The organism is Algoriphagus aquimarinus, from assembly GCF_007997215.1.
Lineage (GTDB): Bacteria > Bacteroidota > Bacteroidia > Cytophagales > Cyclobacteriaceae > Algoriphagus > Algoriphagus aquimarinus_A.
Genome location: NZ_VORW01000027.1, coordinates 1 through 46,546 on the forward strand (window position 1 = coordinate 1; position 46,546 = coordinate 46,546).

The 46,546-nt window shown below is 39.8% G+C and carries 40 protein-coding genes; 18 read left to right on the forward strand and 22 right to left on the reverse strand.

Annotated elements, in window-relative coordinates; all coding sequences use genetic code 11:
• Positions 1-35 precede the first annotated feature (35 nt).
• Entirely contained in the window at positions 36-455 is a 420-nt protein-coding gene (locus ESV85_RS20590) for a MauE/DoxX family redox-associated membrane protein (protein ID WP_146920980.1), read from the forward strand.
• Positions 456-1,565: 1,110 nt separating this feature from the next.
• Positions 1,566-1,853 carry a DUF6520 family protein gene (locus ESV85_RS20595; RefSeq protein ID WP_146920982.1) on the forward strand — a complete coding sequence of 96 codons (288 nt, stop codon included), beginning with the start codon at positions 1,566-1,568 and terminating at the stop codon, positions 1,851-1,853.
• 40 nt (positions 1,854-1,893) lie between these two features.
• On the opposite strand, the gene ESV85_RS20600 is transcribed toward ESV85_RS20595, so the two are convergent.
• The 4 genes from ESV85_RS20600 to ESV85_RS20615 form a co-directional block, all read right to left on the reverse strand.
• The gene (locus ESV85_RS20600) at positions 1,894-3,255 is read right to left on the reverse strand and encodes a RagB/SusD family nutrient uptake outer membrane protein (protein ID WP_146920984.1); all 1,362 of its coding nucleotides are present in this window, start codon (positions 3,253-3,255) and stop codon (positions 1,894-1,896) included.
• 135 nt (positions 3,256-3,390) lie between these two features.
• Positions 3,391-6,612, reverse strand: a complete 3,222-nt coding sequence (locus ESV85_RS20605; protein ID WP_146920986.1) for a SusC/RagA family TonB-linked outer membrane protein — start codon at positions 6,610-6,612, stop codon at positions 3,391-3,393.
• A gap of 88 nt (positions 6,613-6,700) precedes the next feature.
• Positions 6,701-8,101, reverse strand: a complete 1,401-nt coding sequence (locus ESV85_RS20610) for a TlpA family protein disulfide reductase (protein WP_146920988.1) — start codon at positions 8,099-8,101, stop codon at positions 6,701-6,703.
• Positions 8,102-8,532: 431 nt separating this feature from the next.
• Entirely contained in the window at positions 8,533-8,748 is a 216-nt protein-coding gene (locus ESV85_RS20615; protein WP_146920990.1) for a hypothetical protein, read from the reverse strand.
• Positions 8,749-9,142: 394 nt separating this feature from the next.
• Between ESV85_RS20615 and ESV85_RS20620 the strand changes: the two genes are divergently transcribed.
• On the forward strand, positions 9,143-9,748 hold the full coding sequence (locus tag ESV85_RS20620) for a helix-turn-helix domain-containing protein (protein WP_146920992.1): 606 nt from the start codon (positions 9,143-9,145) through the stop codon (positions 9,746-9,748).
• 37 nt (positions 9,749-9,785) lie between these two features.
• Here ESV85_RS20620 and ESV85_RS20625 read toward each other — a convergent pair whose 3' ends face one another.
• From ESV85_RS20625 to ESV85_RS20640, 4 genes are read right to left on the reverse strand one after another with little or no spacing between them, the layout of a single operon-like run.
• Positions 9,786-10,499 (reverse strand): Cthe_2314 family HEPN domain-containing protein, encoded by a 714-nt coding sequence (locus tag ESV85_RS20625; protein WP_146920994.1) that lies wholly within the window; start codon positions 10,497-10,499, stop codon positions 9,786-9,788.
• Between the two features lie 21 nt (positions 10,500-10,520).
• On the reverse strand, positions 10,521-12,377 hold the full coding sequence (locus ESV85_RS20630; RefSeq protein WP_146920996.1) for a UvrD-helicase domain-containing protein: 1,857 nt from the start codon (positions 12,375-12,377) through the stop codon (positions 10,521-10,523).
• A gap of 10 nt (positions 12,378-12,387) precedes the next feature.
• Positions 12,388-14,382: an ATP-dependent nuclease gene (locus ESV85_RS20635; RefSeq protein ID WP_146920998.1), complete on the reverse strand. Its 1,995-nt coding sequence runs from the start codon at positions 14,380-14,382 to the stop codon at positions 12,388-12,390.
• A gap of 24 nt (positions 14,383-14,406) precedes the next feature.
• Positions 14,407-15,633 (reverse strand): hypothetical protein, encoded by a 1,227-nt coding sequence (locus ESV85_RS20640; RefSeq protein WP_146921000.1) that lies wholly within the window; start codon positions 15,631-15,633, stop codon positions 14,407-14,409.
• A gap of 742 nt (positions 15,634-16,375) precedes the next feature.
• Here ESV85_RS20640 and ESV85_RS20645 point away from each other — a divergent pair.
• Positions 16,376-17,131, forward strand: a complete 756-nt coding sequence (locus tag ESV85_RS20645; RefSeq protein WP_223276074.1) for a sce7726 family protein — start codon at positions 16,376-16,378, stop codon at positions 17,129-17,131.
• Here the strand turns inward: ESV85_RS20645 and ESV85_RS20650 are convergent.
• The 3 genes from ESV85_RS20650 to ESV85_RS20660 form a co-directional block, all read right to left on the reverse strand.
• Positions 17,122-18,204, reverse strand: a complete 1,083-nt coding sequence (locus ESV85_RS20650) for a beta family protein (protein ID WP_146921003.1) — start codon at positions 18,202-18,204, stop codon at positions 17,122-17,124. The two genes, ESV85_RS20645 and ESV85_RS20650, sit on opposite strands and share 10 nt — an antisense overlap.
• Positions 18,201-18,986 (reverse strand): hypothetical protein, encoded by a 786-nt coding sequence (locus ESV85_RS20655; RefSeq protein WP_146921005.1) that lies wholly within the window; start codon positions 18,984-18,986, stop codon positions 18,201-18,203. The genes ESV85_RS20650 and ESV85_RS20655 overlap by 4 nt, the downstream gene beginning before the upstream one ends.
• Positions 18,987-19,310: 324 nt before the next feature.
• Complete coding sequence (locus ESV85_RS20660; RefSeq protein ID WP_146921007.1) at positions 19,311-19,724, reverse strand: hypothetical protein; 414 nt, start codon at positions 19,722-19,724, stop codon at positions 19,311-19,313.
• Between the two features lie 373 nt (positions 19,725-20,097).
• On the opposite strand from ESV85_RS20660, the gene ESV85_RS20665 reads away from it, so the two are divergent.
• The 3 genes from ESV85_RS20665 to ESV85_RS20675 all read left to right on the forward strand — a co-directional run bounded on the left by ESV85_RS20665 (position 20,098) and on the right by ESV85_RS20675 (position 22,587).
• Positions 20,098-20,280 (forward strand): type II toxin-antitoxin system HicA family toxin, encoded by a 183-nt coding sequence (locus tag ESV85_RS20665; protein WP_146921009.1) that lies wholly within the window; start codon positions 20,098-20,100, stop codon positions 20,278-20,280.
• Between the two features lie 70 nt (positions 20,281-20,350).
• Complete coding sequence (locus ESV85_RS20670; RefSeq protein ID WP_146921011.1) at positions 20,351-20,740, forward strand: helix-turn-helix domain-containing protein; 390 nt, start codon at positions 20,351-20,353, stop codon at positions 20,738-20,740.
• Positions 20,741-21,792: 1,052 nt separating this feature from the next.
• The gene (locus ESV85_RS20675; protein WP_146921013.1) at positions 21,793-22,587 is read left to right on the forward strand and encodes a hypothetical protein; all 795 of its coding nucleotides are present in this window, start codon (positions 21,793-21,795) and stop codon (positions 22,585-22,587) included.
• 78 nt (positions 22,588-22,665) lie between these two features.
• Here ESV85_RS20675 and ESV85_RS20680 read toward each other — a convergent pair whose 3' ends face one another.
• From ESV85_RS20680 to ESV85_RS20725, 10 genes are all read right to left on the reverse strand, one after another.
• Positions 22,666-22,818, reverse strand: a complete 153-nt coding sequence (locus ESV85_RS20680; protein ID WP_146921015.1) for a DUF559 domain-containing protein — start codon at positions 22,816-22,818, stop codon at positions 22,666-22,668.
• A gap of 168 nt (positions 22,819-22,986) precedes the next feature.
• Positions 22,987-23,211 (reverse strand): DUF2188 domain-containing protein, encoded by a 225-nt coding sequence (locus tag ESV85_RS20685; protein ID WP_146921017.1) that lies wholly within the window; start codon positions 23,209-23,211, stop codon positions 22,987-22,989.
• Positions 23,212-23,217: 6 nt separating this feature from the next.
• Positions 23,218-23,673: a hypothetical protein gene (locus tag ESV85_RS20690; RefSeq protein ID WP_146921019.1), complete on the reverse strand. Its 456-nt coding sequence runs from the start codon at positions 23,671-23,673 to the stop codon at positions 23,218-23,220.
• A 252-nt stretch (positions 23,674-23,925) separates the two neighbouring features.
• Positions 23,926-24,543 carry a sce7726 family protein gene (locus ESV85_RS20695; RefSeq protein WP_146921020.1) on the reverse strand — a complete coding sequence of 206 codons (618 nt, stop codon included), beginning with the start codon at positions 24,541-24,543 and terminating at the stop codon, positions 23,926-23,928.
• Positions 24,544-25,090: 547 nt separating this feature from the next.
• Entirely contained in the window at positions 25,091-25,351 is a 261-nt protein-coding gene (locus tag ESV85_RS20700; protein WP_146921022.1) for a hypothetical protein, read from the reverse strand.
• Between the two features lie 529 nt (positions 25,352-25,880).
• Complete coding sequence (locus tag ESV85_RS20705; protein WP_146921024.1) at positions 25,881-28,328, reverse strand: GumC family protein; 2,448 nt, start codon at positions 28,326-28,328, stop codon at positions 25,881-25,883.
• Between the two features lie 5 nt (positions 28,329-28,333).
• Entirely contained in the window at positions 28,334-29,143 is an 810-nt protein-coding gene (locus ESV85_RS20710; protein ID WP_146921026.1) for a polysaccharide biosynthesis/export family protein, read from the reverse strand.
• A gap of 144 nt (positions 29,144-29,287) precedes the next feature.
• A complete protein-coding gene (gene kdsB / locus ESV85_RS20715) occupies positions 29,288-30,004 on the reverse strand; it encodes a 3-deoxy-manno-octulosonate cytidylyltransferase (protein WP_146921028.1) in 717 nt (238 codons plus the stop codon).
• A gap of 53 nt (positions 30,005-30,057) precedes the next feature.
• Positions 30,058-32,517, reverse strand: coding sequence for a GumC family protein (locus tag ESV85_RS20720; protein ID WP_146921030.1), 2,460 nt, complete (start codon positions 32,515-32,517; stop codon positions 30,058-30,060).
• 5 nt (positions 32,518-32,522) lie between these two features.
• On the reverse strand, positions 32,523-33,335 hold the full coding sequence (locus ESV85_RS20725) for a polysaccharide biosynthesis/export family protein (RefSeq protein WP_146921032.1): 813 nt from the start codon (positions 33,333-33,335) through the stop codon (positions 32,523-32,525).
• Between the two features lie 476 nt (positions 33,336-33,811).
• On the opposite strand from ESV85_RS20725, the gene ESV85_RS20730 reads away from it, so the two are divergent.
• The 11 genes from ESV85_RS20730 to ESV85_RS20780 all read left to right on the forward strand — a co-directional run bounded on the left by ESV85_RS20730 (position 33,812) and on the right by ESV85_RS20780 (position 44,357).
• On the forward strand, positions 33,812-34,750 hold the full coding sequence (locus ESV85_RS20730) for a GNAT family N-acetyltransferase (protein ID WP_146921034.1): 939 nt from the start codon (positions 33,812-33,814) through the stop codon (positions 34,748-34,750).
• 169 nt (positions 34,751-34,919) lie between these two features.
• Complete coding sequence (locus ESV85_RS20735) at positions 34,920-35,297, forward strand: DUF423 domain-containing protein (RefSeq protein WP_146921036.1); 378 nt, start codon at positions 34,920-34,922, stop codon at positions 35,295-35,297.
• 2 nt (positions 35,298-35,299) lie between these two features.
• The gene (locus ESV85_RS20740) at positions 35,300-36,592 is read left to right on the forward strand and encodes a D-alanyl-D-alanine carboxypeptidase (protein ID WP_146921038.1); all 1,293 of its coding nucleotides are present in this window, start codon (positions 35,300-35,302) and stop codon (positions 36,590-36,592) included.
• Positions 36,593-36,877: 285 nt separating this feature from the next.
• On the forward strand, positions 36,878-37,918 hold the full coding sequence (locus ESV85_RS20745; RefSeq protein WP_146921040.1) for an LD-carboxypeptidase: 1,041 nt from the start codon (positions 36,878-36,880) through the stop codon (positions 37,916-37,918).
• A gap of 108 nt (positions 37,919-38,026) precedes the next feature.
• Positions 38,027-38,758, forward strand: coding sequence for an SGNH/GDSL hydrolase family protein (locus ESV85_RS20750; protein ID WP_146921042.1), 732 nt, complete (start codon positions 38,027-38,029; stop codon positions 38,756-38,758).
• Positions 38,759-38,809: 51 nt separating this feature from the next.
• Positions 38,810-39,421, forward strand: a complete 612-nt coding sequence (locus ESV85_RS20755; RefSeq protein ID WP_146921044.1) for a fumarylacetoacetate hydrolase family protein — start codon at positions 38,810-38,812, stop codon at positions 39,419-39,421.
• Positions 39,408-41,282 (forward strand): M23 family metallopeptidase, encoded by a 1,875-nt coding sequence (locus tag ESV85_RS20760; RefSeq protein WP_223276075.1) that lies wholly within the window; start codon positions 39,408-39,410, stop codon positions 41,280-41,282. Before ESV85_RS20755 ends, ESV85_RS20760 begins: the two co-directional genes overlap by 14 nt.
• A gap of 110 nt (positions 41,283-41,392) precedes the next feature.
• Positions 41,393-41,842, forward strand: a complete 450-nt coding sequence (gene bcp, locus ESV85_RS20765; RefSeq protein WP_146921046.1) for a thioredoxin-dependent thiol peroxidase — start codon at positions 41,393-41,395, stop codon at positions 41,840-41,842.
• A 13-nt stretch (positions 41,843-41,855) separates the two neighbouring features.
• On the forward strand, positions 41,856-42,707 hold the full coding sequence (locus ESV85_RS20770) for a transketolase (RefSeq protein WP_146921048.1): 852 nt from the start codon (positions 41,856-41,858) through the stop codon (positions 42,705-42,707).
• 37 nt (positions 42,708-42,744) lie between these two features.
• Positions 42,745-43,713: a transketolase family protein gene (locus ESV85_RS20775; protein WP_146921050.1), complete on the forward strand. Its 969-nt coding sequence runs from the start codon at positions 42,745-42,747 to the stop codon at positions 43,711-43,713.
• Between the two features lie 107 nt (positions 43,714-43,820).
• Positions 43,821-44,357 carry a GNAT family N-acetyltransferase gene (locus ESV85_RS20780; protein ID WP_146921052.1) on the forward strand — a complete coding sequence of 179 codons (537 nt, stop codon included), beginning with the start codon at positions 43,821-43,823 and terminating at the stop codon, positions 44,355-44,357.
• A gap of 51 nt (positions 44,358-44,408) precedes the next feature.
• Here ESV85_RS20780 and ESV85_RS20785 read toward each other — a convergent pair.
• Positions 44,409-46,546, reverse strand: a 2,138-nt coding sequence (locus ESV85_RS20785; protein ID WP_146921054.1) for an MBG domain-containing protein, incomplete at its 5' end; no start/stop codon positions are given.

Consider the following 46,546-nt stretch of genomic DNA (forward strand, 5'->3'; position numbering starts at 1 on the left):
AGGAGAGGGAGCTTGTCAGTGCTAACTAAGATGATATGAATATGAACAGAATCTTCAGTACCGTACTAATACTCCTCTGGACCTATACGGGACTGGATAAACTGATTCGATTTACAGAGAGCAGAAAGGCATTCCTTAACCAGACCTTTCCGGCCGAGCTGGCGGAGATTCTGGCTTATGCAATACCAATAACTGAGTTGCTGCTTGCCCTACTCCTACTCTTTTCAGTGACCCGATGGTGGGGATACCTGGGTAGCATCTTATTGCTCACTGTATTCACAACCTATGTGGGACTGATTTGGGTGGGAGCTTTTCCAAGGGTGCCGTGTAATTGTGCGGGAATCCTGGAGAGTTTGGGATGGGCAGAGCACTTTGTGCTGATTGTAGTGTGTATTGGGTTGGGGGTTGCCGGTATTCGATTGAAAGATTGGAAAATTGAAAAATTGGAAGATTAAGAGATTGGAGATTAGAGATTAAGTAGCTATCGCGGAGGAGTAATTAGAGTTTGGTATTTGATCAATTTAAAATGAAGGAATTGGAAGTTTAAAATATATGAAAGTAGAGAGGTGTGAGAATCACCCTGAAGGGGTGAAACCATTAATAGCCATGGGTGAAACCCATGGTTAATAGAGAAAATAGGCCGTTGCCCTCGGCGCAGGATCATTTTTGGAAGACGTAGGTTTGTGCCGAGGATGGAAACGAATTCCTAATGGGAAATGGTCTTTGTTACCCCCGACCCCTTCCCGATAGTTCGCGGAGGGGAGAATGGTGTTGAGTGGAAGGTAGGAAAGGTAAGTGGTGTCAGACTGACACTTCGATTTCGAAACTCTCGTCTCTCAAGTGCTCAGTGTGAGCGGAGTCGAAGTCGGGAATTGAAAATAGCTGGAAGTCGAAATGCAGAAAGCTAAAAAAGGAAAACCCCAGAGGCCCGTCCGTATGGATTCATTTGGCCGGAGTGACAGATTTATAGCGCTGGGTTTTAACCCGGTGAAAAAAAGATCAAAGGCCATTTCCCTCGGACATGAAGAAAAGTGATAATACTAAGGCTTGTCCCGAGGAGGTCTAAAGAGTTTGGAAAGATAAAAGTGGAACAGCAATGATTAATCTACCTTCAAAGAAAGGCGTCGGAGGTGGATCCGACGCCCACAGTCCAAATTATCTAAAGCTGGGACTGTAAAAAATGAATCAGTAGAAGATGGTGTTATTCCAGCTTCTGCGGTCAATTGGATGAAAGCAACTAGTTTCAAAATGAATGTAACTAATAAACGTGCTATACACAAGTAACTGACAAGTAAAACTTTATAGGACCCTTCGATTTCGAGACTCTCGTCTCTCAAGTGCTCAGGGTGACACCTCAAAGGTTAAAAAAAGGGCAGGGCTGCTGTAAAACCCCACCCAAAAAAATAGCATTACCGGAGGATCATTTCTCTTGATAGCCTGGGGTAAGAGACTGGCTAGAACCCAATGAGCCTCCCAAAGGGAGATGCCGAAAACCCTTTTCAGAGTAGGCATTTAGATTCAAACGGTTTGTCCCTTTTTGATTTGTCAAAAAAGGGTCTATAATTATGAATAAGATCAAGAAAATGCTTCCAGCACTAGCAATGGTGTTGGGAGCAACCTTCGCAATGGCAATGAATGCCCCTGCTATCTTGGACTCAAACCCTCCGGAGGAAGTATTCACCCCGGATTCGTCTGAGCCAAGTAATTACAGAAATGTAACAGAGGAATACAATAACCTGAGTTACAACTGTGATAATCAGGAAATGGAATGCCTGGTTCAATTTTCCAATGATGATCCGGCAACGGGTATCAAAAGTATTTTGGACGAAGGCCAATTCACGGTAATACCTTAAAGGTTACACCCAAGGTCATCTTGGCCTTGGGTGTTTATTTTTATCTAGGGTTTTGGCTGATTCCACTCCGCTGGATTTCATCATCAGGGATGGGAAATACATACCGATTTGAATTGGGTTCAAGTGTAAATTGTTCTCCATTGATCTCCCGAATGAGGGATTTTTGATACGTTGGATATTGATTTAACCTGCGGAGATCTGTCCACCTTATACCCCTGCCAAATAGCTCCTTTTTCCTTTCCTCTAAGATCCTTCCGAGTAGTTCATCTTCATCGGTGATTTCCAAATCCACCCAGGTACCTGTCTGGTAACGAAGGGATAAAAGCTCATTCAACAATGCTGATGCCGCCTGTACATTTCCTTGTCTGGCATATCCTTCAGCGGCAATAAGTTGCATTTCCCCTACGGATATACCTCCAAAAAGGAAAGGAAGGCCTGTCAGGTGTTTGTTGAAATTGTAATATCCACTTGATGACTTGGAAAAATAGGCAGGTAGCCTTAAGTCCCCCTCTTCGAAAAGCTTTACAATAGTACTATCCGCATATACCTGCGCAGAACGGTGGAAACTTACACTGCTTAAAACAGAATAAAAGATCATTTCATTATTAAATCTGGCAAAGGGTCTTGATGAGGCAAAATTAAGCGTATTGAAGTCCAGGCGATTTTGGTATAAATTCAAAGCAGCTTCTGCAGCTTGAATAGCCTGCTCATATTGAAATGTGATCAGGTAAAATCTTGCAAGAACTCCCAAAGCCGCAGATTTAGTAGCTCTGTTTTTAGGACTTGCCTGCTGGGGTAAGAGCTCTGCAGCCATAGTTAAATCAGTTTGGATTTGGCTGTAAGACTCCAGCAAACTTGCCCGTACTGGCCGGGTACTTATGTCGGCAGATTCCCGAAGTACAATCCCAAGACTTCCCTCATTGTCACCGTCCCTTGAGTATGGAGGGGAAAATTGTTGGAGTAAATTGAAATAGGCGTATGATCGATGAAACAAAGCAGCTCCCTTGAGCTCGTTTAACTGTGGACTAACTCCAGATTCCTCTTCTATTTTCGCCAAAGTTTCCAGTGCCACGTTGGCATAAAAAACCTGGGAATATGGGTCTGACCAATCGGAGGTAAAACTACCCTGGTAGGGATCATCAGCCCATCTGTATGTCCCCTGTTCCACCACTGTTGCAAATCCGTTATAAGCTTCATCTGTTGCCCAAAATTCATTGGTGGAAAGTAGCGGAAGGGTACCCTGGTTGTTAAAAACCGTCGTATTATCCAGTAAATTCTGGACGTCTGTAAGCGTGTTGGGTACAACCAGACTTTGATTGGGCTTGGGATCCAAGAACCCTTCACAGGAGACCAATAGGCCTGCAAGGAGGATCAATTTTGATTTTTTGAGTATGTTTTTCATAATTGTATTGCTTTTAAAAAAGGGGCCTGCGGATTTTCTTGAAGTAAGCAACCCACAGGCGGGTCTTTTGGATTTGGAGATAACCAGTCTCCCCTTATGAAGAAAGCTTTTGACCTGTTCCCTTTTTATGTTGTTTTAGAAATCGAGTTGTAATCCTGCTGCCAAACTTCTCAATGGAAGGTTAGTACCAAAATCCGGATCCCATTCTGAGTCCGTTGCTTTCCATATCATGCCGATATTGTTGGCATAAAGAAAGACCTCGGCATTCCTAAAGGCCTTTAGCCCTTTAGATTGGCGAGGAAAACTGTATCCAAGTCTTATATCCTGAAGTCGGATATGATCGCCTTTTTCTACTAAGGCAGAGCTGTTTCTGATGAAAGTATCCCTAAAACCGTCTCTATTTTCAGGCATAGCAGGCACCTGAGTTGCCGTTTCATCCCCTGGTTGTTGCCACCTGAGTGCAAAATCAGCATGACCTCCCCTGCCCTGCATGATGTTTTCATATTGGACCGTTGTTCTTTTGAAATAGTAGCCGCCGCGAAAAGTAATATTGGCAGAAAGACTTAGTCCTTTATACATGAAATTATTTCTGATTGCTCCAAACACGGTAGGTCTGGCTGCTCCATAGTAAGTTAAATTGTCCATGGTCACACCGTTGACAATAGACCGGTAATCTTCACTTGGCTCTCCGTCAAGTAGTCCTATCGGTGCGCCAGTTGCCGGGTTTAAACCTTCCCAAGGAAGTGCATAAACGCCAAAAAGGGGTCTGCCCTCTACCGGATAATAGGTGCCACCGAGTCCTGAACTGGAGAAATTTAAAATATTGATTGGACTGACTTCTGTTTCGAAGCGGATCACTTCTTCATTAATACCACTGATTAGAAATACAGTGTTCCATGAGAATTCACCCTGTAGATTTTTCGTCTCCAAGGTTATGTCAATTCCTTTAGTCAGTGTACTTGCATTATTTCCGGTGAAACTTCGTATCCCGGTGGATGGAGCAAATGGGGAAGTTCCGATAAGATCCAATCCTACTTTCCTAAAAAATTCCACTGATCCTAAGAGCCTGCCAGACTTACTTTCCATATCCAGTCCTGCATTGATGATTTTGATCCGCTCCCACCGTAAGAGTGAATTAGGCGGATTGACGATCTGTGAATAAGGAAGCTGGGTTAGCGGATTGTTGGAAATTGTCCTGGCCGTAGTAAATGCAGAAAGACTTCTGTCTACATTTCCATTATACCCATAGGACAATCTTAATTTCACAAAGGGCAGATTATCCCAGTTGTAAAACTCCTCCTCGCTCAATACCCAACCCAAGCCGGCAGACCAAAGCGGTACTGCCCTTTGATTGGCGGAAACCCCGAAAAGATTGGAGGCATCCTTTCGCGCACTGACGGTCAACAGGTACCGGTTTTGATAAGAAAGTGAGGCATTTGCGAAAAGCGAGGTGAACCTATCCTGTCCCAAACCCAATCCTTCCCTGTTCGGGATACGCTGACCCGACTGGGGGAAATAATATTGGGAATACAAATTGGTGTAATCAACCGGCTGATTGGTATATAGCTCTTCATCGAATCCGTAGTACCTCCCCGAAAAGGAACGGTTTTCCAGAGCCTTGAACTCCGCTCCGGCCAAAGCCTGGACATTCCAGCTTTCCCCAAGATCCTTTTGGTAATCCATCTGAATTCTTCCGCTATGGCTTAGAGCCCTGGAAGTACCCCAGTCATAAATTCCTTGCCTTGGGACTGGAAAGGAGAGGTTGCCGGACGTTGGATCCACCTGCGTGAAGGAATTAATCAGGTTACGTGCAAAATAGCTTTCAGGGGAATATTCTGTATTGCTTTGCCCCTTATTTTCCCAATACTGGTAAAGCAAATTCACATTCAAATCAGGTATAATCTTATAGGAAGCCCCCAAGTTGATCCTCCAGTCATCCCGGACAGACACAGTGGGTGCTCTACCGATCTCATCCAGTGGCACAAATGCCCAATCCAAGAGTCCCTGATCCTCAGCCTGTCTTTTCAGGCTTTCCCTGTAATCCCTAAACAGGGGAAGAGCCTCGCCGTTGGCATTTGCCAGCCGGGCATAAGGATACATGGAAGCGGTGGAACTGAACCTAAGGTCCTCTGGTCCCACGTTCTGGTCTACTTCTTTTGTCTTGGTGCCATAAAATCCTGCTGAAATTTTCAACCGATTCTCAAATAGGCTGAATTCATTCCTGAAGTTCAGGGTCATCCTGTCAGAATTATTCCCTGTGACATTCTCCTGCAGTTTGTCCCATCCTGCACTAACCCTAAAATTATGAAACTCCCCTCCTCCCGAGATTCCCAATGCATATTGTTGATTGATCTGGTTTCGGTACAGGTAGCGGTTTATATCGTTGTACAGGTTGTTTTGTCTGAGTATGTTGATTCCTGCTTCCGCTTCCGAGTCGGAGATTTCACCTTCCCTCTGTCGAATTAGTAGTTCGACAACAGGACTCAATACAGGATTGCTGAAACTTGATTCGAAAGGAGAATAAAATCCAGATTCGAAGAGTTGTCTTTCCACATCAATGTAGTCATTAGTGGATAATACCGGATTTAGATTGGCATTTGGATGTTCTATCAGGTTTGTGTTTGCTGTGAAACTAACCCTAACCGGCTGGTTGGACTTACCTTTTTTGGTAGTGATCACAATCACTCCGTTTCCGGCTCTTGCTCCCCAAATAGAAGCCGCAGCAGCATCTTTAAGCACTGTAATAGAGCCAATGTCATTTGGGTTGATGTCCTCCAGTGATCCGTCAAATGGAAAATTGTCAATAACAATCAGGGGTTGGTTAAATTGACCCAAAGTACTTCTACCTCTGATGGAAATCGGGTCCCTTCCGTGATCACCGGTACGGTTGAAAATCAAACCTGAAGTTACATCTTCCAGCCTGTCGATCAGGTTGGTACTCACCCTTCGGTCTATGAGCTCTTCGTTTAGACTTACAAAAGAACCTGATGCTCTACTTTTGGGAATTTCCTGATACCCGGTGGCCAAAACTTCCACTTCTTCCAACCCCATCTGTAATGGTACCAGTTTGATTTCAAGGATTTCGCCCAAAGGTATTTCAATGATTTTCTTGAAAGTCTCGAAGCCTATAAACTGGACTGTAAGTTCGGATTCTCCAGATTCAAGGTTTAGGGAGAAATTCCCGTTATCATCAGTGATGCTAGAAATGGAACCGGGAGTGGCAGTTACCAAAGCTCCGGGGAGAGCTTCTCCGGATTCTATGTCAACTACTTTCCCGTCCACGGTATTGGACTGCCCACATATTTCGTGTGATGCACAGAGCAGGGTCAATGTCAAAATCAGATAGATGTTTTTCATATGATTATAATTTGTCTTTTAAAGGCCATATGGAATCTCGCATGCATTATATTCATCCCAGTGTGTGACTTTTTAGTCATGCTCGATTTCATGGCTGTATGGGTTTATATTTATTTAATTTTCTGAGGACTAAAACAGGGATTTCCAATTCCTTCTCTACTAGCTCTAGCCCATGTTTCTGAAATCCTTCCCTCAGACTTTCTACACTTGCGAGTTGTGCTTCCAGCTTAAGGTCTATGGGATAGTCAATTCCGGTGAGGTTGATCAGTGGATAGGGGCTTGACTGTAGGAAAAAGGAGTTGAGGTGATAGACCAGACCCTGCAGCGGGTAATTTGTCATCTCCACCCCAAATGGTCTGGTTTTGTATGATTTATTGGCATTTTGGGATTCAGGAAAGGATCTTACTTCCTGTTGTATCAATGCATATACAGTCCTTTTTTGCATTTCTACTCTGGCTTCTATGTAGGGGAAGAATTTTTTGAGCTCATCCTTCATATATGCAAATGGCTCTATGCCGGGTGGAAGAATCAGTTCGTAGCTGTAGACATGCCCTTCCTGCATTTTCCACTCTCTGTAGTCCATCCCTGTTTTGGAGGAGGTAATTTCTTCTTTTTCAAAATCCTCGAGAACTATCCTGTTGACTCCAAAATAATCCACGATGTCGTGGCCGGAATATGCAAACTGGAAATGCTTGAAAAGGGACATGTTTACAATCCTGAAATAAGAACCGAAATCAAAGTGTTGGATCAGGGATGATTTGACTTCGGGGATATATCCTGTCAGCGCGGAAAGGTACCTGATATTCTTTTCTGGGATTTTTTCATTTCCGGGAATCAGAAATTCATCCTGCCTGAGCTGGAAACTGACGTCCTTCTTTAACCGGAAGGAAGGCTGACCAGTATCGAGTAGGTGTTGCAGCTTTTCATTTGTCATATCCTCCTTACCGGTAATGGCAACAATTTTCCCCCATTGATCCAAAATCACGAAATGCGGAATAGTCAGATGCGGAATGAGACGCTGAAGCCTGCCATCCGAGGTAACTATCGGTATGTCGGTTTTCTCCAAGATGCCGTATGGCTCCAGGGTTTTCCTGACATTGTCCAGAGGTTCGAACGTGATAGGCACAAAATCAATCCTACTCTGAAAATCCTTCTGAAGCTGATCTGTTTCGAGCAGGGACTTGATGCTTGCCGAGCAGGAAGTTGCCCAGAAATGAAGGACTTTGTATTGGCCTTTCTGCTGATCCAGATTTATGGGTTTGCCTCCCAGCTTCAGAACATTAGTAAACAGAATGCCACTCGGTATCTGATCTCCAATGGTTAAGGTATCGGAAAGAGCAGAAGGACTCTCGCCCTCCTGCCCTGGGATGCCAGGCTGATAAACCAAATCTGTACCTGGGGGTGACTCCGCAACTTTACTTTGTGCTTTTAGGGTGCTTATGGGAAGACATAGGTATCCCATTAAGCAAATGAGTAGTGTTTTTTTCATGTGCTTTTGATGTTTGTTGCTGGGTACTTCGACTTCGCTCAGTACAAGTGTCCGATGACCGATGACCGATGTTGGCGGACGGGAGACCGAAGACGGAAGACCGGCTGACAGGTGTCGGATGACCGATGCCCGGTGTGGTTACCGTCATTGCGAGGCGAGGTACGAGCCGCGGCAATCTCGATCTAGGAAGTGCTAACTTCTATGAGATTGCTTCGTCCTTCGTCCTCCCGCCACGACGGGCAGGCGCAATGACGTTCCAAACAAGACGTAGTCCTTCCACCCTACCGATTTCCGATAGTCCAGCAATACTGAATAATAAGATGTAATGTGTCAGCGCTACCAGCTACTGTGAGCTTGCTGACGTGAGTGTGTGGTAACCGATCTGCTCAGGGCTGTGCACCTCCCCTTTCACGGTCTTAAAAAACGAACCCTTAAATCGGATTCTTAGGCTTCAGAGGATATAGGCGATCTACCGCGGCGATGCCGAGTTCCACTGGACGGATGTAATAGGTCCCGATAATCCTGACAGCTATCGGTAGAGAACGAGATGACCCGCTTACCAACAGAGCATACTCTCCCATCCTGTGGACCCTACAGGAAGCTTTCTGAAACAGAAAAGGAAGTAAATCAATCATGCTCGTTTTCATATAAATGAAAAATGGTAAAACGAGTCTTTGAAGGTTAAAAAGGAGTTATGGCGGAGCTCCTTACAACCAAGCTGCTAGCTTCTGACGGCATACGGATTGGAATTACGATAAGGAACCCACAGCCATAACTATACAAATATAGCTAGCCATGGGTATTTCCCTACCGTCTCGTCCGAGGTAAACGTCAGAATTTGCAGCCGAGACTCTTTGAAAATACCAGTTAAAATTCATCTAGGAACAAGTAATTGCAACCTTTAAAAGATCGAAAGGTTAAAAGAACTCCCCCAAATGATAAATTTTGATGTTTCTAAGTTAAAAACAATAATCCAAACAAGCAAATAAAAAACCTATTATAACAGGTTTTAAATCATTTAACTCAATTGTTGATTTAGGAATGGATAAAAACACCGCTAAAGATCAACTAGAAGCGTTTCAAAATGATTTCAAATCCCTCCAATTAAATCTCGGCTTGTTCTTCCAAAAATCAAGAGAAAATATTGGTATAAAATCGATTGAGGACTTTGCAAACACCTATGGATACACGACATCACAATACAGGGCCTATGAAAGCGGTAAAGCAAACCCTACTCTTTTAACGATATTTAGGCTACTGAAAATTTTGGGTTTAAACGAAAATGATTTGTTCAATTTTACCAATAATCAAGACAGGAAATCAAATGATACCATTGCTGCTAATGCAAGAAAAAATAAGATTGAACAACTAAGAGAACAAGTAGCTAAGATAAAAGGAGGAGAATTTGCTCAAGAGATCAATGATGTTTCAATGCTCCGAATATTCCAAACACTAGTATTTTGCGGTGTTTCAAGATCAAAAGCCGAAATCCTAGAAAACTTTGAATTGAAGAATACAACTAACAACTTTAAAAGAAGTGTTGGTATGGCCTTGGAGCTATCATGGATAAAGATGACAAATCCAGAAAGTCGAAATAGTCCCGAGCAGAGGTATGTGATTACGGAGGAGGGGAAGAGGGTGGTTTGAACCCGAGCATAGTAACTAAAACTATCTTGTATTTTTTCTAGCCATTTTCTAGTGAAAATTGTTTGCTGAGTTCAACTTTTATTTCAGAATAAAAGAGATGAAGATGTTCAATTCCGGTCGTAAGATTCTCAATTCTTTTATCATAATCAATCGCCTTCCGCTTAAAGGAACTGTACCTCCTGCCATCCTCGGATATTTCGCTTCGAAAGTCATTAGCAGTTTTTGGAAACCTGTGAGCCATTGAGTTTCGCAACTCATTCACGTCTTTTAGAATAATTGATGAACTTTTTATTAAATCTCCGAGATGCACATCTTGAATATTTTTTAAAATTTTATTTAAAGTGACTTCTCTTTCTTGCAAGCGAATTTGTATAAATGCCAAATTGACAATTTGATAAATGATATCTCTTGCGGAGATCAAATAGTACATAGTCGTCTCAAAATAAAACTCGAATTGCCTTAAATTAATGACCTTTAATTCACTTTTAAAATCCTGATCTGTTTGAGCTATGCCTCTGTTGAAATTCACTAGAGTAATGACATACGATTGCCTTAGATTCCATACTTTGGTACTTAAAACTGAGTCCCAATGATATAGATTTTGCAGTTGAAAAACTTCTTTAGCGGTTTTCTCACCTTCTAAGAGCAAACCAATTTCCTTAACATTTGAAAAACCAAACGTACCCATTTCAGGAAACGTTCTAGAAACTTCCAACCACTCTTCCCTAGTTGGGTATTTATAGTTTTCCATTTTTAGGATCATAGCCTTCGCTTATTCATCAAGAGATCTCTCCTGTATTTCAACAATTCCTGATTTTTCCAATTCATCAAATATAACCTCAATATTAGTCATGGCTTGGGGACGCATACCAAATCTTAATTCACGTTGTTGACTGAATGTAAACACTACTCTTTCTTTTGCTCTAGAAAGAGCTACAAAGAATGCACATTTATCTTCATCTGGTTGCCTCTGAAACGACCAAAACGCACCATCTTCCAATCCAACAAATATTATTGTATGGTATTCAAGACCTTTGCTTTTATGAATTGTCATTACCGGAATGGTGTCCTTTCCTAACAGCATATCTAAGGCAGTAATCAAGCTATTTGAACTTTGGTAATTTCTGATTAACTCATCTTCAACTTCCTTTATATATGAATCTAAAATTGATAAGTTTCTATAAGTTGGAAAAAAAGCTCTTATCCGATCTCTACCCGCGAAATCAACTATCTCGACAATCATCTCCCTTATCAGATCATCATTTAATGTTGATGTTGCTTTGCGATTCTTAAGCTTTCTAATAAATCCGGATAAAGAAACTTCCAATTTCAATAACTGATCGTCTTCGAATTCTGAGTGAATGTTACTAAGGAAACCAAATACAATTTGTCTAGCGGAATTATCTTTTGGCTCGAAAATAGCGTAGAACGTATTAATTATATAAAGACAAACTTCTTGGGTGAGTATATCCTGAAATCTATTTTCATCACGGGCTTTTAATCCATTTTGATTAAAATATTCAATTATATTCCCTGCATATAATGGTAACTGCTGCTTTACTAGGATGCATATATCTCTTGGATTTAAGCCATCCGTTGTGACCCAATGATTCACCTCTTGAAACAAGATTCGCATTTCAGCGTCAGGATTTTCAAATATCCAAACTGAGCATTCTCCTTGATCGGGATGCCATTTAGGCGAAGGTGTTGCAATGTCGGTTTTACCGAGCAAATGTTCTGTGAGATGATTTAATAGACTAACTAATCTTGGCGCACAGCGAAAGTTCATTGTAAGCGGCACACGAGTAGCCAAAGTGTCAGCAATAAAATCATCAAAGACCGAATCTTGTGCTCCCGCCCATAGCATTATTCTCTGCTTATCATCTCCTACAGCGGTAAAATAACTATTGCTATGTAAAAAGCAGCTTTTAAAAAGGTCATATTGAATTCCAGTTGTATCTTGAAACTCATCCAAAAAAACATGTTGATAAGTTTTTTGTAGATATTGTTTGATTTTGGGATTGGCATTAATGATATACTCCGCCAACCTCATAATCATCTTGAATGTCAATTTTGATGGAGGCATTGCCAACATCTTTTCCCATACCTGATTTCTGACACGTTCTCCTGGCGTATTACTGCTATGCGGAAATTTAGCATCGTGCAAAGACCAAATTGTATCTCGACTTGTCATGTTGAAATAATCAATGTCCTCGGACTTGTAAAAATCCAGAACAGTCTGATCCTGAATTACAATATCATAATCAGCACTGACCTTATACCCATTTGGCAACCCTTCTTTAAATCTGTCCAATATCTGCTTAGCGAAGGAATCAAAAGTTAGTGATTCAAATCTTTTGGATAGTTCATCTCCACACCGTTTCTGAACCCTTTCCTTCAAATTAAATGCAGCATCTCGCTTGAAGCTTATTGCTAAAATCTTGTATGGGTAAGGACAGGTATTGGTCTGGAGAAGGAAAGAAGCCTTTTGCGCTAGCAATTCTGTCTTCCCCGCTCCAGGGCCAGCTACTACCAAGCTATTTTCCGACATTTTTGCTATGTCAAGAGCATTCGATTCAAGAATCATATCGTCAGCCGGTACCCACATTTCTGGTTTAATTCTCTTCATTGATCTAGGCTTAATTCACCATTAACGAGATTCGATTAAAGATATCTGAAAAAACTGGAGGCAAATTATCTTCTATTTCCTTATCACTCATGGAGGACAAAACTTGAATATGAGTAGCAGGTTTCCCTCTTCCTAAGAAATGATAGTTGTACCATATCATCAGTTGTTCCCTTTCTTCATCAGAATAAGTTGCTCCGGTTGCTTTCTCCGATTTCAATGTTGCTTGAACAGCAGCTTCGACTTTCTCTGAAAATTCATCCGGTTCTTTGACTTTGTCAGGAATTCTAGGCCCGCCTCCTTTAGGAATAGCTTTTTTATAAAATTCAGGATAATGAGTGAGCATTAAAAAGTCTAGATCAAGGGGATTGGAGTAAAAAACATTATACGGCTTCAACATATCCACCCAACTATTCAGATTTTTTATAGAATCCTTATCTGTAAGACTCCAGGTATGCATATCCTCCAACTCATCATCTGATAGAATTCCGTCAGTAGTTACTAAGATAGTTTCCTTGACAACGCCAACTTTAATGAGTTGCTGAATTGCATACTTCACCCTACCCCAGCCACCGCCTCCCCTTTCTATATCCAAATCAAGCAGTGTGATGTACGGAATATGAAGTGTACTGAGCAGTTTCCATATATGGTTTACAAAACGATGTCCCAATGGCGCAAATGTGATGATATTGTCATCAAAATCCACCTTCATCACACTCATCAATCTATTGAAGATAACTTCTTCACTATCCCCTTCTCCAATAACAACCAATCTTGCAAAGTAGATTTCCGGATAATTATGAACGGCTTCTTTTACGTATTTATATGATTCGTCCGTTTTTTCTGGAAGTAATATTACATTTACTTCTGTCTCATATTTTTCAGTTATTCTGAAATGAAAAATAGACTCGGGTTCCAATCTTTTGACTATTGCTGACGTGTGAGATGAAAGGAAAACTTGGGAATTTTCTTTTTCAGAAATAGTTTTTAGAATTTTAATAACCCTTCCCAGCAGTTGGGGCGCAATATGATTTTCAGGCTCTTCAATTGCGAGAATAGTAAGAAGTGGCCTACTTGTACCTATGGTTTCTGAATCTTCGGTTTCTGCGAGTTTTTCTTCCACGTCCAATAGAGAGCAAACTAAAGTTAGATAAAACATTGAGCGGTATCCTTCACCAAGTTCATCAATTCCGAAGGACTTATGAGTTCCTGTCGGATTGAAGGATATCTCCAACTTTTTGAGGATGGAATCAAAATCACTACCACCAAAACCAAGTGTTGCATCTCTGTAACGCTCGTCTTTGTGAAATTTTTGCCAAAATTCAGTAATTGAAGTCTGTACCGTATTAAACTCTGGTAATCCCTTAAAAGAATCATTAATCTCCCCTATTTTTTCATCAAACTCTTGCTTAAATTCATCACTCGATTTGATTTTTCGAAGAACCCTATGCATAATACTACCTGAGGCGTACTTCAATTGTTCCGCAGGCCTCCTTATTGCAGGAACATAAAGAATCTGAATTAGACTTCTGTAGTGGTTCGGAAATGGCCGTTTGCTACCCTCTTGTTCTTGCTCACCTTCAGGTGTAATAATAAAGTTGGTTCTAACCTCTATCTCCCCTTGTGGAACAATTTTAGATTTCTTCCAAGTTGCATTCAATCTTATTCGAATGTATAGATCACCTAACAAGTCATCTACAACCATATTGGAAAAGAAATGTGGAACAGCTTCTTGCTCTTCTTCTGAAAAATCTATCCTCACTTCTATAGAAAGTTCTCTTTCTGAAATTTCTTCGAAGTTTTCATCTTTCCCTATATGAAAGTCTTGTCTGGAGATTTCTCGTTCCGTTAAGGATGACCCGAAAAGCTTTCTTAATGCTTCAAGTGCTGATGTTTTTCCTGCACTATTCAAACCAATAAACGCAGCCAGTTTCTCCTTAAAAGCTATTTCAACTTCATCTGGGCCAAATGATCTAAAGCCCTTTATTTTTACTTTTGATATTCTCATTTCAAATTATATTTCATTTTCAAATCAAACAATTCTCTTGCTGAGTGCATCATAAAACAAGTATCTCAAATATTCTTTAACCTCAGGATCATCCGTCACCAAGTTCAGCTTATTAAAAAGCTTTAGTAAGCCATACATATTAGTAACCTTTGTTTCCAATTCTCTAATCATCGCATTTTTATGGTCCTTCAGCTCTTCTACTCTTGCCCCTTCAATTTTTCGCTTAACCAAATCACGAATAAAATCAGGTTTATCAATCTCACTGATGCTTTTGGCATCTTCAAAAACAGAATTGGTAACAGAATCGACTTTTGAAATATCCTTCAGCATTTTAATTGCAGTTTCGACGTTTTGACCATGAGTGATTCTTAAAATGCTATATTTTCCAGTAGTTTGAGGTTTAGCGATTATTTCACCCTCAATCATTTCATTCTTGTCGTAGTAGCTGATTTTTAAAAGGCATTTAAAATTCAATGCCCTATTTTTTATTTCATCATTAGAAACTTCGATCATCTGGGTCACTTCGCCAAAGTTGGAAAGTTGCACACTCCTATCACTTTCAAAATAGATCCTAACGTAAGATTCACTGTATTCGAAATTTGAAATTCTAAAAGTGCTCCCTGACGCTTTGGAAGATTTGTGTAATGAAATCAGCGCTACAAAAAGGGCAACCTTGTTATCGTAATTTCTATACGAGGAGCTTACAATCGCTCTTAGAAAAAAAGAACCCGTTTCAATTTCTTTTAATAGTCGAAACTTCTCTTTCTTCTTCGTGGCTTTTGAATCTTTTTGCAGTAAGTCAAGATTTGCATAGACAATGCTAGACAGATCTTTAGAAAAAAGTTGAGAAGCATACTTATCCATTCCATTCATCTTTTCGAAGAAATCAGTCCTAGCAGAATAGATCGGTAATGCGGTGATTTTTTCATCCTCATCTGCGACACCATCAAAGACGATTGCAAATTCTTCTTTTCTCTTTCTCGAAGAATCGAATCCTAAACTTCTATAAGACGCTTCATGATCTATTTTTTTATAATCTCTATCAACTGCATTAAGCTTAGAAAGTGCAGTCCTAGCTCCAGGAATGGAGATAAACTCTTCTTTAATACTTTCGATTTCTAAAGACTTCAGTAAGTCATTTTCGTATTTATTCCCTTTTAGTAAGGAAATCATTTCTTTTACTTTGATTCCAGTATCTGATACCGGAATATCTTTGTCGGTGAATGCTACAAACTTCTTTTTAAGCTGCATTGAATTGTAATTAAGATAAGGTGATAAACATTTAAAAAGAGCCTACCATAGATCGGCCCGAAGCTAATTAGGCTTCAATTTGGTGTGGATCTTCTATGTCCAGGCACCACTACTTTCTTCCCATCCACCTTTCTGGTGTAGGGTTTTACTGGGACGATTTTCTTCCCACCTTCGGTTTTTGCCATTGTTGTAGCATTTAGTAGCCTCTATCAATTAGGCAGAGGCGATACCTACCGAGAAAATAAAAAAACTCTTACCTTTGGGTTCTCACATCCTAGTAAAAGCGGGGGAGCCTATTTTCCCAACGGAAGCTTCCCCCTTATTTTTTCACTCTATTACTAAGCTTTTTTCAAAACTAGTTAACCTTTTTTAACATGGATAGTGCCAGAAAATCAAGATGTTATGAAAATGACAGTAATTGGCGGAAACTCTTAGTTTTTTGATATGCCTTTTACGATTTTAACCAATAAAACTTTTGATTTAAGTCAAATTGGCAGACATAACGGCAGATAACTTGTCATGAAATGCAAAAAACATTAAATAAAGCCTGACAGAAAGGGCTCAAATCCTTAAATCTACTGGATATTAGACCTTGCCACAGCTCCTATAATAGATCCCGTTCCAATTAATTTAAAACTCTTAACTAAGCGTCATGCCGCTAATTCAAAAGAATAATTGAGTGGTTTTATGGCTTTAGATTTGCTCCATCTGATTTGAAGACCTTTATTTGCCTATGGAAAACATGGATCACCTTAGGGGGTTTTTTAATGCCAAAAACTTCAAAAGTTACCATCCTCTTAAAAGCGAGAAAGAGCTGAATAAGTGGCTTGGGAGCTTTATTCCGAACCTCACTGTTACAAGCGGATCAAAACTTGAGTTTCTACGTCAGCTGAATTCATTTGCCCTTTCTCATTTCGAGGATGAGCTATTTTTCAAACAGCTGTTGACCCAGTCTTTGTTTGAAGAGAATATTATTGGAGCCTTCGAAGTTGGTGCATTAACATCACGGCTTGATCTACTAAAAATAAATGGGGTGACTACAGCTTATGAAATAAAATCTGAATTTGATTCACTTGAAAAACTTGAAAAGCAAAGTCAGGATTACTTAAAATTATTTGAATACAATTATTTGGTTGTAGCAGATAAGCACCTAGCTAAGGCAAAAATAATTATTCCGGGAATCTTTGGGATCTATACACTTAAAGATAAATCCCTTAAAAGAATAAGAGTAGCTAAGAAAAACAAAAATTTAGATCCAAAATCACAACTCTCTATTCTTACTTCAAGAGAGCTAAAAACCACATTTAAGTCAAGTGAGCCTGATGCGGTATTGGAAACCTACTCTGCTGGACAAATTAATGAGGGGGTAAAAAAAGCACTGAAAAAACGTTACTCAAAAAAATGGGGTTTCATTAAGGAAAGATCTTCGGAGATTCTTCCTTTAGATTACCAATATTTCTTTAATCATCCTGTCAGTCCGTCTTTGGTTTACTCTTGATAAAGTGGTATTGTTCGACCTTCATCTATCCAAACCTTCATACAATGAAGGTAGTGTAGCATGGCTATTTTTTTGAATTTAGCTTGATTTTTACCATTCTCTACACCACTTAGAATATCACGGAGCATCTGGACTCCTGGGTTCCCTTCAACAAATGTTGAGTAATCATGGTCAAGCCTGTTATATGCTGCACTTCCTAAAACAGCTGGGACAATGAAATCCTTGAACTGTTCCAGTTTCTTCACTTCTGCCTTAAAACCATAATAAAGGTTGTCATAGGGATCATAGAAAATAAATCCTGGACTAATTGTGCCTCCTGCACTCATGTCATCCTTTTTGATACCTGCATAATCTCCAAAGGCATCAAATAACTCTCTTTCAAAGGATTCAATCAGGCTATTATCGGCTTCAGAAATCACATCATTATGATCCAATTCTACATTCTTAATATCGGAGTTTAATGCACTTCGAATAATGATCTTCGTCACGCTTTTAAAACGGTCTCTTAAAACGCGATTATGTTTTCTAAAAATCGGATTAGTTGGGCTTACTGTTCCCAAATCATAAATAAAGAAGTCGGATCCATTTCTTATGAATTGTTCAATTTCAACTAGATCTTCTTCAAAAGAATCAGGACTTGTCATGTAGGCAATTTTAGAATACTTCCCAACTAACTCCTCGCTTTGTCTTCTAATTGTATCTGCTTCCCCTAAAAGATTCAAAAGAGAAGAAATCACTGGAACTACTCTTTCAATCGCTCTAAATTGCCCCAAAAAATCTACTCTTCCAGAAACAGATTCCAGGACAATTCGAGAAAAAGTAACTACATCTGATTGGGTACTATTAGAAAGTTTAATGTAATTGGGCAAGCTCAAAAACACATAATCTGAAGAGATTGAACCGATTAGATCGCTATAGATTTCGAATGAACTTTGTTGGTTATTTTTCCTATCCTTTTCCTTTATAACCTCTACCATTGGATAGATGCTATTTCCAAAATCAGTTTCTTTTAAAACTAGAATTTCCTGCTGTCTAGCTCTAAAAACAGGCACATATTTCAATGTTGAACTCATACCAATTCGATTTTTAAGGTTCTCAATCTATCTAATTCCTCTTCACTCACTTCTTCATCCTCAAGCATAATCCCGTTTTTCTCAATAAACTCTTCAAGAAAGAAGTTGTAGGTTTCAGCTAGCCATTTAAACTTTATTTCAATTTTTGGATCATCATACTTAATTGCCAATTTCTCTTGGATCTTTACCCTATAGGTTTCGAAAAACTCTACTCTATCGGCTGCCTTAATAACGCTATAGAATGGATCTATATAAGTGAGGCCTTCATCACTCTTAAGCTGATAATCAAAATCAGCATCAATGTCTTTTAATAAATCACAAAACGAATCCGAAATAACTACGCGTGGATATATGGCAACTTTAGATTCTAGATGATATGCATTGGCCAATGGTATTCCTACTGCGATATCCTCTTCATCCAGCATCCAGCCATAATCAATCCCTCCTCTTAGGAAATATCCCAAGGAAGCCATTCGTTGGAAGAGATTGGAAACTACAAACAATATCTCATTTGCTATATTTCTATCTTCCTCTACATCGGCGGAAATACAAATATTGTCGCTAAAAAGATAATACCTGCAATAGTTCTTGGGGATTAATTGTACTACGGACTTAAAAGCAATAATAAACTCATTAGCCTTTGCAGAGACTAAATTATCTGAAGAAAACACTTCATTTTCTAAATCGGCATCATGTTCAAATTCATTTAGCAGGGATGCAAAGCCAAGCACATCCAAAAAACAAACTATTCTTCTCTGATATTTTATAGGTGAGTCATTCATTTTACTTCTAAAAGTTTCAATATAATATCAACTTGAAATCCAAATCCCACACTTATTTTACTTCAGCTTGAAACTCCAATATCTCAGCCATGGCGTCTTTTGCCAGAGTCCAATAGACTACATCCTTTACGTCCAATAAATCAAGACCTTTATGTAGGTAGGTAACAGCATTTTTTATATCCCCGTCTGGGTGTAGTTAAATCGTCTTGGTTACTGGGTGGGATTTGTAATTCCACCCTGATATCCTTACCAATTTGCAATTGGTTTTCTACCTCATCCCGCCTTCTCCTGAAGGAGAAGGCGCATGGCACTTCTAGTTAATAACTATGCGGTCCAATACAAATATTTATTCTCAATCCCCATGCTGCCATCAATAGCTACTTCCAGCAGCGGATTTTTTGAGCATCTGGTTCCTGCTTTAGTGGTTGCTTTGCATTGGTAGGAAGTCGTCTGAGTCGGCTTGATTTCTTTGCTTGGCTCTATCTTTTTTGTTTCTGCTGACAGTGGGATTGGTTTGGCTGCACCCATTTCAGTACTAGAAGGCTTGCATACCAAGCAGGCTGTTAAGCCTTTCTTTTTGGCTACTGTCAGATCCGATGCCCAGCCTGTTTTAGAGTAGCGGCAGGATTCCTTGTGGAACTTCGCTCCTGTCTTGGTGACGAAGACTGTCTGCGCCTGAAGTTGGGCTGCAAGTAGAAAGAAAACTATAAATAGGAAGCCGTACAGAAGTTTGTACATCTGGGTTAGATTGGGTTCAGAAGTATTTCCGGATTTAAGGCCGGATGGGTGATAAAAGTTGGCGAAGTAGTCTCTACTAAAAGGTTATTGCAATAAAAGGGAGAAATCGGAACTTTATATACCCTGTACAGGGTATTTTACAAGAAAATGGGAGGAAATTGAGGGGAGTATTGGCAATTATGTCAATGCTGCGAGCAACCTCAATGTCAATTGTGAAAAAAACAGACAGACAGTTAAAAATCTTCCAAATAGAAAAGTTACGTTTCGTGAATAATAGGAAAAGAGGGGTAAAAAACGAGACTATTAAAAATAAGTAGCAAAAAAGTTACTTTTTCATTTGCATAGAAAGTAACATATTTGTTACCTTTGACGTATGAAAGTAAAAGAGTTGCAAAAGTTACTTCATAAAGATGGCTGGTACAAAAAAGAACAGAAAGGAAGCCATCTTCAATTAATTCACCCGACTAAGCCGGGAAAAGTAACAGTCCCCATCCATGGCGGGGACATACCTATAGGAACCTTAAATTCCATTCTGAAGCAGGCGGGGCTAAAATAGCCCCCACCTAGTTCGGAAAATCCAGATAACGACAGATTACAAACAAAACGACAACACAACACCATCGTCCATGCAAATCGTAAAAATCCCTCTAACCATCGAAAGACAGGATGGCAAAGAACTGTGGGGAAGAATCGAGTACAATGACAACTTAATCACAGACTTTGCAAACACAGTAGATGAACTTGAATCAAAAATCAAAGCCTTATTATGGGACTTTGAAGAATTGGATCCACAATGCGTAGAATTTATCCCTCAATATGACATCTATGCATTGTTTCAGAAGTTTGACTTCTTGAAAATATCAACTGTTGCAGAACATGCGGGTATGAACCCCGGACTCCTAAGGCAATATGTGTCAGGAGCGAAAAGCCCCTCTCTAGAGCAGGCTAAAAAAATAGAGAAAACGCTCCATATGTTAGCAATTGAGCTGCAAGAAGCAACAATCATAACATCATAAAACAAAAAGTCCTGATAAACTCAGGACTTTTTGTTTTATAGACTGTGTGTCCGGTCCTGAAATAGTGTTCCCCACTCGGCGTAGTCAAATCGCTCGTGGAGACTGGGTGGGATTCTCCTTCCCTGCTGTCTGGCCCAAGGTTAAAATCTTCCTCAGAAAGATTTCTTAATACCTTGTCCTACCCTGGTATCCGAAGCAATTTGCAATTGGCTTTTCTACCTCATCCCTCCTTCTCCTTGAGGAGAAGGCGATAGTCTGTGCTATCCTAGAGATTTCTAGATCAAAAGGTGTTTGAAGAGTTCCAGATTTAAGCCCAGGTGGATGCTATAAAAGTTGGCGTAGTTCCCGAATCCTTCCAGTCTCGAGAATGAGACCTTCAGGCTTTAAAGAACAGTCACAAGAAAGGAATTAAAATAATACGGGAACATACCTTGTACAGGGTATTTTTCAGTTCTTAGAAAGTCAATTGAACAACTTTTCTACTTGCACCCATTCTTTGCGCATGTAATTCTTTCATTGGTATTAACCCAATGCTCTGCTTTTTCAGTGGTATCGAAACCACATCCGGTTCTTCCTCCCTTTTGTCCTTGATGAACTTCGTTTGTTGGGGTGTGTTTAACAGCCATGATGATTTTGTTTAAGTTGATAATAAGTGGAGAGCACATAAACTCATATTTTCATGATTCTTTGTGCTCTTCGAAACTAGCGAATGATTTACAGTAAACCCATCAAGAAAAAACTAATAACGACAGTATATGTCAAACAATCAGCATTTTAGAAGAAACCTTCGCGCTTTCACTCTATACCTCGCAAATCCAGTTAGCAAAAAAATCATTGTCATCTACTTTAACAATGATTTCATTGCCAAAAACCAACACAGTGGAAAAAAAAATGGAACACATGGCTCTCACCTCGGTGTAGTCATATCGCTCATAGGACTGGGTGGGATTTGTAATTCCACCCCCAATTTGAATTATCCGTTGCTTTTTATTAACTTAAATATCATTTTTAAACGAGGATTTGATTTTTGGAAAGCCAAATAGATAAACGGTATGATTTGGTTTAAGGATTTATTTGACAAAGAAAAGTTGCCTACTTTTTCGCCCATGGCAATTTCCCCAGATATGGAAAATGAGTATTTGTTTTTCGAAACTGTTGAGAATGAACCTCCTTATTCCCTTAAACATTGGCTAGACTATTTTAAGAAAAAGTGCATCAAATTTAAACCTCAATATTTAAAGGCTATCAAGCAGCAAATTAGAAAGGGGGATTTTAAAAACCCCCACAAGTTTCCAGATTATTTTGATAATGAATTTGATTTCATCTGTATGGCTTTTCAATTTGGCAATTCACCAAAGGAAATCGTCTGTAATTTGGGACTGGCTTTTGTGAAAAATGGAGAACTCGTTTATTGGACCAACTATAATATCCTTCCCCCCGATGAGGAAGATGCGTTTCTTATACCCAAAGACCGTGTTGTGAGGCTTCACGAACTAGAACATGTTCAAAATTTTAAAAAACTTTGGGATTCTAAGTTATCAGAAATCTGCAATAACAATTTACTTGTAATTTATGATTCGGTTGTAGAATTGAGTATTCTTAAGACCTTATTTTTGAATTACAGTATAGAAAATTTCAATTTCTGGTATACAGATGTTTTAAGCTTGGTTGAGTTTTCCGGAAATTCTGAAAAGCTTGCTGAACTAGGCCGGGAATTCGGATTTAAAGTGAAAAAGGAAGAAGATGCCAAAGAGGATGCGGTGACCTGCGCGAATGTTTTTCATGAGCTTTCCATAGTTAATCCAAACTATCTGAATCATATCCGCCACTTGGATATGGGCAATTAAAAATAGGAACACCATTGGATGCTAATCGTGTTTGGAATTTAGGTTGGAGAGGAATTGCATCCTTGTTTATTGAAGAGCTTAAAAAACTCGGCAAGTGTAGCCGTCTAATTGTTTGTTTTGAAGCTCTTCCCAGAGCTTTCGCTCGGCAGGGGTTAACCTTTTCCGCAATTCTTTTGCTTTTTGGTGTGTGGCTGATGAAGCTCCGTAAAAAAGGTTGGAGGAGTAGGTCATTTACTGGTCAATATAGACAGAAGGTGATTGGAAGTAAATGCTTTAATGCTAGCAGTGCCTAGTCCCCTCTCCTTGAGGAGAGGCCTAGGGTGAGGTAGATTTAATGCTGGATTGTTGGAAGCGGTAGTTTTCTCCACTAAGCGGGTGGCTCATTATCCATAGAAGGATTTATCCCTTTGGAGGATGCGGATCCTTACCATAACTATTTTTCTCCCTTATTTTACCATCCCTTCCGTGAACAATCAGTTCAGACTGATTATTTTTAGCGATTTCCCTCGCAACCTTGATAGCATCACGCTGATTATCAGTAATAACAGTAAACCTACTGCTACCTTCCTTTTTGACAGCCCATCCATTACCTAAGGGAATCACATGTTGATTTCGCTTTGCCATAACTACTTATTTTTTAAGAATGTATTGAATCAATTCAGTTGAAGAACCGAAAAAATCCATCGCTTCATTTTTACTTACTTCCCTTAATGTATATCTAAGTTCAGGATCCCAAGCGTTTACAATTAGCCATTGCTCAAATTTATTCTCTTTTATCTTTATCTCAGCCCCTGAATAGAACAATAATCTATTAAGATCATGATTTCTAATTTGACGAATCTGGGATATTACACCGTCAAGTCTTTCCTTAGAACCTCCTGAATTTTGATAAGCACCAAATTCTTCTCTATTTTCCGGAAACCCTTCTTTAAACTTAAACATCCTACAAAGTTTAAGTTTCAACGCAAGTTCAACTGAATATCCTGCAATATAAACGCTGGTAGCAAATCTATTGTTCTTCAATAATATTTCAGAATCCAGAAGTTTTTCTGAAATCAACAGTTTCAGGCTTTTTTTCTTAATCATCGGATTATTATTTGGCTAAAAAATTGATGAAAACATAAAATATAGAATAGGGAATGACACAAATCCCCGTAGCGCAATCAGCTCATATTGCTTGCCTCTTAAAAATGGAAAATACATATAGTCAAAAGGTTATATCCAAACTATCTATTAAGTGAATATAGTCTTTTTCTTTAATATTTTCATCTGTTTATAATTGTCTTCTAATGGTCAGATGGAATCTCGCATGTATGATAATCAACCCAGTGTGTACAATTAGTCAGGCTCGATTTCTGTGTAGCAAAAGAATTTCAGCCAAGCTGGCATTTGATCAGATTTGATCAATTCATTCGTCGCTGGATTGATTCTTTTTTTGATGATTTGTAAGTATTGTTTTTGAACTTGAATAGGTTGGTATTCCCTTACTAGTTCTTGGCAAGCTTTAAAGAGTCTCATCGGCGTAGCCTTGGGAATCTCTCCAGACAAGCCCGTTGCAAGCTGAGTCAGCTCATCTTTAAGTAACGACTTAACCATTGCATCTATATCCAATAGACTATTATCTTGAGTAGCATCTTTGCAATTAGAAATTCCCATTTGCTCAGAAAAACTTAGCAAACCTATTTCTGAAGAAATGATTGATGCGTATTTATCAACTTGGTTCTGATGCACTACCAGATAAACCTCAGAAAATGCCTTTTTATAGTCTTGTAGTTGGGAGTTTAATCGATGAGGTGAATCCAGCTCTGTTTTGATTTCAAACACCTTATTTGTTCCATTGACCAGAACTGCATCAGCGATAGACTTACCGATCTGAAACTCATTTAACAAAATGGAAATATCCAAGCAATGATTCTCAAGCACGTAGTCGTTGAGGAGAGTGGTTTTTAAAGACATATTCGTGTCTGTAGTTTTTCAACAGTTCTTCAAAACCAATGTCCAATAAACCTCTAAGTGTATGACCCTTAGCCCCAGTATTTAAAAGCCTCTGAAGACTGTGGACAAAATTATTTCGTTTGTTACCAGTTTTACATAGGTTTCTAAATGAGGCAGTTGAATACAATCCAGCCAGAAGTCTTGGATCAGAAAAAGTAACTGTGTCGGTTTGAACCATGGCACAAATCTAATGTAGAATTGGATTTATAAATCACCATTCAGCAAAAAAGAGGCCTGTTTAAAATCAGCATTTCGCAAGAGTCCCCTCTCGGTGTAGTCATACGCTCATGGCCGGGTGAAGTTTGCCTTCCCTACTGTCTGGTCCAAGGCTAAAATCTTCTTAAGGAAGATTTCTTAACACCATGTCCTACCTTGATATTCTTACCCATTTGCAATTGACCCTATATCTTTGCTCAGCCAATCAAGTTGAACTAATCATGGCACTACCCTTCAGCCATTCTATCATACCTGGCTTCTAAAATAAAGCAGTGGCAGCTTCATTACCTCCCTACTCCTCTGACTTCTTAAAATCCCTATCAAAAGCAAGAAGAAAATTAATCAAAGCATCCTTTACACCGTCATCACCATGGGCGAATCCCATCAAAGCTCCTTCAATACTGATTGGGTAATCTTTTAGGGAAGTCTCACCACTAGCTTCATTAAGCTGGCTTTCAATCTCAATAGCCATACAGAGAACCTCAAGCTTTGATTTTTCAGGATACATATCCTGCAATTGCTCAGTAATACTTACATATTCCTTTGGTTTCATAAGTCTAAATTAGTTATTAATATTCTAATGGTCAACACCTTACTTAACCCCTCTAGGTGTAGTCAGATCGTTCGTGCTGACTGAGTGGGATTTGTAATTCCACTCATATATCCCGACCAATTTGCGATTGGCCTTTCTACCTCACACCCCTTCTCCACATGGAGAGGGAGCTTGCCACTGCTAAAAGGATTTAGTTGTGTTCCCAATACGGAGGAATGACATAGTACTAGGAATTGAATACCTGTCTAGCAATCAGTATTCTGATTTAATACTTGATATAAAGCCACCTCTCGGTGTAGTTAGATTGCTCCTTGTGACTGGGTGGGATTCTCCTTCCCTACTGTCTGGCCCAAGGCTAAAATCTTCCTCAGAAAGATTTCTTAATACCTTGTCCTACCCTCATATCTTAATCAATCCCGTACAGCAGTCGGGAGTAATTGGCTTTTCTACCTCCTAGAAATAAGCACCAAAAAACCCGCAAACTTTCGTCTGCAGGTTAAGATTCAAAAAACATAATTTATTCAAGAGATTAACTTCTCCTCAATGCCCTCTTCCACCAAGGCAACTGTACTTCTTCGTGGTAACCGTATGAATTATTACCGTAGCCATAGCCGTAACCATAACCATACCCGTAACCATAACCTTTGTCAATATGAACATCGTTGAGAATACCGTAAATCTTTGACACTCCGCCTTTTTCCACAAGATTGTTTAAAATCTGAGTATTTCCTTTCATAGAATATCCCTGGCGGAATACGAAGAAACTGATATCTGCGAAAGCAAAAAGTTCTTTAGTCTCAGAAACCAATCCTACGGGAGGACAGTCAAAGATTACCACGTCATATACTTGTTTTATCTCTTTTACGATTTCCCCAAATTTATCCTGTAACAACAATTCAGCTGGATTTGGCGGGATAGGTCCTGAAAGAATGACATCCATATCTTTATGACCTGTAGCTTTTACTACATCTTGCCAAGGCGTATCGGAGCTTAAGCAAGTACTCATGCCCTTATCATTTACTAAGCTGAAATCTTCTGCAATCTTTGGTTTTCGAAGATCCAAACCTATCAAAAGTGTCTTCTTTCCCATCAAGGCATAAACCGAAGCTACATTGATAGATACAAAGGTTTTACCTTCTCCAGAAACCGATGAAGTGAAAAGTATAGTCAAATTATCTCGATGTGGACTCAAATAAGACATATCAGCTCTCAGGGAACGGAAGGATTCCGTAACAGTTGACCTAGGATTATTCAATACAGGTATTGCGTCATCAGCATTATTTCTTCCAATCATGCCAATTAGAGGCACCTTAATTTGCTTCTCCAATTCCTTAGGATCCTCAATTTTTGTGTTCAAAAAGTCTTTTATTGTAATAAAACCAATTGGCACAATTAACCCTAAGATTAGTCCTATCAACAAATTCAGGGATCTCTTTGGAGCCACGGGTGATTGACTGGCTTTTGCTAAGTCCAAAATAGAATTCTTCGGCATATTAGATGCTTTAGTAATTTCGGCTTCGGCCTTTTTCTGCAAAAGGTAAATGTAGATGTTCTCGTTGATGGAGAATTGACGTTGATAACCTAGGAGATTTCTCTCTGTTTCTGGCAGTGAATTTACATCTTGATCACTCATCCTAATCTGATTCTTCAAGTCAGCTACTACATTTCTAGTATTTGCTATGGCTGAATTCACATTTTCCTGAAGAACCTTCTTCGTATTTTGCAGTCTTGTAGCGTTTTCTCGAACCGCTGGAGCCTGTTCTGTAAAATTGGACGTCAACCTGATTCGTTCTGCCTGTGCCTCGCTCAAAGACTGTACTAGGGAGTTTAATAATGGATCAGTAATCCCTACAATCGAAGGCGCTACTATATCCCCTGCGGCATTATTTGCCACATAATCCCTAAGCGTCTCATAATATTTTAAATTGAGTTCAGTCTCGGCGAGCTGTTTTTCTAATTCCTGTAGTCTTTCAAAAATCACAGCACCTTCCTCTGACAGGTTAAAAACCTTATTTTCAGTTCTATATTTCTGTAGTTTATTTTCTGATAAACGTAAAGAATCTGAAATACCCGATAGTTGTGCCTCTATGAATCGTACTGTATTTTCAGAGGCCTTATTTTTCTCAGTCAGTTCCCGCCTTAGATACATCTCCATTATTTTATTGATGTAATCTTCTCCCAAGCGTCTTACAGGAGTCTCTAAACTAAGCGTAAGAATTGAAGCTTGCTTATTTATAGGTACTACAGCCAACTCATCTTTGTACCTCAATGCTAAGGTGGGCGTATCTAACAGATTAAACTGAAGAATATCCCCAGGAAGAGCTGAAATTTGGTCGATTTTGAAAGAGAAATCCGCTCCTACAATCTCTTGACCGAAATTATAGACAGTTTTTTTTAAGGTTACTTCTTCTTCAGGTAAAAGCTTGTAATAAGGATCAGCAGGATTATAAACTTTAAATTCGTTAGCTGCAATAGAAAGTTCGAAGGTATCTTCGCTGATCACTTCTATTTTGAATCTCCCTCCTACTAACTGTATTTTCTTCCAGTCAACAGAAACTAATATTGGAACTTTGTCATAAATCTGTGTAGTAGAAACAAGTCCCTCCTTATAGTATTGCACGTTGAGATTCAGTTCGCTTACTGCTTCCTCCGCTAAGGAAAATGACTTAAGTATCCCTATTTCATTTTCAATATTACTCTTGCCTTGCAGCATACCTAGTCCACTTGATTCAAATAAATCTGTTCCCAGACTTGGCTTATCATCTACAACAAGTACAGTGGACTCTACTTTATAAATATTTGTGGCGTATCTATTGAAAAGAAAGGCACATAGCACACCAACAATCATACAGGCAAGAATAAGGAGCCAGTATTGCAAATAATTAAATATCAACACTTTAAGATCAATCTCATCCTCTTTTTGGACCATAAATGAATTTTGGCCTGAATTGGAAGAGTTAGGAGTATTCGGGTACATAAAATCTATTTGATTAAATTCAATATTAGAGCCATAGCAGTAATCGCAGAAATCACCAAGGCAATGGATTGGGCAGCATTTTCTCCTGCACCTATTTCCCTCACTTTCATAGGTTCGGCGTACAACTGATCATTCGGCTGAATAAAGTAAAAAGGAGATTCTACAACCTGTCGATCCAATAAATCTATTCGATGTAGTTTGGTACCTTCTGGGTATTGGCGGATCAAAAGAATCTGGTCACGCTTAGCTACTGGAGTTAAATCTCCAGCATTGGCTATGGCTTCAAAAATGGTCATTCTATCTTGTAAAACCACGAATTTCCCCGGTCTACGAAATTCCCCCAGTGCAGCATAACGAATTCCCCCAAGCTTAACTTTGACATATAACTCGGACTTCACATAGTCCCTAAGCTTCAATTCAATATCCAATCGAGCTTCTTCAAGTGTCTTATCTTTTACCTTTACATCACCTACTATAGGCAATCTGATATTCCCATTCTGATCTACGGTATAACCTGTCATGTAATAAATATCTCCTCCTGATTGGCTTGCTACATTGCCCATCTGACTAGATCCTCCTGCTGCTTTATTATTAAAGCCAAACTGCATCATATCCTCAATAGTCTGGATATTTACGTCAATAATATCGTTATACTGAAGTTTGTATTCTGGGATTTCGTAGGTAATCAAATCACCATCTTTTATAGGAGTATTTCCTTCTTGATTTTGCAGATAAATGATTTTCTCATTTGATATACAGCCAAATAGCAGTAAAAAAGCAAGGGATAAAATGAATCCCTTTGACAAATTCCTCATATACATATTTTTTATTTTCCCCATCAAAAACTGCGCAAACTTAAACATTTCACCTTTATTAGTCTGTTTTTTTATCACAATGCTAAAAACTGCCTGAATTTTAAGCAATTACACTTATTCACAGAAAAGCATTAATTCTAAGCATCATAGAGTTCTTCTCGCTTTTTCCAGGTCTTCAGCGGTATCAATCGAAATGGTCTGATGCAAGGTATCTACCATTCGTATTCTATACCCATTCTCCAATAATCTAAGCTGCTCAAGCATTTCAATAGATTCCAAATTACTCTTTGGTAAATTAGTAAATGCCTGAAGCACTTCTCTTCTGTAGGCGTATATACCAACGTGCTTCCAATAATCTACCTCCTGTAATTTCTCTCTATTATAAGGAATCAACGATCTGGAAAAGAAAAGCGCATCTCCCCATAAATCCACCACAACTTTAACCACATTTGGATTTTCTGCATCAGCAGCAGAAATTTTTGTTCTTAGTGAAGCGACATCTACCCTGGGATCTTTAAAAGCGTCCACAAGGTCTATTAATGATTTTCTATCCTGAAAGGGCTCATCTCCCTGCACATTTACAATGATATCGGCATTTACGGTATTCAATGCTTCGGCAATTCTGTCAGAACCGCTCTCATGCTCCTTTTGACTTACAAAGACTATTCCTCCTACTTCTTCAATCTGTTTTTTAATCTCCAAATGATCCGTCACGACCCATACTTCATCAAAAACCCCTGCTTCAACTGTACTTAAATAAGTGCGTTGAATGACTGATTTACCTCCTAAATCTTGTACAAGTTTGGATGGTAATCTAGTAGATGCATACCTGGCAGGGATAAGCGCTGCGGTTCGTGGCATATTTTAAATTGAATTTCTGATTGGTATTATGACTTCACGCTCACTAGAACCTGCTACTTCACCTTAAATGCATTTTTAAGCTTTTGAAGAATATTTCGCTGACTTTTCTTGATACTCTTCTTCTTGTCTTCAAGATCATCTCCATAATAGTTATACATGTATTTGTTGTTCTGCGAATACAGGTAGGTATTACCATAGCCATAATTGTACCCTTCATAGTGGTAACCTGAATTTAGAATACCATTGAACACGCCATATACATTTTTAACTTGCTTATTATTGAAAAGATCATTAATCATAACCAAGTGATCCTTAACAGTATAATCCTGTCTGACTACATAAAGATTGATATCGAATAATCGCATCAAATCTATAGTTTCAGAAACCAGCCCCATAGGAGGAGTATCAAAAATAATTACGTCAAACTTAGATTCTAAGTAATCCAAAAAGTCAATTAATCTTGGAGTTTGGAGTAATTCTGCGGGGTTGGGGGGGATTACACCGGAAGGTACAAACCACAGATTCTCATGACTTGTGGGTAAAATAATCTCATCAGCCTCCACCTTACCTATCAAATAGGTAGATAAGCCAATCCTATCAGATTCTCCGAAATACGAGGCTAATTTTGGTCGCCTTAGATCGCCTCCGACTACCACTGTTTTTTTAGAACCTAAAGCCATAGCCGAAGCTAAATTCAAGGAAGTAAACGTCTTACCTTCTCCGGAAACTGATGAGGTCACCAAGATTTTCTTTGTATTTTTCCCACTTGCCAAATAAGTAATTGCAGATCGAAGTGATCTAAAAGACTCCGCAACAGCTGATTTGGGAAAATCCAAAACCACCTTATTAGTATCCTTGTGACTGTAGCCTACAATTCCCAATTGTGGAATCATAAAATGCTTTTTCAAGTCTCTCTGATCCTTAATGGTATCATCAAAAATATCCCGAACCACCACAAATCCAAAAGGCAACAATAATCCTAAAACAATTGCCAAACCATAATTTTGCTGCTTCTTAGGGAATATTAATGTTCCGCGTCTAGCAGCATCTAAAATAGCATTGTCTGACACATTAGAAGCCATTGCGATACCGGCCTCAGCACGCTTTTCCAGTAAATAAGTGTATAAAGATTCTCGCAATTTGAACTCTCTGAATATCCCGGAATACTCCGATTCGGACTCAGGAAGCGTAGCGAACTCAGCATCATAAAAACGGATATCACGCTGTATGCTACTTTTTTTATTCTTCGTGTTTTCAATCAAATTGACAACATTTTCAAAAAGCGCATCCTGCACTTTCTCCATTTGAACATCAATTTTCAATACTTCCGGGTGATTTTCATTGACAGTAGCAAGTAATTTTCTTCTGTCCTGAGAAAGTGTGACCAAGGTCTGAATTAAGCCATTTAATAAGGGATCGGGAACTCCGATTACTGAAGGGGCAATCACATCAGAAAAATCTTTGCTCTTTTGCTCCATGTATGAGCGTATTTGCTCGAAATATTCCAACTGGTAATCAATCTCAGAGTTCATCTCGTCGAGATTGTTCATTTTTCCCAATATGTTGGAGAATTCAGCAGAAACATCCAGCAACTTGTTCTCTACTTTGAAATCTTGTAATTCACGTTCCTTCTGCTGAAGTGAGTCTTCCAGAAACCCCAGTTGCTCTTCAATAAAGGCTAGCGTATTTTCCTGTATCTTATTCTTTTCGCTCAGATCGTAAGCGATATAGGACTCCATTACAGCATTGATATAGTCCCGCCCTTTTTCAACAACTTTGGTAGTTGTACTTAATCGAAGGACTGAGCTATACTCATTTTGTAAACTTACTTGGATTGATCTCGAATAGGAATCTTCCAAGGAGCTAGGATTTCTTAGTTTAAACACCAATTGTTCATTAACTCTACCTGGGTTTACCAGATGGACTATGAACTTTGATTTTGAAGTTTGAATTTCTTCCCCGAAAGTGTAAGTTTTATTATAAATGGATTCATCTCCTGCTGCCATAGCGGAATTAAGATCCATAATACCTGTTTCTTCCTGTGCTAGCTTAAAAGTCTTCTCAGATAGAATTTCCAATTGGATAGGTACATCCGATATTTGAAAATGATCCCAGTCTACCTCAATACGAATCGGAGATCGATCATAAAGTTCGATGGCTTTGATTGTGGTCTTAGCATAATACTCCACATCAAAGTGCAGTTTTTTCAATGCTTCACGTGCCAATCCCTTGGATTTTAGACGGAGGATATCGTTCTCAAGATTAAGTCCTGTGGAGAAAATATTTGATCTATCCAGAATTCGGGCTTCTGGGGAAGTATTTGTCTTGATTACCATCGAACCCGACACCTCATATTCATCTACCGTATAGCGATGAAAAAGAAAGGTAGCAATTACAAACAAGGTGATAAAAAACAAGTACCAAGGCCAATAGCGAATGTATTTGGCAATCACATACCTGATCTCCAGCGCCTTTTCCTCGTTGTCTAATTGGCTTAAGTCTAACTTCTCCATATCAACTAATTCCCCGTGACCAAATTAATTACTAAAAGCGTGGAAGCTAGCAAACCAGCAAAAAGAGCAAGCGAAGCCGTTAAATTATCCGCGTTGCCAAATTGTCTGATATTCATTGGTTCCATATACAAGATATCATTAGGTTGGATGAAATAAAAGGGGCTGGCCAATATTGCTCGATCATTTAAATTGATCTGGTGGATCTTTGTACCCCCATCGTATTGCCGGATAATAAAAAGCTTGTTTTTCTTGCCCAAAAGAGTTGTCTCGCCTGAATTGGCCAAAGCATCAAAAATAGTTGCCCTATTCTTATAGATCACTTTGACTCCTACCGCATTGAACTCTCCCAGTGTAGTATACCTGATCCCTGCGATTCCTAATTTCACGTAGATCTCTTCCTTAAAAAACTTATTGATTTCTGTCTGTACTTTCTCCTTAGCCGCCTCTTCTGTAAGGCCAGCAATTTTGATCTTACCAAGTTTAGGCACTTCCACATAACCCTGCTGATCTATAGAATATCCTCTGAAATACAAAGGATCAGATCCACCGCCGCCGCCTCCGCCGCCCATTCCACCGGAATTCAGCGAACCTTGGAAGGAAAAAGCTTCAATCAGCTCAGGGTCAGAAGTTGCAAAATCTATCTCTACGATATCAAAAGGCTGTAATATATATTCGTAATCAACTTCTGCAAAAGGGATGAATTCGTTTAGTTCTATAGGAGTATTTTCAGGGAGATTTTGCAGATAAGTTATTCGCTTATTACTGATACAACTCGTCGCAAAAACTGCCAGACAGGCAAAAAACAGGATTTTCTTCATTCTAGAAGCATAAATTTAGCTTGGGTCAAATATATAAAAATACTTGAGGACAAGGGGCAAGTTTCGAATTAGAGAGGCAAAAATAGGTGATAATTATAGCGCTTAGTAAATCTCATGGTTCATTTTTTCAACCCTATCAGTGCCAGTTAGTTTGGTATGTATCTTCGTCCAAGAGCTCATAAAGCGCATGAGAAGCTTTAACTCAATTATCTACGAGAAAATGACCTAATATGATTATCCGCAATGATGCCAGTCACCAAAATTTCTTTGCTTACTCGGCAAGAAGACCGATGACAGGTGACCGAAGTGGCCAAAATGCTAGTGTTTACCAAATGCTTTAGTCGCTTTACTGGCAGAAAAGCGGATATATATATAACCTAAGCTGGATCTAGCTGGAAAGTATCGTGAACCATAAAGGAACTGGATAATCAAACCAAATCACTCAAATCCAAAATCAAAATTCCTATCTTCATCCTATGCAAATCAGAAAGGCGAATTCAACTGATTCACCTTCAATAATTAACTTATTGAAGGCCTCTTTGGGAGAAAGTATGATCCCGAAATCTGAGGAACTCTGGAACTGGAAACATGTGGCAAACCCCTTTGGCGCATCTCCTGTGCTGGTCGCAGAAGATGAAGGAGTGATATGCGGTGTGCGCGTATTCTTAAAGTGGGAATTTCTCCAAGGTGAAAAACTCATAAAAGCTTGTAGAGCAGTGGATACAGCCATCCATCCTGATTATCAAGGAAAAGGACTTTTTAAGAGCCTTACACTTTCTCTTATCGAAGACCTCAAGGAAGAAGGCATAGACCTGATTTATAATACTCCCAATGCCCAAAGTTCACCAGGCTACTTGAAAATGGGCTGGGAGAAATGGGGTAAGCTTCCTTTAAAAATGCACTTTAACCTAAGCTTAGGAAAAAGTAAGAATCAGTCTCAATCGAGTGACTGGATTAGTATCTCCTCTATTATTCAGAAAATAGAACAGTTCAAATTTACATCTGAAAATATCCAGACAAATATCATCCCGGGTTACATTGATTGGAGATACATCTCTTGCCCACTTTTCCCCTATGAGTTTATCTCTGATGGTGAAACTTACCTTTTGATTTATAGAATCAAAGAAGGAAAAATAGGCAAAGAGCTTAGAATTGTAGATTTCTTCCAACTTCCAAGTTTCGGTCAAAATGAGAAGAAGCAACTAAACAGTCGCTTGAAAACTGTACAAAAGAATGAAAGTGTGAGATTTACTTCTTTTTCAGGTTTACGATTTCAAAATGATTTACCAATTGACATGGGACTGATGCCTGTGATGTCCATCGGACCTGAGGTGACACTACGTCAAGTAACTACTACCGATGATCTTCTTCAGAAACCTTGGGCTTGGAGCTTGGGAGATTTGGAAGTTTTTTGACTTCGAAAAGCCACAAAACTGCGAGGTTTATACCTGTCTCTAATTAACTTCTATATTCATTATTGGAAGTTCTCTATTCGATATATATAGGTTCAATTTCGAATGATGAATATTGAATGAAAAATAATGTAGTTTTCAAATCACTGGAAACAATAAGAAATTGAAAAAAATGCAAGGAAAACAAATCATACAAACGGCTGCAATACTAGGAGCATGTGCAGTGGGAATCGGGGCTTTTGGAGCCCATGGACTTAAAGAGATTCTCGCCGAAACAGGCAGGTCAGAAACATTTGAAACTGCAGTGAAATACCACTTTTATCATTCCTTAGCCATTTTCTTGATAGGATTATTGGCAATTGTAAAACCTGATTGGAAAAAGCTAACTACTGCAGCGATCTTGATGGTGGTTGGGATTTTTATTTTCTCAGGTTCCTTGTATGTGCTTTCGCTCACAGGAATCACCTGGCTAGGAGCCATTACTCCTTTAGGTGGAGTGGCATTCATAGCTGGCTGGGTTTTAGTGTTCTTTGCTACTTCAAAAAATTAAGTATGCGTAAACAGCTCAGTCTCTTATTCTTTATAATATTCTTTAGTACCAGTCTATTTGCCCAACTCAACCGAGATCAATACATCAAACTGGAATCGGCCTTAGGTGAAGGAAGTTTTTTCAACGGACATCTCACCGGATTCATGCTTTACGATTTGGATTCTCAGCGAGTGCTCTATGAAAAAAACAGCCATCAGCGATTTATTCCCGCTTCTACTACCAAGCTTTTTACTCTCTTCTCCTCACTAATTGTTCTGAATGACAGCACGCAAACTTTACGCTATGTCACAGAAGGAAAAACGATTAAGATCTGGGGATCTGGCGATCCTAGCTGGAAGTACAAGAAGTTTTTACAACCTAATTTACAAGACTTCCTAGCACCCTATGATCGTGTTGTGTATTCGGATGCGAATATGATGTCCCCAGCCTTTGGGTATGGCTGGCAATGGGATGATTATTATTACAATTATTCCGCGGAGCGTACTTCCTTACCAATCTATGGCAATTTGGTGCAGGTGAAAAAGGTGGGTAATGCTCCTACCGTGTTTCCACCTAGTTTTCAGCCAGATGTCTTTCCTACTCAAAGAACCATACGAGAGTTGGAGCGGGATTTTCACAGCAATAAGTTTTACTACAATCCAAATACCTTCCGAGCTAAGGAGGAATTCATCCCCTTCATCACTTCACCAGAGCTTTTTATCAAGCTAGCCTCAGAGGCCACAGGTAAAACATGGATTTATCAATCTGATAGTTTACCAAAAATCCATCAGGAATGGCGTGGATCCCCACTATTCCCTATCCTGAAAGAGATGATGCTGGAAAGTGATAATTTCCTTGCCGAGCAACTGATGCTGATGGTTTCGGATCGGCTTTTTCAGCGACTGGATACCGAGCGAGCGATTGAACACATACTCAAAACCTATCTCTATGATTTGCCTGACGAGCCCCAATGGGTGGATGGATCAGGTTTGAGCCGTCATGACCTCATTACTCCGCGCACGATGGTAGCTCTTTTTGAAAAGATCTATAGGATGATGCCCGATCAGCAGCTTTTTGAACTTTTGCCTGCTGGAGGAAAAGCCGGGACTTTAGAAAACAGCTATAAGGCTGAGCAACCTTACATTTTCGCCAAGACTGGTACTATGAGCAATAATCACAGTCTCGTTGGGCTTATAAAAGGCAAAAGTGGTAGGTATTATTGCTTTGCTTTCATGAATTCCAACTATCCTCACAAAGCCTCCGAGGTGAGGAGAGAAATGGAAAAAGTGATGGTGATGCTGAGAGATATGATTTAGAATGTCGGACTTCGGATTTTTGATTTCGGATTTACAAGATCAACGCATCGGTGGAAATATTATGCGGGGTTTAGGTATTTTGATCGTTGAGGGGACGAAAGATTTTTCGCCCCTATGTTCGTTGTATTAAAAAAAATGGAGGTTCAAAAAAACTAAAATACTAAAGAGAATCCGTTGCGTCGCTGCGCCGTTGCGAGCCATATCCCTTTATGCCAGTGAAGAGGATCTTACTATTCAAAATAAAAAAGCTCTATTTTCACGTTTAAGTATAAACCTCCTTTTTCCATGCAAAAACGCGCTTTCCTCAAATCCCTTGGACTTCTTTCAGCCTCACTCCCACTAGTATCTTGGGATTCAGCTCATTCGGCGTACGACGCAAAAACTCTTTTGCCGAAGGCTCTTAAGAAAGGAGATACGGTAGGACTGATTTCTCCTTCTGCGGCCACGGCCGATAGAATGCAGTTTACTTTTGCTAAGGAAGCGTTGGAAGCGTTGGGATTCGAAGTAAAACTCGGTAAAAACCTGATGAATCGCCGAGGACATTTGGCAGGAACGGATGCAGAACGTGCAGGAGATTTGAATGATATGTTTGCAGACAAAGGTGTGAAAGCTATCGTGAGTATACGTGGCGGTTCGGGAGCTGCCAGGATTTTGCCATTGATCGATTATAAAACCATCTCCAAAAACCCGAAACCACTACTTGGTTATTCGGATATCACAGCTTTGCACTGTGCCATTCATGCTCAAACTGGCTTGATTACTTTTCATGGCCCAATGGGCTCGGGTAGTTGGAATAGTTTCAATGTGGAACAATTTGAGAAAGTATTCTTTCAGCAGGAAATGATTACCTACGAAAATATCCATGACGAAAGTGATGAGCTAGTAGTCAAATCAAACCGCATTCAAACAATTAAAGCTGGCAAAGTTGCAGGGAAAATATTGGGGGGAAATCTATCCGTATTGACTGCAATCTCTGGTTCTCCATACTATCCTGATTTCAAAGACGCAATTCTTTTCATCGAAGATGTAGGAGAAGATCCATACAAAATGGATCGTATGATGAGCACCCTGAAATTGAACGGCACGCTGGAAAAAATTAAAGGCTTTGTCTTTGGTCAATGTTCTGATTGCGAGCCTGGTGGCGGATATGGTTCACTCACCCTGGATCAGGTGCTAGATGATTATATACTCCCGCTTAATATTCCTGCATACTCTGGCGCGATGATTGGGCATATTTCTAAGCAATTTATCATCCCTGTAGGAGCGAAAGTTGCTATGGACGCAGACAAAGGAACCATTTCACTACTTGAGTCCGTATTTCAGTAAGAAATAAGAAAGGGCTTACTATGAAATGCGCAAAGACCCAGATTCTCAAATGTAGAGAATAGGTTTATTGCAAATGCCATGTGTCCATTGACAATCAATTAATTACACATGAAATTTGTACTCATCACATTAACTATTCTAGGAATGCTTTCCTGCAACAGTTCCAAGAATATGCTTCCCGATAATTCAGATTCACAAATGACTGAAAACCCAACAGATACCCCCAACCAATTCACCTATTTGGCACTAGGAGATAGCTACACTATCGGTGAAGGTGTCAGTGATGCTGGCCGATATCCCAGCCAATTGATTACTAAATTGAATTCTGAAACCAGCAAAGTTTGGGATGCTCCAAAAGTGATAGCGCGGACAGGTTGGACTGTAGATGAATTGGAACAAGGAATAAACAGAGACGATATAGAAGGGAATACTTACGATTTGGTAACCCTTTCTATTGGAGTAAATAATCAATACCGTGGACTTCCTATTTCGAAATTCGAAGAGGAGTTTGAAAAAATGCTTCTACGAGCGATCAGCTTTGCTCGGGTAAATAGTAATCACGTAGTGGTACTATCTATCCCAGACTGGGGAATTACGCCTTTCGCTACGCAAAGTGGCAGAGATAAAAGTAAGATTGCCGATGAAATCGATGCTTATAATCGATTGAAAGCTAAAATCTGCGAAAAGCATGATGTCACTTATATTGATATTACCACTCTATACAGAAAAGAAGGAGCTAAGCCAGACATGCTTGCCGCCGATGGATTGCATCCCAGTGCAAAAATGTATGGACTTTGGACCGACAAGCTTTTTGAGCAAGTTCAATTGAAAAATTACTAAATCATGAAACCTTTCTAATTTCGCGAAGCTCTAGATTAATAGCCTAACACTATGAAAATTATTTGCATTGGCCGAAACTATGCGGCTCATATAGAGGAATTGAAAAATGAAACTCCCGGAAATCCGGTCGTTTTTCTAAAGCCAGATACTGCGCAATTGAAGGACGGAGCTCCTTTTTTCTACCCTGAATTTTCCAAAAACATCCATCATGAAGCGGAGCTAGTTCTGAAGATTTCCAAACAAGGAAAATACATTCAGAAGAAATTTGCGCATCGCTATTTTGATGAAATCGGGTTTGGTATTGATTTCACCGCGCGTGACTTACAGGATCAATGCAAAGCAAAGGGCTTGCCTTGGGAAATAGCCAAAGCATTCAACGGAGCTGCTCCTATTGGAGGCTTCAAATCCGTTGATGAATTTGAAGATCTGAAAAACATAGATTTTCATTTGACCATCAATGGCGAGACCAGACAAAAAGGTAATACCTCCCTGATGCTTTTTGATTTTGGAACAATCATAGAATATGTATCGCAATTTTTTATGCTAAAAAAAGGAGATTTAATCTATACGGGAACACCTGCAGGAGTAGGCCCAGTGCAGATCGGAGACAGATTGGAAGGATTTATAGGAACAGAAAAGTTATTGGATTTTGAAGTTAAGTAAGTTGCGCTACGCCCTCCTTTTTCTTGGATTCTTTACCGCGCTTGAGCTGAATGCTCAGGAGGTGGACAAGGGCTATTTCAAGAATCCAATCAGCCCGGGAACCAGAAATTATTTGGCGGGAAACTTTGCTGAGTTAAGACCAAATCACTTTCATACGGGTTTGGATTTCAAAACTGGTGGTCAAGAAGGTCTTCCGATCTTGGCTGCAGCCGATGGCTGGGTTTATAGAATTAAGATATCATCCTTTGGTTACGGTAATGTGATTTACCTCAAGCATCCAAATGGCAAAATCACGCTCTACGGACACCTGCGGAATTTCAACAAGGAGCTAAGCGACTACATGCGTAAGAAAATGTATGAGGCAAAAGCAATAGACCTGGAAGTATATCCTGAGCCAGGAGAATTGCCGGTAAAGCAGGGACAAAGAATTGCAGATAGCGGTAACACTGGTGGGTCTGGTGGACCACATTTGCATTTTGAGATTCGTGACAGTTTGGAACGGGCCATGGACCCTCTCCTATTTGGTTTTCCTGAAATCTTAGACAATACAGCTCCTGTACCGCAAAGCATTGCTATTGTTCCTTTGGATATAGACTCCCGAGTGAATGGGAAATTTGCAAGGCTTGTAGTCACACCAGTAGCCAGCGGCTCTAATTACCGCTTACCGAGTGATATTAAGATTACTGGAAAAGTAGGAATTGAAATCCGCAGCTACGATCAACTAGATGGAGCCAGTAATAGAAATGGCTCTCCTATGTTTGAGTTGGTAGATGAAAAAGGCACTGTTTTCAATTTGACTGTGGACAAGGTTGATTTCAACTACACGAGACAATTCCTGTTGTACACCTATCAAAATAGCTATTCAAAACTATATTCTCAGAAGAATTTAAAGTTTGAATTTATCAGTCCAAACACCGAAACATCTGGTCATCTTGAACTAGAACCTGGTGTAAAAAAAGACTACAAACTGAAGCTACGCGATGCTCATGGAAATGAACGGCAGGTTAGTTTCACTTTGCAAGGTCAGGATTTGGAGACAAATATAAATGATGGCACGGCACCTTCTCGGGCGTCGCTTGATTACATCAATAATATCCTGAAAATCAAGGCTCCAGTTACTCCAAAAGGTGGCCTGGCCAAATTCTATGTAGGTGCAAATCAATTTGAAATGCTTCCAGCCTATCAGGATGCAAACAGCCGTACCTACCTCTGGGACATGGAATTTGGCATTCCTGAGGAAATTGATATTTGCTCTGAAGTGGTAATTCCTGGGATCAATGCACTAATACCAGCAGGAAAAGAGATCTCCTATTCGGACAAAAACGTGCAACTGAATTTCAAGCACGACACTGTTCTAGACGATTTGTTCTTGAGAATTTCTCAGTCTGGGTCTACGGCAACACCACGCTTGATAATAAATAGCAACCGGGAATATCTTTGGAATGCAGTGAACATACTTTGGGATGTGCCAGGCTATTCTGGGAACAAAAATCGATCTCATGCTTACTATACCTCTGGTGGCTCCAAATCCTTTTTGGGAGGCACCTGGAATGGCAACACTTTAAATTTCGGTTCCAGGTATTTGGGAGAAATATCCATTTTGCAGGACAACACCAAACCAACGATCCAAGTAATCAAAGTCAATTCATCCGATATGCGTTTCGTGATCAAGGATGATTTATCAGGAATCGACACTTATGAAGCCTATGTAAATGGTAAATGGGTGCTGATGCGATATGAATACAAGCAAGCGGTGATTTGGTCCGAAAAATTAACAAATGAACCGTTCAAAGGAGAAGTTTTGCTAAAAGTTACCGATAAAGCTGGCAATACTGCTGAATGGAAAGGAACGATTGGTTAAATTAGGCGCCTTAAACAAAAGTACATGAAATCGAGCATGTTGTAAGCAGCACACAAAAGGATGATTATTAACCATGCGAGATTGCACATTGAAAATCAAAATATTAGCACATGAAATTAGAAGAAGGCCAAATGGCCCCAGATTTTGAAGCGAAAATTGAAACAGGAGAAACGATCAAGCTTTCTGACTATCGAGGGAAAAAGGTTGTCCTCTATTTTTACCCAAAAGACGCTACTCCAGGATGTACTGCCCAGGCATGTAACCTGAGAGATAATTACGACACGTTACAGAAAGCAGGTTATGTAGTCTTTGGGATAAGTTCAGATGCAGAAAAATCGCATGTGAAATTCAAAGAAAAGCAGTCCTTACCTTTTTCACTTATCGCTGACACTGACCTGAAAGTTCATGAAGCTTTCGGCACATGGCAGGAAAAGAATACGTTTGGCAAAACCTACATGGGAACTGTCAGAACAACTTTTGTAATCGATGAGGAAGGGAAAATCTCTGAAATCATCGAAAAAGTAAACACGAAAGAACATACCGCACAAATCCTAAATTAAACCTATATCCGTAATGGAAAAACAAACAATCGAACAACTCGAAAGTACTGCATCTCAAGTACGTAGAGACTGTCTGCGCATGGTACATGCTGTTCAATCCGGTCACCCTGGAGCATCCTTGGGTTGTACTGAGTTTTTTGTAGCTCTGTATTTCAACCAGCTTAATCACGACCCTAATTTCAAAATGGAAGGAAAAGGTGAAGACCTATTTTTCCTTTCCAATGGCCATATTTCACCCGTTTGGTACTCTGTACTTTCCAGATCAGGATATTTCTCTCCTGAGGAAATGGACACATTCAGAAAACTGAATTCAAGACTTCAAGGTCACCCAGCTACTGAAGAAGGACTTCCAGGAATCAGAATCGCTTCTGGTTCACTCGGTCAAGGCATGTCAGTAGCAATCGGTGCTGCACAAGCTAAGAAAATCGATGGCGACGGAAGTACTGTCTATGTTCTTATGGGGGATGGTGAGCAAGAAGAAGGTCAGGTATGGGAGGCTGCCATGTATGCGGCTCACTGGAAAGTGGACAATTTGATCGCTACTATTGACTTAAACAGACAGCAGATCGATGGACCTACCGCGGAGATCATGAACTTGATCGATTTGAGAGCAAAATATGAGTCTTTCGGATGGGAAGTCGTAGATACGCTTCTAGGTAATGACATGAAGTCTGTAGTGGAAGGACTGGAAAAAGCTAAAAACATGACCCGTCAAGGCAAACCGGTATTGAATCTACTTCACACAGAAATGGGCTATGGTGTAGACTTTATGGTTGGTACGCACAAGTGGCATGGTATTGCTCCAAGTGACGAGCAACTAGCAGACGCTTTGGGTCAATTACCAGAAACCATTGGTGATTTTTAATCAAAGCTATTTTTAGACCATTTACTCAAAAGAAAACATGGAAAAGACATTGGATTTAAAATTCAACTATACAGAAAAAAAAGATACACGTTCAGGATTCGGTGATGGCTTATTAGAAGCTGGCCGTAAGAACCCTAATGTGGTAGGACTTTGTGCCGATTTGATCGGTTCATTGAAAATGGGAGCATTTCAAAAAGAGTTTCCCGAGCGTTTCTTTCAGGTAGGTATCGCAGAAGCAAACATGATGGGTATCGCAGCAGGTATGACTATCAATGGCAAGATTCCTTTCACAGGTACTTTCGCCAACTTCTCTACAGGTCGTGTCTACGATCAGATTCGTCAGTCTATCGCTTACTCTGGTAAGAATGTAAAGATTTGTGCATCTCACGCAGGTTTGACGCTAGGAGAAGATGGTGCCACGCACCAGATCCTAGAAGACCTAGGCATGATGAAAATGCTTCCGCACATGACTGTGATCAATCCTTGCGATTACAATCAGACGAAAGCAGCTACGATTGCAATTGCTGAATACGAGGGCCCTGTTTACCTAAGATTTGGCCGTCCATCTTGGCCTATTTTCACTGATGCAGCTCAAAAGTTTGAGATTGGAAAAGCATGGAAAATGATCGAAGGAACTGATGTGACTATTTTTGCTACTGGCCATTTGGTTTGGGAAGCAGTAGTAGCAGAAGCAATCCTAAGATCTGAAGGTATCTCTGCTGAAGTGATCAACATTCATACAATCAAGCCACTTGACGAAGAAGCAATTCTTGACTCTGTAGCTAAAACTGGCTGTGCTGTCACAGCAGAAGAGCATCAGTACAATGGTGGTCTTGGTGACAGTGTATCACAAACCCTAGCAAGACATAACCCAGCTCCTGTGGAGTATGTAGGTGTAGATGACAGCTTCGGTGAGTCTGGTACTCCTACCGAATTGCTTGAGAAATACGGCTTGAACGCAGCAAACATTGTAGCTGCTGCTAAGAAGGTATTGGCTAGAAAGTAAGATTATTATCAAAGCGGCTTCTGAAAAAGTAGCTTAACATAAAAAACCACAGTCAAATGACTGTGGTTTTTTATTGTTTTTTACTTTAGGTAAATTTCCAAACTCAGATGATTTCCATTAATACCGAGCTATCTCTCAAAGCAATTAAACTTGAAGATCAAGCCATGCTTTTTGCTTTAATGCAAAGGGTATATAAACATGCTTATCAGGACTTCTGGACTGATGAAGGAGATTGGTATCTTGATTTATGTTATAATTCTGAAAATCTTAAGAAAGAGCTTGCCAGGGATGGAAGTCATTATTTTTTCGTGGAATACCAAGGTTTATCAATAGGTATACTTAAATATGACTTCCCTTTTTCTCCTAAGGAAACTGACATCCCCAATGCCATGAAACTACATCGACTCTATCTAGATCAATCGGTCCACGGGAATGGAATTGCAAAGCAATTGATGCAGCATATTGAGAAAATCGCCAAAGACAGAAAGTTAGATTTCATTTGGCTAGAAGCTATGTCTTCAAAACTCCAAGCAAAAAGATTTTACGAGAAGCTCGGTTATGAATGGATATTAACCTATCAATTAGGATTCGTACGTCTGCATCCCGAAGTTCGGGGAATCCAGATCATGAAGAAAAAGGTCTAAAAAAAGCCTCTCCTTATAAAAAGAGAGGCTTTCGTACTTAAGAACTAGAAGTTACTTTTTAATCAATCGCTTGTTCATCACAAGCTGACCAGTTTTCAACTGTACTGTATATAAGCCTGGGCTTAAGTGGTCAATATTTATTTGATGTTTAGAAATTCCGTTTTGAACGCTCTCATCTTCAAATACCAATCGTCCCACAGCATCATAGATTCTGATTCCCACATTCATGCTTTGTTCCAATTCAACTTCAATTGTTACATCAGATTCTGCAGGGTTAGGGAACATGTTGAAATCTCCAAATCTAGGCTCGCGGCTTAGCTCAATTGCTCTTTCGATCGTCTGCCCTGCTCTATCAGTACTAAAGACTGTTATTCTCGCTGTTGCTGGAATCTCAGTTCCCTTCCAAACAAGTGACTTACCAACAAGCTCAAAATCAGTATTCTCAGCGATCGAATAGGTATGCTGATCATCCACAGGATCAATTGTGTTCAGATCACCTATCAAGCTACCGTTATGGATATTTCTAAGTAGAATAGAATTGCTCAATTTTATGTCTGTAGCCAGAGGCTTATCAGCAACAAGTACATTGACAGTAATTGGTTCTTCCAGCGCAAACCATTCGTTTTCAAGCAGATTGGCTTTGAACTCATAGAGTCCTGGTTGAAGCGCATTGTACGATTCAGAATTGATAGTGAGTTTGATGGCTTTTCCTTCAAACCAAGTAGAACTCATACTTGTGATCTTCTTCTCGATTTCTTCAGAAGGAGTATTCCAAGGAACGGAAACCAAGTCTGTTACAATTCGCTTGTTGCCTTTACCTTTTGCTTCATGGATTACTATAGAACCGCCGCCTAGCGTGGTAGCATCATCGGCATTATCATCAGCACCTAAGCCATTATCGTAGATGATACCTGATCCACCCCAAATTTTAATTCTGAATTCATCGGAAGCAGTACCACCATTATAATCACCATCCAAAGCAACTAGGGTAAATTTATAGCCCGGCTGGCCATTGATTGTTCCTTCACCTCTGTAGGTAGCTTTTTTACCTGAAATCACCAATGTACCAGACTCATGAAGTGTTGATTTAAAGTTCAAATCACCCGCTTTGAATTGGAATTCAGTATTTCCATCCACTTGACTAGAACCCTTCTTGTATTTAGATACAAATCCAAAGTTGGCTTTGCCAGTTAAACTTACATCTGCTTTATAAGCACCAGCAGGAGACATAATCCAACCACCACCGGTTACGAAGCTTCCATTTGGATCATAAACAGGAAGGTAGGCTACAGATTCTGAACATCCGGATCCTACAGTCGCTGTGACTTTGTAAACTCCAATAGTATTCAACGCCCCTGTTGAAACAGTAGCTTCTCCAGAGGAATTTGTCATTACAGGATCAGATGTGAAGACCACAACATTAGCCTCATTAGTTACCTCGAAAATTACACTTACTCCCCCAACTCCTGGAGAAACATTCGCACTTAGGTCAGCACTTGATCCTACTTGAACAGGAGTTCCTGATTCGGAGGCATCAATTGTAATAGCTTCAATTGAAAGATCTACTCCAACATAAGTAATTGCATAATTGGAGTTATCTAATGTCCCTTTGAGAATGGCATACGTTCCTACAACTTCCCCTTCTTCACGAATAAGTTCTCCACTTAGTTCATCATTATTAACAAGACTTCCATAAGTAATCTGATATGTTAAATCAGGATCTACCTGACCACAGAATTTGGATTGTGGATCTGCGGTAACCTGCAGATCCAACTTGCCTACCTCAAAGGTGCTGCTGTTAAGCGGTGTGAAGTTGTAGTTGTTATCCGTTGCTGTTCCTATTGCAATGGTCGTGTTGTACGTTCCAACTGCATCGAACTGGTTGTAGTCTGTGCCTAAAGCAAAGCCTTCGTTGTCCAGATCACCTGCATCGTCACCGTTCACAAAGCCAGCATACTCAACTGTCGGAGTTGGTTCTGCATCTCCGTAAGTGATGTCTCCAGTTACCGCAGTTACTGCTAGATCCAACTTGCCTACCTCAAAGGTGCTGCTGTTAAGCGGAGTGAAGTTGTAGTTGTTATCCGTTGCTGTTCCTATTGCAATGGTCGTGTTGTACGTTCCAACTGCATCGAACTGGTTGTAGTCTGTGCCTAAAGCAAAGCCTTCGTTGTCCAGATCACCTGCATCGT

Bases quoted from the DNA above. Each gene is read 5' to 3' on its own strand.
- ESV85_RS20590 (WP_146920980.1), top strand. From the start codon at position 36: ATGAATATGAACAGAATCTTCAGTACCGTACTAATACTCCTCTGGACC.
- ESV85_RS20595 (WP_146920982.1), top strand. From the start codon at position 1,566: ATGAATAAGATCAAGAAAATGCTTCCAGCACTAGCAATGGTGTTGGGA.
- ESV85_RS20600 (WP_146920984.1), bottom strand. From the start codon at position 3,255: ATGAAAAACATACTCAAAAAATCAAAATTGATCCTCCTTGCAGGCCTA.
- ESV85_RS20605 (WP_146920986.1), bottom strand. From the start codon at position 6,612: ATGAAAAACATCTATCTGATTTTGACATTGACCCTGCTCTGTGCATCA.
- ESV85_RS20610 (WP_146920988.1), bottom strand. From the start codon at position 8,101: ATGAAAAAAACACTACTCATTTGCTTAATGGGATACCTATGTCTTCCC.
- ESV85_RS20615 (WP_146920990.1), bottom strand. From the start codon at position 8,748: ATGAAAACGAGCATGATTGATTTACTTCCTTTTCTGTTTCAGAAAGCT.
- ESV85_RS20620 (WP_146920992.1), top strand. From the start codon at position 9,143: ATGGATAAAAACACCGCTAAAGATCAACTAGAAGCGTTTCAAAATGAT.
- ESV85_RS20625 (WP_146920994.1), bottom strand. From the start codon at position 10,499: ATGGAAAACTATAAATACCCAACTAGGGAAGAGTGGTTGGAAGTTTCT.
- ESV85_RS20630 (WP_146920996.1), bottom strand. From the start codon at position 12,377: ATGAAGAGAATTAAACCAGAAATGTGGGTACCGGCTGACGATATGATT.
- ESV85_RS20635 (WP_146920998.1), bottom strand. From the start codon at position 14,382: ATGAGAATATCAAAAGTAAAAATAAAGGGCTTTAGATCATTTGGCCCA.
- ESV85_RS20640 (WP_146921000.1), bottom strand. From the start codon at position 15,633: ATGCAGCTTAAAAAGAAGTTTGTAGCATTCACCGACAAAGATATTCCG.
- ESV85_RS20645 (WP_223276074.1), top strand. From the start codon at position 16,376: ATGGATCACCTTAGGGGGTTTTTTAATGCCAAAAACTTCAAAAGTTAC.
- ESV85_RS20650 (WP_146921003.1), bottom strand. From the start codon at position 18,204: ATGAGTTCAACATTGAAATATGTGCCTGTTTTTAGAGCTAGACAGCAG.
- ESV85_RS20655 (WP_146921005.1), bottom strand. From the start codon at position 18,986: ATGAATGACTCACCTATAAAATATCAGAGAAGAATAGTTTGTTTTTTG.
- ESV85_RS20660 (WP_146921007.1), bottom strand. From the start codon at position 19,724: ATGTACAAACTTCTGTACGGCTTCCTATTTATAGTTTTCTTTCTACTT.
- ESV85_RS20665 (WP_146921009.1), top strand. From the start codon at position 20,098: ATGAAAGTAAAAGAGTTGCAAAAGTTACTTCATAAAGATGGCTGGTAC.
- ESV85_RS20670 (WP_146921011.1), top strand. From the start codon at position 20,351: ATGCAAATCGTAAAAATCCCTCTAACCATCGAAAGACAGGATGGCAAA.
- ESV85_RS20675 (WP_146921013.1), top strand. From the start codon at position 21,793: ATGATTTGGTTTAAGGATTTATTTGACAAAGAAAAGTTGCCTACTTTT.
- ESV85_RS20680 (WP_146921015.1), bottom strand. From the start codon at position 22,818: ATGACCTACTCCTCCAACCTTTTTTACGGAGCTTCATCAGCCACACAC.
- ESV85_RS20685 (WP_146921017.1), bottom strand. From the start codon at position 23,211: ATGGCAAAGCGAAATCAACATGTGATTCCCTTAGGTAATGGATGGGCT.
- ESV85_RS20690 (WP_146921019.1), bottom strand. From the start codon at position 23,673: ATGATTAAGAAAAAAAGCCTGAAACTGTTGATTTCAGAAAAACTTCTG.
- ESV85_RS20695 (WP_146921020.1), bottom strand. From the start codon at position 24,543: ATGTCTTTAAAAACCACTCTCCTCAACGACTACGTGCTTGAGAATCAT.
- ESV85_RS20700 (WP_146921022.1), bottom strand. From the start codon at position 25,351: ATGAAACCAAAGGAATATGTAAGTATTACTGAGCAATTGCAGGATATG.
- ESV85_RS20705 (WP_146921024.1), bottom strand. From the start codon at position 28,328: ATGTACCCGAATACTCCTAACTCTTCCAATTCAGGCCAAAATTCATTT.
- ESV85_RS20710 (WP_146921026.1), bottom strand. From the start codon at position 29,143: ATGAGGAATTTGTCAAAGGGATTCATTTTATCCCTTGCTTTTTTACTG.
- kdsB (WP_146921028.1), bottom strand. From the start codon at position 30,004: ATGCCACGAACCGCAGCGCTTATCCCTGCCAGGTATGCATCTACTAGA.
- ESV85_RS20720 (WP_146921030.1), bottom strand. From the start codon at position 32,517: ATGGAGAAGTTAGACTTAAGCCAATTAGACAACGAGGAAAAGGCGCTG.
- ESV85_RS20725 (WP_146921032.1), bottom strand. From the start codon at position 33,335: ATGAAGAAAATCCTGTTTTTTGCCTGTCTGGCAGTTTTTGCGACGAGT.
- ESV85_RS20730 (WP_146921034.1), top strand. From the start codon at position 33,812: ATGCAAATCAGAAAGGCGAATTCAACTGATTCACCTTCAATAATTAAC.
- ESV85_RS20735 (WP_146921036.1), top strand. From the start codon at position 34,920: ATGCAAGGAAAACAAATCATACAAACGGCTGCAATACTAGGAGCATGT.
- ESV85_RS20740 (WP_146921038.1), top strand. From the start codon at position 35,300: ATGCGTAAACAGCTCAGTCTCTTATTCTTTATAATATTCTTTAGTACC.
- ESV85_RS20745 (WP_146921040.1), top strand. From the start codon at position 36,878: ATGCAAAAACGCGCTTTCCTCAAATCCCTTGGACTTCTTTCAGCCTCA.
- ESV85_RS20750 (WP_146921042.1), top strand. From the start codon at position 38,027: ATGAAATTTGTACTCATCACATTAACTATTCTAGGAATGCTTTCCTGC.
- ESV85_RS20755 (WP_146921044.1), top strand. From the start codon at position 38,810: ATGAAAATTATTTGCATTGGCCGAAACTATGCGGCTCATATAGAGGAA.
- bcp (WP_146921046.1), top strand. From the start codon at position 41,393: ATGAAATTAGAAGAAGGCCAAATGGCCCCAGATTTTGAAGCGAAAATT.
- ESV85_RS20770 (WP_146921048.1), top strand. From the start codon at position 41,856: ATGGAAAAACAAACAATCGAACAACTCGAAAGTACTGCATCTCAAGTA.
- ESV85_RS20775 (WP_146921050.1), top strand. From the start codon at position 42,745: ATGGAAAAGACATTGGATTTAAAATTCAACTATACAGAAAAAAAAGAT.
- ESV85_RS20780 (WP_146921052.1), top strand. From the start codon at position 43,821: ATGATTTCCATTAATACCGAGCTATCTCTCAAAGCAATTAAACTTGAA.